This is a genomic window from Leptothermofonsia sp. ETS-13, assembly GCF_049200465.1.
Classification (GTDB): domain Bacteria; phylum Cyanobacteriota; class Cyanobacteriia; order Leptolyngbyales; family Leptolyngbyaceae; genus Leptothermofonsia.
In genome coordinates this window covers 5,471,339-5,529,009 of sequence record NZ_CP120836.1, presented here as the reverse complement: position 1 = coordinate 5,529,009, position 57,671 = coordinate 5,471,339, and the positions used below count along the sequence as shown (strand labels likewise).

Annotated in this window: 47 protein-coding genes and 1 pseudogene; 24 read left to right on the top strand and 24 right to left on the bottom strand. The window is 49.9% G+C overall.

Annotated features, from left to right (window positions below):
- Positions 1-105: 105 nt before the first annotated feature.
- Positions 106-771 carry a CHRD domain-containing protein gene (locus tag P4D80_RS25185; protein ID WP_421656792.1) on the bottom strand — a complete coding sequence of 222 codons (666 nt, stop codon included), beginning with the start codon at positions 769-771 and terminating at the stop codon, positions 106-108.
- 56 nt (positions 772-827) lie between these two features.
- Between P4D80_RS25185 and P4D80_RS25180 the strand changes: the two genes are divergently transcribed.
- Positions 828-1,019: a hypothetical protein gene (locus P4D80_RS25180; protein ID WP_421656791.1), complete on the top strand. Its 192-nt coding sequence runs from the start codon at positions 828-830 to the stop codon at positions 1,017-1,019.
- Here P4D80_RS25180 and P4D80_RS25175 read toward each other — a convergent pair.
- The 4 genes from P4D80_RS25175 to P4D80_RS25160 form a co-directional block, all read right to left on the bottom strand.
- Entirely contained in the window at positions 1,006-1,602 is a 597-nt protein-coding gene (locus tag P4D80_RS25175) for a pyridoxamine 5'-phosphate oxidase family protein (RefSeq protein WP_421656790.1), read from the bottom strand. The two genes, P4D80_RS25180 and P4D80_RS25175, sit on opposite strands and share 14 nt — an antisense overlap.
- Before the next feature lie 238 nt (positions 1,603-1,840).
- On the bottom strand, positions 1,841-2,530 hold the full coding sequence (locus tag P4D80_RS25170) for an IS1 family transposase (protein ID WP_421656789.1): 690 nt from the start codon (positions 2,528-2,530) through the stop codon (positions 1,841-1,843).
- A 121-nt stretch (positions 2,531-2,651) separates the two neighbouring features.
- Positions 2,652-3,272, bottom strand: a complete 621-nt coding sequence (locus P4D80_RS25165; protein ID WP_421656788.1) for a glutathione S-transferase family protein — start codon at positions 3,270-3,272, stop codon at positions 2,652-2,654.
- 57 nt (positions 3,273-3,329) lie between these two features.
- On the bottom strand, positions 3,330-4,013 hold the full coding sequence (locus P4D80_RS25160) for a DJ-1/PfpI family protein (RefSeq protein WP_421656787.1): 684 nt from the start codon (positions 4,011-4,013) through the stop codon (positions 3,330-3,332).
- A gap of 102 nt (positions 4,014-4,115) precedes the next feature.
- Between P4D80_RS25160 and P4D80_RS25155 the strand changes: the two genes are divergently transcribed.
- Together P4D80_RS25155 and P4D80_RS25150 are read left to right on the top strand one after the other, a co-directional pair.
- The gene (locus P4D80_RS25155) at positions 4,116-4,679 is read left to right on the top strand and encodes a TetR/AcrR family transcriptional regulator (RefSeq protein ID WP_421656786.1); all 564 of its coding nucleotides are present in this window, start codon (positions 4,116-4,118) and stop codon (positions 4,677-4,679) included.
- 241 nt (positions 4,680-4,920) lie between these two features.
- Positions 4,921-5,514, top strand: coding sequence for a protoglobin domain-containing protein (locus P4D80_RS25150; RefSeq protein WP_421656785.1), 594 nt, complete (start codon positions 4,921-4,923; stop codon positions 5,512-5,514).
- A gap of 2 nt (positions 5,515-5,516) precedes the next feature.
- Here P4D80_RS25150 and bcsA read toward each other — a convergent pair whose 3' ends face one another.
- From bcsA to P4D80_RS25110, 8 genes are all read right to left on the bottom strand, one after another.
- Positions 5,517-8,018 carry a UDP-forming cellulose synthase catalytic subunit gene (gene bcsA / locus P4D80_RS25145; RefSeq protein WP_421656784.1) on the bottom strand — a complete coding sequence of 834 codons (2,502 nt, stop codon included), beginning with the start codon at positions 8,016-8,018 and terminating at the stop codon, positions 5,517-5,519.
- Between the two features lie 333 nt (positions 8,019-8,351).
- Entirely contained in the window at positions 8,352-10,556 is a 2,205-nt protein-coding gene (locus tag P4D80_RS25140; RefSeq protein ID WP_421656783.1) for a cellulose biosynthesis cyclic di-GMP-binding regulatory protein BcsB, read from the bottom strand.
- Positions 10,553-11,728 carry a glycosyl hydrolase family 8 gene (locus P4D80_RS25135; RefSeq protein ID WP_421656782.1) on the bottom strand — a complete coding sequence of 392 codons (1,176 nt, stop codon included), beginning with the start codon at positions 11,726-11,728 and terminating at the stop codon, positions 10,553-10,555. The genes P4D80_RS25140 and P4D80_RS25135 overlap by 4 nt, the downstream gene beginning before the upstream one ends.
- A 412-nt stretch (positions 11,729-12,140) precedes the next feature.
- Complete coding sequence (locus P4D80_RS25130) at positions 12,141-13,406, bottom strand: glycosyl hydrolase family 8 (RefSeq protein ID WP_421656781.1); 1,266 nt, start codon at positions 13,404-13,406, stop codon at positions 12,141-12,143.
- On the bottom strand, positions 13,406-15,790 hold the full coding sequence (locus tag P4D80_RS25125; protein ID WP_421656780.1) for a tetratricopeptide repeat protein: 2,385 nt from the start codon (positions 15,788-15,790) through the stop codon (positions 13,406-13,408). Before P4D80_RS25125 ends, P4D80_RS25130 begins: the two co-directional genes overlap by 1 nt.
- Entirely contained in the window at positions 15,787-17,298 is a 1,512-nt protein-coding gene (locus tag P4D80_RS25120; protein WP_421656779.1) for a hypothetical protein, read from the bottom strand. Before P4D80_RS25120 ends, P4D80_RS25125 begins: the two co-directional genes overlap by 4 nt.
- 293 nt (positions 17,299-17,591) lie before the next feature.
- Positions 17,592-17,783 carry a hypothetical protein gene (locus P4D80_RS25115; protein ID WP_421656778.1) on the bottom strand — a complete coding sequence of 64 codons (192 nt, stop codon included), beginning with the start codon at positions 17,781-17,783 and terminating at the stop codon, positions 17,592-17,594.
- 124 nt (positions 17,784-17,907) lie between these two features.
- Positions 17,908-18,654 carry a hypothetical protein gene (locus P4D80_RS25110; RefSeq protein ID WP_421656777.1) on the bottom strand — a complete coding sequence of 249 codons (747 nt, stop codon included), beginning with the start codon at positions 18,652-18,654 and terminating at the stop codon, positions 17,908-17,910.
- Between the two features lie 588 nt (positions 18,655-19,242).
- On the opposite strand from P4D80_RS25110, the gene P4D80_RS25105 reads away from it, so the two are divergent.
- From P4D80_RS25105 to P4D80_RS25050, 12 genes are all read left to right on the top strand, one after another.
- Positions 19,243-19,965: a pentapeptide repeat-containing protein gene (locus P4D80_RS25105; protein WP_421656776.1), complete on the top strand. Its 723-nt coding sequence runs from the start codon at positions 19,243-19,245 to the stop codon at positions 19,963-19,965.
- A 1,567-nt stretch (positions 19,966-21,532) separates the two neighbouring features.
- Positions 21,533-22,603, top strand: coding sequence for a response regulator (locus tag P4D80_RS25100; RefSeq protein ID WP_421656775.1), 1,071 nt, complete (start codon positions 21,533-21,535; stop codon positions 22,601-22,603).
- Between the two features lie 136 nt (positions 22,604-22,739).
- Positions 22,740-23,117 carry a response regulator gene (locus tag P4D80_RS25095; protein ID WP_421656774.1) on the top strand — a complete coding sequence of 126 codons (378 nt, stop codon included), beginning with the start codon at positions 22,740-22,742 and terminating at the stop codon, positions 23,115-23,117.
- A 4-nt stretch (positions 23,118-23,121) separates the two neighbouring features.
- On the top strand, positions 23,122-23,625 hold the full coding sequence (locus tag P4D80_RS25090) for a chemotaxis protein CheW (protein ID WP_421656773.1): 504 nt from the start codon (positions 23,122-23,124) through the stop codon (positions 23,623-23,625).
- 64 nt (positions 23,626-23,689) lie between these two features.
- Complete coding sequence (locus P4D80_RS25085) at positions 23,690-27,241, top strand: GAF domain-containing protein (protein WP_421656772.1); 3,552 nt, start codon at positions 23,690-23,692, stop codon at positions 27,239-27,241.
- 5 nt (positions 27,242-27,246) lie between these two features.
- Entirely contained in the window at positions 27,247-30,192 is a 2,946-nt protein-coding gene (locus P4D80_RS25080) for a hybrid sensor histidine kinase/response regulator (RefSeq protein WP_421656771.1), read from the top strand.
- On the top strand, positions 30,176-30,703 hold the full coding sequence (locus P4D80_RS25075; RefSeq protein WP_421656770.1) for a chemotaxis protein CheW: 528 nt from the start codon (positions 30,176-30,178) through the stop codon (positions 30,701-30,703). Before P4D80_RS25080 ends, P4D80_RS25075 begins: the two co-directional genes overlap by 17 nt.
- A 308-nt stretch (positions 30,704-31,011) precedes the next feature.
- A complete protein-coding gene (locus P4D80_RS25070) occupies positions 31,012-32,481 on the top strand; it encodes a hypothetical protein (protein WP_421656769.1) in 1,470 nt (489 codons plus the stop codon).
- Positions 32,478-33,785 carry a DUF1822 family protein gene (locus tag P4D80_RS25065; RefSeq protein ID WP_421656768.1) on the top strand — a complete coding sequence of 436 codons (1,308 nt, stop codon included), beginning with the start codon at positions 32,478-32,480 and terminating at the stop codon, positions 33,783-33,785. The genes P4D80_RS25070 and P4D80_RS25065 overlap by 4 nt, the downstream gene beginning before the upstream one ends.
- On the top strand, positions 33,782-36,241 hold the full coding sequence (locus P4D80_RS25060) for a CHASE2 domain-containing protein (protein ID WP_421656767.1): 2,460 nt from the start codon (positions 33,782-33,784) through the stop codon (positions 36,239-36,241). Before P4D80_RS25065 ends, P4D80_RS25060 begins: the two co-directional genes overlap by 4 nt.
- Before the next feature lie 192 nt (positions 36,242-36,433).
- Positions 36,434-36,748, top strand: coding sequence for a hypothetical protein (locus tag P4D80_RS25055; RefSeq protein WP_421656766.1), 315 nt, complete (start codon positions 36,434-36,436; stop codon positions 36,746-36,748).
- Between the two features lie 317 nt (positions 36,749-37,065).
- On the top strand, positions 37,066-37,632 hold the full coding sequence (locus tag P4D80_RS25050) for a helix-turn-helix transcriptional regulator (protein ID WP_421656765.1): 567 nt from the start codon (positions 37,066-37,068) through the stop codon (positions 37,630-37,632).
- A 255-nt stretch (positions 37,633-37,887) separates the two neighbouring features.
- On the opposite strand, the gene P4D80_RS25045 is transcribed toward P4D80_RS25050, so the two are convergent.
- From P4D80_RS25045 to P4D80_RS25025, 5 genes are all read right to left on the bottom strand, one after another.
- Positions 37,888-38,241 carry a hypothetical protein gene (locus tag P4D80_RS25045; RefSeq protein ID WP_421656764.1) on the bottom strand — a complete coding sequence of 118 codons (354 nt, stop codon included), beginning with the start codon at positions 38,239-38,241 and terminating at the stop codon, positions 37,888-37,890.
- Between the two features lie 134 nt (positions 38,242-38,375).
- A complete protein-coding gene (locus P4D80_RS25040) occupies positions 38,376-38,816 on the bottom strand; it encodes a hypothetical protein (protein WP_421656763.1) in 441 nt (146 codons plus the stop codon).
- Between the two features lie 33 nt (positions 38,817-38,849).
- On the bottom strand, positions 38,850-39,062 hold the full coding sequence (locus tag P4D80_RS25035) for a hypothetical protein (RefSeq protein ID WP_421656762.1): 213 nt from the start codon (positions 39,060-39,062) through the stop codon (positions 38,850-38,852).
- 59 nt (positions 39,063-39,121) lie between these two features.
- Entirely contained in the window at positions 39,122-39,652 is a 531-nt protein-coding gene (locus tag P4D80_RS25030) for a hypothetical protein (RefSeq protein WP_421656761.1), read from the bottom strand.
- Positions 39,653-39,824: 172 nt separating this feature from the next.
- On the bottom strand, positions 39,825-41,297 hold the full coding sequence (locus P4D80_RS25025) for a RecQ family ATP-dependent DNA helicase (protein ID WP_421656760.1): 1,473 nt from the start codon (positions 41,295-41,297) through the stop codon (positions 39,825-39,827).
- Positions 41,298-42,287: 990 nt separating this feature from the next.
- On the opposite strand from P4D80_RS25025, the gene P4D80_RS25020 reads away from it, so the two are divergent.
- On the top strand, positions 42,288-42,530 hold the full coding sequence (locus tag P4D80_RS25020) for a transposase-like zinc-binding domain-containing protein (protein WP_421656759.1): 243 nt from the start codon (positions 42,288-42,290) through the stop codon (positions 42,528-42,530).
- Between the two features lie 228 nt (positions 42,531-42,758).
- Here P4D80_RS25020 and P4D80_RS25015 read toward each other — a convergent pair whose 3' ends face one another.
- The gene (locus tag P4D80_RS25015; protein WP_421656758.1) at positions 42,759-43,094 is read right to left on the bottom strand and encodes a DUF1772 domain-containing protein; all 336 of its coding nucleotides are present in this window, start codon (positions 43,092-43,094) and stop codon (positions 42,759-42,761) included.
- Positions 43,095-43,276: 182 nt separating this feature from the next.
- Positions 43,277-43,480, bottom strand: a pseudogene (locus tag P4D80_RS25010) (NAD(P)H-binding protein); the annotation flags it as partial.
- 132 nt (positions 43,481-43,612) lie between these two features.
- Here P4D80_RS25010 and P4D80_RS25005 point away from each other — a divergent pair.
- A complete protein-coding gene (locus P4D80_RS25005) occupies positions 43,613-43,903 on the top strand; it encodes a helix-turn-helix domain-containing protein (protein WP_421656757.1) in 291 nt (96 codons plus the stop codon).
- A gap of 13 nt (positions 43,904-43,916) precedes the next feature.
- On the opposite strand, the gene glmS is transcribed toward P4D80_RS25005, so the two are convergent.
- Positions 43,917-45,872, bottom strand: coding sequence for a glutamine--fructose-6-phosphate transaminase (isomerizing) (gene glmS / locus P4D80_RS25000; protein ID WP_421656756.1), 1,956 nt, complete (start codon positions 45,870-45,872; stop codon positions 43,917-43,919).
- 384 nt (positions 45,873-46,256) lie between these two features.
- Between glmS and P4D80_RS24995 the strand changes: the two genes are divergently transcribed.
- The 5 genes from P4D80_RS24995 to P4D80_RS24975 all read left to right on the top strand — a co-directional run bounded on the left by P4D80_RS24995 (position 46,257) and on the right by P4D80_RS24975 (position 50,542).
- Positions 46,257-47,063 (top strand): ABC transporter ATP-binding protein, encoded by an 807-nt coding sequence (locus P4D80_RS24995; protein ID WP_421656755.1) that lies wholly within the window; start codon positions 46,257-46,259, stop codon positions 47,061-47,063.
- A 61-nt stretch (positions 47,064-47,124) separates the two neighbouring features.
- Positions 47,125-47,787 (top strand): imidazoleglycerol-phosphate dehydratase HisB, encoded by a 663-nt coding sequence (hisB, locus tag P4D80_RS24990; protein ID WP_421656754.1) that lies wholly within the window; start codon positions 47,125-47,127, stop codon positions 47,785-47,787.
- 423 nt (positions 47,788-48,210) lie between these two features.
- Positions 48,211-48,669, top strand: coding sequence for a thioredoxin-dependent thiol peroxidase (bcp, locus tag P4D80_RS24985; protein WP_421656753.1), 459 nt, complete (start codon positions 48,211-48,213; stop codon positions 48,667-48,669).
- A gap of 109 nt (positions 48,670-48,778) precedes the next feature.
- A complete protein-coding gene (locus tag P4D80_RS24980; RefSeq protein WP_421656752.1) occupies positions 48,779-49,234 on the top strand; it encodes an NUDIX hydrolase in 456 nt (151 codons plus the stop codon).
- Positions 49,235-49,729: 495 nt separating this feature from the next.
- Positions 49,730-50,542, top strand: coding sequence for an alpha/beta fold hydrolase (locus P4D80_RS24975; RefSeq protein ID WP_421656751.1), 813 nt, complete (start codon positions 49,730-49,732; stop codon positions 50,540-50,542).
- Here P4D80_RS24975 and P4D80_RS24970 read toward each other — a convergent pair.
- Positions 50,535-51,314, bottom strand: coding sequence for a pantothenate kinase (locus P4D80_RS24970; protein ID WP_421656750.1), 780 nt, complete (start codon positions 51,312-51,314; stop codon positions 50,535-50,537). The genes P4D80_RS24975 and P4D80_RS24970 overlap by 8 nt on opposite strands.
- A 113-nt stretch (positions 51,315-51,427) precedes the next feature.
- Here P4D80_RS24970 and P4D80_RS24965 point away from each other — a divergent pair, with 113 nt between their 5' ends.
- On the top strand, positions 51,428-53,152 hold the full coding sequence (locus P4D80_RS24965) for a diflavin flavoprotein (RefSeq protein WP_421656749.1): 1,725 nt from the start codon (positions 51,428-51,430) through the stop codon (positions 53,150-53,152).
- Between the two features lie 227 nt (positions 53,153-53,379).
- Entirely contained in the window at positions 53,380-55,278 is a 1,899-nt protein-coding gene (locus P4D80_RS24960) for a diflavin flavoprotein (protein ID WP_421656748.1), read from the top strand.
- Between the two features lie 53 nt (positions 55,279-55,331).
- On the opposite strand, the gene P4D80_RS24955 is transcribed toward P4D80_RS24960, so the two are convergent.
- A complete protein-coding gene (locus P4D80_RS24955) occupies positions 55,332-56,330 on the bottom strand; it encodes a hypothetical protein (RefSeq protein ID WP_421656747.1) in 999 nt (332 codons plus the stop codon).
- Positions 56,331-56,944: 614 nt separating this feature from the next.
- Positions 56,945-57,664 carry an ABC transporter ATP-binding protein gene (locus P4D80_RS24950; RefSeq protein ID WP_421656746.1) on the bottom strand — a complete coding sequence of 240 codons (720 nt, stop codon included), beginning with the start codon at positions 57,662-57,664 and terminating at the stop codon, positions 56,945-56,947.
- Between the last annotated feature and the right edge of the window lie 7 nt (positions 57,665-57,671).

Here is a 57,671-nt window from a genome sequence, read left to right as displayed (position 1 = left end):
TAATTTGACAGGTGGTTCAAGCTGAATGGTTTGATTTGAGTTAAATTTTAAGGGTCTTGAACCTACAAAATTTTCCTGATGGAACACTGGCACAGGATCTCCAGCTTAGATTTGCCGAAATACACCCCGTAATTCTCCTGCACGATTTTTCTTGGTGTGAATATCAACGTACAGTTTGCCATCGGCCAGTGCCTGAAGTTGCTCGCTTGTCAGGGTGTACTCTCCCATAAATCGACCGCCTATCCCCGTTTTATTCACAACCACAGTCAGAGCATATTGAAAGGGGCCATTTTCGGTTGGTGCACCCCGGTGAATATGAACTGCGGAAGTAATGTTCGGGTTGGGAGGATTCAGCGGATCAGTGGTGTAATCTCGCAAAGCGCTGGTCAGACTACCAAAGTCTCCCCGTACAACCAGGCGATCGCCCATCAGCACGGCTCCCGCAACTCCTGTCGCAGAGGTCGATGGTGGGTTGGGAACAATATTGTTCTTAGTCAGAATAGTAACATAGCGCTGCATTGAGCTGTCCGACATGCTTTGAGCCATTAGTACCGATTCTGCTTCTTGTAAATCTGCCATTAAATGCTGATTAATCGGTTGTTGCATCTGTCCAATCTCTAAGGATCGGGATGGGAAAAGCTCTATACTCTCAGGTTGGGCAGGTACACTCCAGGCAACGTTGCTCAGGGGCAGATTGGAAACACCTACAATTAACATACAGGTAATAGCCCCCAGTAAAAAATTGAAAAGAGTCCGCTTTGTTGTGTTCATAGAAGGATTAACCGCTCAAGGTAGGATTCAGCGATTAATATGAGGATTTTGATGATTTGGATGCATGGGTACTAAAAACCTTCGTTATACCGATTGAAACAATTTTGACGGTAGATGCCTTAGAAGAAGCCAGGAGTCGGAAGCCAGGAGCCAGAAGTAGGATTTATTCTGACTCCTGGCTTCGGCTTTTCAAAGCCCTGTCTGGCGCATTTGAAGCGCAAACTGCTATTACATTCATTGCTGACTGAGTTGTGCTTCTAACTGGGTAATTCGTTCGTGCAGTGGTGCAAGCATGGCTTCTACTTCTGCCTCCGAATAACGGATGGGAATATGCTGAGGACAGTTCTGGCTCCAGGCATCAATTTGAAACAGAATGACTCGCTCAATCTCTGCCTCGTAGCCAGGAACCTTTAATTGCTCAATCAAATTTGGATCATCTTCTACGATCCAAGCCCGTCCCCAAACTTTGATGCGTTTCCGATGACGATAATCCATCAAAAATATGAACGCTTTGTCATTGTCTTCAAGATTGCCAATCGTAATGTACTGGACATTTCCTTTGAAATCTGCAAAGCCGAAAGTTTTCTGATCCAGAACCCTTAAAAACCCCGGTTGACCACCTCTGAACTGGATATAGGGATAGCCATTCGAGCCAACGGTACCTAAATAAAATCCATCCTGTTGAGCAACGAATTCTGCCAGTTCCGGAGTGACTGTATCGTTCGGAGGACCATTCTTTTCATACCGCTCATAAATTTCCCGTGAGCCTCGTTTTTCTTGGGCTGCCTTCACTGTGGGAGTAAAGGCAATTCTGGCAAATTCTCTCGGCATTGCATTCTCCTGTTAAGACTGGTTTGAATCTGGTAGGTAGGTAGTCATAATTACTTCGTAAGGGGGAGTAGGGGCTGCGCCCCCAGGCAAGGGGCTTCACCCCCTCCACCCTTGAAATTACCCTTAGAAATTACCTTGAATTTAATTACCTAGTGGTCTGTCAAGACTATTTTGAGGGTTTTCAACCCCTCGAAACACCCTGGAAATGGATTTTAGGCGTTGCTGAAACTGTAATGATTTAAGCTGGCAAAGGAACTGTCCAATCCTTCAAGGAGTGAAGCAGCAAACGAAGGGAACATTTCAGCATTGCGACAGACTTAGAGTAGCACAAGGTCTTGCGGTGCAACCGTGCCAAGTAGTGCCGCAGACGAGTGTTCTCCCCCTCCACGCGAGTCATGTAGGTTTTGCTCACAATCTGGTCGCCCTCTTCGATGAACATCGGGTAGACTTTCCATCCATCGGTGATATAGAAGAAGCATTGCCAGCATTTGACCATTGACCACAGCCACTTGAATGTTTCCGCACTGCGGTCACCAATCACCCACGCCAAGATTCCGGCTCTCTTATGATTAACCGCTGTCCAAATCCATAGCTTGTTGCGCGTATTGCCTATAAAGGTTTGCAGTTCGTCCAAATCAGTGTTCTCTGGAATCTCCTCTACTTCTGGCGCATCCCGCAATTGGTGTCCTGCCGCCCGAATCCAACGCAGAATCGTCGTGTGATGGATTTCGGTGACCCGTTCGATGCCTCGCAGTCCCATGCCGTTGAGGTACATCTTGATGCACAATTGCTTCACCTCATTCGAATAGCGCCAAGGATAGTAAGTTGCAAGAAATTGCCGACCACACTGCTTGCACTTGTAGCATTGTCTGCCTCGACGATGCCCGTTCTTTGCCGTTTCAGTTGAATTACATTGAGGACATTTCATCCTTCTATAATGCCAAATTGTGCATTACCCTTGCAGCAACGCCGGATTTTATAGATTTGAGATACCCTTCAAATCTATCCTGACGGACTACTAGCTACTTATACCAGCCAACTGGTTATTGCTAGCCGACCGCAGCAGCGGTTTCGATGCCGGGCATTCCAGTAAAACTCGGAAGTTGCTTAATCCGCTCAATCCAGGCAAGAATGTTTGGGTAGCTGTCCAGAGAGATTTCGCCATCGGGTGCAAGGGCAATGTAGGGAAAGGTGGCAATATCGGCGATCGTGGAACGTCCGCATTCCAGCCATTCTCGATCTGCCAGATGGTTATTGATCTGGGTCAAAATAAATTCAGACCTCTGGATTGCCCGTTCTAAATTAATGTTGGTCGCTTTAAACAAGTGGTATAACCGGGCAGATTCCGGTCCCTGACGGATTTCACCTGCGGTTATAGAGAGCCAGCGGACGACTCGACTCAGGGGTTCTGCTGCGATCGGTAGCCACTCCTCTCCTCCGTACTGACGAGCGAGGTAAACCAGAATTGCCTGGGCATCTGCTATGGCAGTATCTTCATCTACCAGGACTGGAACCTGTCCAAAAGGGTTGAGTGCCAGAAATTCTGGTTTTTTGTGAGCTCCTGCCAGCAGGTCAACCTTCATCCACTCATAGTCCAGTTCCAGTAGGGATAGCAATAATCTGGCTTTGTAGCTGTTACCCGATAGTTCGTGACCGTAGAGGCGAATCATTACTTAATGCTCCAGGTAAGGGTTGAAATTTGTAAACAGGTGTAGAAAAGCAATCGATTAGCGAACTTCGGTTAATGCCATGTCTTTCGCAAACTCAATGTCATTTCGATAAACCGCATAGGCCTGGTCATATTCCATTGTGTGGGCGACTTCAGAAATGAAGGTTTCGTCGTATCCTGCACGGCGGAGTAGATGAAACCCCATTTCCATACCGGATGCAATCCCCCCTGCTGTAATCATGCGTCCAGCGTCCACAACCCGGGCACGGCTGATCCGGCAGGCCGGTGCAATCTCTGCCAGCCGGTCAATGGGCACTTTGCCCATCGCAGAAGCTTCCAGGCGATCAGGCTCTTTGCGGTTGGTTGCAGGCAGTCCATCCAGCAGACCCATCTTGCCGTAAATCCAGGAACCTGTACAAACGCTAGTCAGCAAGCAGGATTCTGGCAATTGGCGAATGAAGGCATGAAGGTTACGATTGTGCAGTTCTTGCCGGGTACCAAAACCACCGGGAATCAGAAAAGCATCCATTGTTGCCTGGTCAGCAAATCCGTAGTTTGGCAGTACAGTGAACCCTGCCTGCGCCTGCACCGGACGCAAGGTTTCCGCCACAAAAAACACATCTAACTCAGGATCGAATCGACGAGCAACGGAAAACACCCCGTAAGGTGCGGCAAAATCAACAATCTCAGCATCTTTGAAAAGATAAATTCCCAGACGAAATCCAGCAATCGTTGAGGGCATGAATCAGAGCTCCTTGACTTGTACCGAATGTTCGGTCTAGAATTAAATGTACCGAACGTTTGGTATAGTGTCAATCATGAAATGATGACCTTTTGCTGGTAGATGTCGAAAGAGGAAATTGTGGTTCAACTGGTGGAGGTGTTTCGGCGGCATGGCTATGAGGGGGCCAGCCTGTCACACATCTCAAAGTTAACCGGGTTAGGAAAAGCGAGTTTATATCACCACTTCCCTGGCGGAAAGGAGGAAATGGCGAAGGCTGCACTTGATCACATCGATCGCTGGTTAGAAACCACAGTTTTGAAATCCCTCTCCAGTCAGGCAAAGCCTGTTGAGAAGTTGCAGCAAATGTGTGATCAGATACAAGAGTTTTTTGATGAAGGGCGGAAGTCCTGTCTCTGGGCGGTTCTTGTCTTAGGAGAGTCCAGTGATGACCTTTTTCATAACCGAATTAAGCAAGCCCTCTCTCGCTGGATCGCGGCGATCGCCGCAGTTCTCCAGGAAATGGGACTGGATAAGGAAGAAGCCCGCGATCGTGCAGAAGAAACCATTTTGAGAATTCAAGGTGCATTAGTTATGGCGCGAGGGTTGGACAGCATAACACCATTTCAGCGAACCATGAAAGCGATAAAAAGCGAGCTGCTGGAAATTGGAGAGAGGAGTAGTTAGTTGTTAGTTCTTGGTTGTTAGCGGTTAGTAGGTGAGGGGTAGATGAGTAGATGGGTGGATGGGTGGATGAGCGATAGGGTAATGGGGTGATAGGGTAGTTGTTCTTTACTCCCTCACTCCCCCTTCTTTCCTCTTTCTTCTTTCTTCTGTCTTCTGTCTTCTGTCTATCCCTAACCCCTACTCCCTAATACCTGACCCCTGTCGCTTCATTTATTAATTAACAAAACAGGAGGGCGTAGCCATGACAACGACTTCATCGATTCCTGGTTACACTTACGGTACGGAGACGGTTGCCCATTCACCAATTTCAATGGAAGAGTTTGAACTTCTTAAACAGACGGTGCTGTTTACTGAAGAGGATGAAAAAGCACTGCACATGGCTGGAGAGGTTTTACAAGATCAGCTTGAGGAGATTTTAGATTTGTGGTATTCCTTTGTCGGTTCCCATCCTCATTTAGTTCAATACTTCAGCACGCCTGATAAACAACAGATTGAGGAATATCTGGCAGCGGTTCGTCAACGTTTTCGCCAGTGGATTTTAGACACCTGTAACCGTCCCTATGATCAGACATGGCTCGATTATCAGCAGGAAATTGGTCTGCGGCACACCTATGCGAAGAAAAACCAAACCGATCGCGTTTCATCCATTCCTCACATTGGGATGCGTTACATGATTGCCTTTATTTATCCCATCACGGCAACTATCAAATCCTTTTTAGCCAGGAAAGGGCACAGTGCTGAGGAAGTTGAGAAGATGCACCAGGCGTGGTTTAAGGCAGTTGTTTTGCAAGATACGCTCTGGTGCTATCCCTATGCGAAGGAGGGATATTTCTGAAGCTAAATTGATGAAGGTTCTTCAGCGATCGCCCGCAACAACTTTCTGATTTTTCCTTTCTGCTGTTTATCCAGGGATTCAGGAAAGCTCAATTCCATCACCACCCGACTGAAAAAAAGATTGTCTTTTGAAACCAGGGCTGGACTGGCAATGACACTGACGGTCTGCACCTGAGCCAGAAGACTTTGGGGAGTGAAATCTTTTTCTCCGGTAAACAGTAGACCGATTAAGGGTTTGGTCTGCTGCAATTCGTCCAGCCTTAAATCCGGGTGATTCTCTAATTCCAGGCGGAGGTCGCGGCTACCCAGTTCAGTGACAGTCGCCTGGAAAAACAGGTTCTCCCAACCTTCCCAGTGGAGTTGGGCGGGCGATCGCACCTGTTTACGGACCTTGACTCCGACTTCCGGTTGAAATTCCTTGAAGACTCGAACAAGACTCGTCACAATAAATTGGAAAGACTGAAGTGGATTATCTTTTTCTGAACGTTTTTGGGAATACCATTCCTTCACATCCGAGTAAAGCACCACAATCAGGTCATCCATTTGAGTGCGGCTAGGATTGATAAATTGCACCGACAATAATGTTTGCAATTGGTTTGTTGCCACGCCACGTAAAATTCGTGCATCCACTAATGCTCGGGCACCAAAATCGCCCACCAGTTCAACCCGCACCTCATCGGGAATATTAGGCCAGACATCCAGTAAAATCTGAGCACCCGTTTCGCTGACATTCCGGGTTATCCCCGTCCAGCTCTGATTTTCGCTATGAATGATAGCCGTAATCTGGCGTGGCAGGCGATGGGATTGACGTAACTGGGGTTGCTCAAATGCAACCAGGCAGGCTGCAACAACCAGAAACAGATTAAACATGCACCAGAGCGCATTAATCAAAACAGCCTGAGTATCCTGCGGACTGAGCAATAACCAGAACGGAACCACCAGCAGCGAAGCAGCCGACAAAACCCCCAGAATGAGAAGATAGCGAACACTGTCCAGATCAAAACTACGTTTAGTAATACTCAAGCCCTTGTCCGTTACATTGAATTTACCTAGTTTTGGATTAATTAACGCTAACAGAGTCACAATTCCAGCCTGAAATGATAATGCAAACTCATAAATCTCGTTCCAGAATGAGAATCGGACATGTTTATAGGGAATATGATTCGTTTGCATCGATAATGCAATATGGGGTAGAGCATAAAACAAAGTTTCCAGTCCTAATCCCTTAACTGAGTTGATCCCTAACAGCAAAAACAGCATGGGAGCCATCAGGTACATCAATCGAGGAAAACCAAAAAAGAAATGGGAAGTAGCACTGAAGTAGCAAAGCCTTTGTGATAATCGTAAATTAAGTTTGCGATTAAATAGGGGATTTTCCAATCGCAGGATTTGAGCCATTCCCCTGGCCCAGCGAACCTGCTGCCCAACATAGGAAGAAAATTTTTCGGGGGCTAATCCGGCAACCATAATCTTGTCATAGTAAATGGTTTCGTAGCCGAGGGAATGGAGCCGCAGAGAGGTATGGCAATCTTCTGTAACCGTTTCAGTTGCAATTCCTCCAATCCCCAGTACATAGTCGCGTCGAATGATCGCTGCGGAACCACAAAAAAACGCAGCATTCCAAAAATCATTTCCTTTTTGAAGCACCTTATAAAACAATTCATTCCCAACGGGTATCCGTCCCGAAGTCAGCAAGTTGCGCTCAAAAGGGTCGGGGTTATAGAACCAGTGGGGAGTTTGCACTAGGGCAACCTGCGAATTCAGAAAGAACCCAACCGTATCCTGCAAAAAGCGGCGGGCCGGAATGTGATCACAGTCAAGAATGAGTACCAGATCCCCGTAGGTTTGCTTGAGCGCATTGTTAATATTTCCAGCCTTCGCGTGGTCATTATTGTCGCGGGTTATTAGGATGCAGCCTAACTCTTCACACATTTGCCGCAGAGCTTCCCGCCGCTCCCGATACTTCTCAGCCCGACCATCATCCAAAATGTAAACCTGCTTTTTGTCCGCCGGGTAATCAATGGCTAAAGCTCCCAGAGCCGTTTTACGGACAATTTCTACTTCTTCGTTATAAGTAGGAATATAGACATCCACAGAAAACCATTGCTCTTTGGGAATAGTAGAAAGATCAGTTGGCTTCCGTTCCTTAATTTTGAGGGTTTGAAAGTAGGAAAGCCCTAATGTCAGAATAGCGTACAGTTCTGCCGTATAAAGTAACAAACAAAAGATGGAGTCAAGCCAGGAATCAAAGTTAAGGGTGTAGAAGGTGCGGTAATAGAGATAACGAATGGTTGCGATCAGACTCAGCATCATCAGAAGCAGATGCAAGTATTCGCTGGTGCGACTGTTGTTCTGTCGTTCCTCGGTGCGGACTAAAACCAGTCCGATCGCGATCAATATTCCTGCCAACATTCCCTGTTGCCAGATCGCAAGGCGTGTAGTCACTAGGGGAATAAACAACCACATCAGTGCCCCCATCAGAATTACCAGATGACGACGTCCCAAGCCCCCTCAGCAGAATATCAAACTGGGATGGCAGCTCATTTACAAGCCAGCTTGAGAGGCGATCGTAGTTTAAGTAAAGTCCGTTCATTGGAAGGTTGCTAGTTGTTAGTTGTTAGAGGAAGTGAGGGGCGAGGGGATAGGGGAATGGGGGGATAGGGTGAGGTTTCTTGACTCCATCACTCCCCCACTCATCCAACCGTTTAGTAACGCGGAAATCGTTTCAAATAGGTTTGAAAGACGCCATAAAGGATGAGAGCCGCCACAATTGTGGCCGGAGCAAGAATAAACCAGCTTTGACTCAATGTTCTAAAAAACTGATCAGAGGGGCTGAGTTCAGAGACTTGCTGTTTTTTGCCGGGCGCGTTGTAGAAATTCCAGATTGTATGCCTGCGGATCGTAAGGAAGTGGTTCCTTGCTGTTGGTGCTGATGAGCACGGTGTCTTCGCGCAGTTGGAAAAACAGGTCATCCCGGCTAAACAGATCACGAACTTTGTCTAAACCTTGCTCTGTCTGACCACTTAGGGCAAGCACAACCCGCTTTGGATTCCAGGGAGAAATCATCTGTTTAATGACTCCTTGTTCGTCTGGTAGGGTTTGGAGTTTGCTCTGGTCACGCTGGCGGGAGAACAGGTCTTGCAGGGAAAAGTCTTCTGCTTTGAAGACTTCTGGCAGGGGAAAGGTTGGCTGGGTGCCAATTGCAATCCAGTGGCGTTCTTCTTTCTGGGGCTCAGGCACCTGGTTGATCCGATAAACATCCAGCTTGACAGAATCGGCACGGCTAATGCGTCCTAATCGTTCAGCCAATTCCAGCAGTAATAGCAAATCGGATTGAGTGGGTTGATTGGGAAGGGCGATCGCCGTCCTGGAAAGATCCTGCGGTGCCGCAAAGGGGAATCCAAACTGAAGTAGCTTTAAATCCGGTACCTGCGCTTGACTGCTCCGCTTCAGTTCAAATTGTGAGTCGGCATGGACAGTACCCCAAAGTTGCTGATCCGTTGCCCGGTTGCACGATCGCCGTTCGCGCGGGTCTAATTGAAATCGGACCTGCAATTTAGAGTTCGGCTTGATTCGGTCTTCTGGCAAAGTCACTTTCAATGTTTCTCGAACACCGCCATTTTCAGAATCGAGCCGCCGACCCGCTAGGGGAAAGCCATCGAGCTGAACTTCCAGTAAGGAGTTGAGCGGGTTGACCTGGGGACTGTAGCTGTAGCGGAGATAAACCACATTACCAGGATTGAACTGGTCATCCGGTAGTGCTCTGAAGTCATATTCAATCACTGGAGCATCAGCACCGCGTACAGTAACATCATCAATCGGTTGATTGTTGAACCCTTTCAGGTCTTTGAGTTGAAAGCTATTGGCAGACGGCAAATACCCAGGCCAATCCCGTGGGTCGGGGGCAGGCACCTCATCCACCTGTTTAACGATGATGACCCGCCCGGTGCCCAGTTGGCGATCGCGAGCCTGCACCAAAAACTGCACCGCCTTTTTCACTCCCTCCAGACTGTTACCTGTTGCTACCAGAACAGGATGGTTGCCATCGGGAGAGGCGGCCATCATTAGAATTCCTGCATCCGAGGGTAATGACTTTTGCTTCTCATCCCGAAACTGCCCATGCTTCAGCGGCAGAGGTAAATTCAAAGACGCTAAAGCTGGTTGGGTTTTGGGCGTACCAACAATAATCAGGCGTTCGTTGGGCTTCAATTCATCAGGCGACCTAAGCAGGCGCGTGTCTAGTCCCCGGAATTGGGCAAACCGACCAATGGAAGTTTGCAGACGCGTAGTTGCTGTCAGCCAGGACTCTTCAACCTGTTCTGGTAATAGATAAGCAATCAGATTAGGTTCTAAGCTTAAATTATCGTAAATAGGATAGGGATAGCGGTTAAAGTTGAGGGCGATCGGTTGAGGCTGAAAGTTAAACACCAGCTTGGAATCGGGCAACACCTCTGTCCACAGTGAAGGGTCAAAGGGATCTTGAGTGCAGGTGGGCGAATTGTTTTGCAACGCCGCAATTACTACCTCGTTGTAGTCCTGAATCAGTCGCGGTGGGATGTCAAAGATGGCACTTCCTAATTCCCCCTGTTTGCGGTTCAATGGCACACTGCCCACACTGGTACCATTGATCAGCACCGTTAGATTGGAGCGGGTGGCATAAAGGGCTGCCGAGTGACGAAATCGGAGGGAAACCTTGACAGATTTGGGGTTCCAATCACGCGGGCGGGTAAAGCGTAACCGGGCCTCGTCGTAAATGCCATTCAGGCGTAACCGATTTCCTACTACCGGGCTACGGTTGAATTCCAGTACATACTGACCCGATGCCAGCGGTTTTACTGTGGCGTCGGGTGGGGCAGGCAGGGGAGCCGTTGATGGGGCCTGGGGTTCCAGGGGAGGCGTCGTCGAAGACTTGGGAGGAGGCACTTCGGATGGTTCAGCCGATTCACTTTGAGCCTTAACAAAAGGGGACGTCCAGCTCAAGGCGATACCCGTGCCAATGAGGGACAGCAGAGCCAGGTAAATTGCGAATGGGGGACGTTTCATAGGCTAGGAGTGGTTGTTAGCAGAGATTTGAAGGAGGCGGGGGGGAGCAGGGCAAACCAGGCGAGATTCTGGGTATAGTAGGCGGAGTCGTTGTCCCAGAAGCCGTTGCGGTATTGGGGATGGAGTTTCTGTTGATAGAGCTGCTCTGCCAGTTTGGGGTCAATCAACCGAAAGGCGGTGTAGAGCATGGCATATTGGGAGGTCGCTTCGTAGGTGACAGTAGGCCGACCCTGGAGCGTGATCCGTGCAGGAATTTTCTGTTGTGTGCGCCAGAGCTGTTGCAGATGGCGGGTATTTTGCTGGAGATACTGTTTGGCGCGTGGTTCCTGAAACCAGATGGCATCCAGTGCTATTCGCCACCACACCCGGTAAGCGTCAAAGCTATATACACTTTTCAATGAATGGTCGTCTGGCAATGGTTGGAATTGTCCCGTATTGGGATTGAGCACAATCCAATCGCTGGGTAAACCAACCTCTGAAACAGCAGATGAATTTTCCAGGGCACGGTAGCTAGTGTTGACCAGTTCCAGCCAGTTGTGGTTGGGGTCTACCTCTGCGAACAGGCGGAAGGCGTAGGGCGCAAAGTAGGAAGGATTGAGGATAAGCGTATCAGGCTGATTCCAGAAGGCATCTTTTGGACCTGGCATGAGATAGGGACTGCCATCGGGTAGTACAGCGATCGCCTGATTCCACAAATCATTCAGCTTGACACGGGCTTTATCCAGATATGCGGGGTTGTTCCAGCGACGAGAGGCCAGGATCAGGGCGGTAATGGCATCAATATCCGCATCACTGGCAAAGTTGCGGTCCTGAATTCCCCAACTGATTAAGCTGGTACGTCCCCATTTCCAGGCCCAGAGGTGATCAATGACCTTACCAGCAGAATCTTTACGGGCAAGGTTATTTTCTGCCCAGTTAAGGGTGCAGGCAAAAGTTTCTGGATCATTGATCAGTACAGCCCGCAGCATCGCGTAAGCCTGCCCCTCAGAGGTCGTGCGATCGTCCGCTTCTCGGTCTATCACTCGTCCATCGTGTTGGATAAACCGCTGGTGGTAAGCAATCCAACTTTGCTGGAGTAACTGTGCATGGGGAGTGAACGGAGGTAGAGACAGACGAGCTGAAGTTTTCTCAGAGTTTGAGCATGGATTTGAACAATGGGAAGTTTGTCCCATTGAAGGGACAAAGAAACAGGTCGCGAAACTCAATAATGAACTGAAAATTCCAATCAAAAGAATGTGGGGAGAAACCAATCTTCGCACTGAGCGAATGGAAAAAAAATGCAGCAGCATGAAGGATTCGGGGACTTTAGATTCGCGATGTTCTAACGGGTGCTAGGGGTAGATGTCAGGAGTTAGGAATATAGCGGTAGTCATTATGGTTAGGACGGGGTGCAGGGGTGGAACCCCTGGCTGGGGGCGAAGCCCCCACTCCCTCTCTAATTCCAATGTCCTAACGCACCCGCGTAGAGCTATAAACAAGCTGTGACAAAAGTTTTAGTGTCGCGGGCTGCCCTGATCTTTGTGGTGAGAGCATAAGTGGTGAGAGCATAAGACTTTCGTACTGGTAAATTGGCAGATATTTTAGCTATGGCTTCAGTAGCGGAGTTGGTGGTTTGGGAGCAAGCAATCCCAACCAGACCATGTTTTGAGTGCTGTAAGCAGAGTCATTATCCCAAAAGCCCTCTTTATACTGGCGTTTCAGCTTCATTTGATAAATTTGATTGGCGATTTCGGGGTCAGTCTGTCGCAAAGCAGCATAGAGCATGGCGTACTGAGAGGTGGTTTCAAAATCCACTAGCGGTTTGCCCTGCAGGTCGATTTGGGCAGAGATTCTTTGGTTGGCTTTCCAAAGTTGCTTTAAATAGGCAGTATGCTGCTTCAGATATTGTTTTGCCTGACGTGATTGAAACCAGGCTGCATCAAGGGCGATGCGCCACCATACACGAGCCGCATCAAAGCCATAAAGACTTTGCTGCGGGCCGTAGGTAGATACGGGTGAAATTTCACCTGTTGTAGAATCCAGCAAGATCCAGTCACTGGGCAAGCCCACTTCAGACACCTTTGCAGACTTATTCAAGATTTGATAACTGCTCTCTACCAGACTGAGCCAGTCATGCTTTGCGTCTACCTGCGCAAACAGACGAAATGCATAGGGCGCAAAGTTGGATGGATTGAGCAGTAACGTGTTTGGTTTACTCCAAAAGACTGAATCAGAAGTGGACAGAAAATAACGCCTGCCTTTAACAATCTCTGTTGAGAGTTTCCACAGGTCATCCAGTTTGGCACGGGCGATCGCCAGATAGCGCGCACAGTTCCAGCGACGAGAAGCCATAATGAGTGCGGTCGCTACATCAACCTCAGCACCGCTCACAAATTTAGGATCTAGAATTCTCCATTCTTTTTGCTCCGTTTGTCCCCACGACCAGGCCCAGAGGTGGTCAATCCGTTGGCCTTTGGCATCTTTACGGGACAGGTTATTTTCACCCCAGGTCAGTACCCGGGCGAAGGCTTCGTGGTCGTTGATCAGTACCGCCCGGAGCATGGCATAGGCCTGTCCTGCGGAGGTCGTTTGATCGCTCACTTCTCGATCAATCGTCCGCCCGTCGGTCTGAATAAATCGGTCTTGAAAAGCCAACCAGCTTTGCTGCAATACTGCATTAGCCTGGGGCAACTTCAAATCTGCGACCTCCTGAGCAGATGAGGGGGATTGCCCAGGGCAGTAGTCAGGGATTTGTCCACCGGGTTGATTGACGAAAAGAGTCATTTTGGGCAATTGCAGGGAGTAACAACCTGTCAGATTCAACAGGAGCAAGACTCCAAACAATTGTTGAGCTTGAATAGATTTTCCCATTAGTAACGCTCCCATGAGGGCTGGAACCCGCGTCTTCTAAGGTGGTCAACCTGTACGCGCTCAAGGCGATCGCTGAGGATGGAATCAGATGTGCCTTGAGTTTTCTGGATCTGTTCGGCCTGTTTCAGTTGTTGGATGGCAATCTGGGGGTGATCCTGGGCGAGGCTGAGTTCGGCCAGAATGCGGCGGATATCCCAATCGTTGGGGCGGAGGGTGGCTATGCGGATGTAAATGGTTTCGGCTTCGCGGTAGCGCTGCTGCTGAAACCGCACCCCACCCAATGCCAGCAGGGCATCCAGGTTGTCCGGTTGACGTTGCAGAATGGTTTGATAGGCATCCGCTGCTTCATCGAAGTGCCCCAACGTTTGGGCGAGTTCGCCTTTAACAAAATAGGCGGTGAGGTTGTTAGGATTGCGCTGCAAAAGCTGGTTGATCTGCGATCGCGCCTGCTCAGGATCACGCATTGCCAGTACCTGAATGAACCGACGCTGGACGGCTAGGTGATCGGGATTCATCTTCAATAACCGACTGTAAAGAGCTTCTTGCTCAGGAGCAGGAGGCAATGCCCCAACTAGGCTAAACAATTCAGGTGGCGTTTCACCCGCTGAATTCGCTAACCATTGATTTAATACGGCTTCTGCCTCTGTTACTGATAGACGTTTGGCCTCATAGGCGATTGCCGTTCTGCCCAACTGGGCCCAGGTTGCAGTAGGATTACGATTCAAAATCTGGTCATAAATTTGCAGCGCATCCTCCATGCGCCCCTGGGCCTGACGGACACCTGCCAAACCTCGCATTGCCCCAATCAGCAGCGTGTTTGAAGGATTGGCGGAAATCACAGATTCATACCGTTGAGCGGCCTTATCTAACTGGTTTTCCCGCCGTTCAATTTCGGCAAGCAACAGTTCCGTTGCCAGGTCTTGCGAACCGATCGCCGTTGCCCGATAGGCGGCCAGCGTTTGTTTGGCCGCATCCAATTCACCCATTTGCATCTGCATCTGCGCCATTCGGAAATTCAAAAACGGAACATCGACTCCACTTTGAACGAGTTCCTGATAGACAGAAAGCAGTTGTGGATCGGGGGAATCCAGCTTTAACAAAGCCTGGGCCAGCAATCGACGTTCCGCCTGTACTGACGGCAGGGGTTGCAAAATCACCAGGAGTTGCTGAGTTAATTCAGAGCGGGAGATGTGCCCCACCTGCTGCGCCAGAATCAGTTGCTTAATTTTCAATGGAGAATTGGTTGGCTGTTGTTGAATCGCCTGCTGATAAAGCTGCAAAGCTTCTGCCTGGAAAAGGGATGCTTCACTCATGACATCGGCAACTTCAACCACCAGCCCCGGCGATGGTTCTGGTGTTTTTGCCAGTACTTGACGGTAAAGTGCGATCGCCTCCTGATACATTTCCCTATTTCCGGTTGAGCGGGCAATGGCACTCAGCGATCGGGCCAGGGGTAACGCCGCTTCTGGCCGATTCCGTAAAGGAGCCAGAACTGCTGCCACCTGTTCTGGCTGGTTGTTGGCTTGGTAGGCTGCGGCCAGAGCCGTGCGGAGTTCAATGGTCAGAGCATCGAATGACTTTCGCTGGTTGAGTCGAGTTTCCAGGATTTGAACGGCCTCGGCTGTCTTACCCGTCTGCCGTAAAGCCTGAGCATAGGCCGTGATAGCAGAGTCGGGAATCGTTTTACCCAAATTCTGATAGCGTTGAAATAGCGCAAGTCCCTGGGAATAATCACCGCTGTAGGTATAGATTTGGGCAGCCCCCAGAATGACATCGGGTTTGGGGTTGGTTTGCAACAGCAGTTGGTAATCCGCCAGTGCTTCTGAAAACCGCCCCTGATAGCCATATAGCAGTGCCCGCTGAGCACGAACCTCGTTATCGTTGGGGGTAGCTTGCAACAATTTCGTTAGCGCTTCAATGCCCTGAGCCTGCCATTCTGGGCGGTAGCCACCGAGTAAGCCTATAGCTTTTAAGGCTGTGGGCTGATTCGGATCTTGTTGCAAAACTTGCTGATAGGTTTGCCAGGCATTGCTGTCCTGCCCGGCTCGTTGATAAGCGATCGCCAATCCCAATCTGGCCTCCAGGGAATTAGGATTGCTGCGCAAAGCTCGTTGGAATGCGGCGATCGCATCATTCACCCAGCCCCGATTGAGCAACACATACCCTTCATTAACCGCAGGGGAAGTTGTTTGGGCGGATGCCGGAGCGTTGACCCAAACGCCTCCCATCAACAGGCCGATTGCCAGGTTGAATAAGAGGAAAAAGGAAGCCGGAGAAATGAAGACCTGTAACCGGCTTCTCCCGCTTCCTTGCGGTGACCGACACGTCTGCGAAACACTTTCCCGATACGTGGAAGAGTTGTGGGATTCATACAAGCCGCTCATTCAAACAACCTCCCCAGGACGTTAAATTCGGTTTTAATACGAAACCCTATAATGGTTTCTGAAAACTGATTGCGCTCTTGAAAAGTCACGCCAACCCGCAAGAATTTGGCGAGGGGAATGTCGTAGTAGACTTCCAGCACATCGGGAATTTTGTCATCGCGATCGCGCCGCAAATCGTCATTCGACAGTTGCCGACCGTAGGCAATCCCCAGGCGATCGTTGCGCGTAAACAAATCCAGGCGAACCATCCCAAAACTGTAGGTTGTTCCACCTTCGCCTAAGCTGACGTTGTTATACCAGCCATGACGGGCAAAAAAGCCCAGCTTGAGGCTAGGAACATAATATTCAGCATTGATGCCAAAGGCATTTTCACGATCATCATCCAGTACCCCAAACCCGCCCGGACGGGGAAGGGAATAGATTTCCTCAAATCCTGTGTCCTGGTCAGAGTCGCGGGAAGTGACAAAAGTGCTACGCAGAATGAAATTGCCGGTGCGAAACCCCGCTTCGGCAGCAAACGAATCCAGGGAAAATCGTCCCAAATTGCGCCGGGACGAAAAGCCTGCTGCTTTAATTTCAACATTGTCTGTAACGCTCCAGTTCAGCAGTAGCCCTGGTCGAGAAGCCAGCCCTGCCGCACTCAAGGCTGGATTTGTTTGAAAGGCACGATTGAAAAAGTGGCTGGCTCCATCCTTTGCAAAACTGTTGCGGTCAAAATAGGAGGTTAGATCCATCAGTCCGACCACAAAGCGCAGCCCCGGCAATTGCTCAAACGGGGCGTAGGCAAAATAAAGTTCGTTGAGCCGCAATCCAGTTCCAGGAGAGTCAGAAAATGCATCTCCAGTGGTCAAATCAACCACTGCACCAAACAGCGCCGTTGGACTGACTGGATAAAGGGCATTCACCCGTCCCCGTGCAGAAGATTCATTGCCCTGGAGTACATAGACGCCCTGGAGTTGAATTGAAGGCTTACCCAAAATTTCGCTTCCCTGCCGACGAACATTTGAAAGGGGGTTGGACGGGCTTGAATTATTGGGTGAATTAGGAGATTCGGGATTTTGGGCGATCGCCCCCAAATTTAAGTTCCCGCCAGTTCCAGCTAAGTCTACCGACTGAAGGCGGGGTTGAATAACTGTTGCATCCACACCAGGCTGGGAGACAGATTGCTCCAGCACTTTCATTTGAACAGCATTCTGACTAAACTCACCCAGTTGATCACGGCTCAAAAGTGGTTGGCCTGAAAGGGTAAGATCCTGAACAACAGGTATTTCAGAAAGCGTTAACGTTTCTGTGTTCTGATGTTCCCAGGTGTTCTCCTCTTCTCGTAAGGCCGATTGAACGGGTGTTGCTAGAGCTGCATTACCGACTAACGTATTTAATACGCCAGCAGAAATGACACTCAACCAGAATAAAAAATATAAGTAAGGCGATCGCGCAATTGCGAACTGGCTTATTTGCCCAACATTCAAACCCAGTAGGCGTTCATTGCTATTCGTTTGTGCATTCATATCAATCTTTGGCAGCTACGCAACCCGATCTTCGATGGGTTGCAGGTTAGGGATGATCAGACATATAGCTATAGTCACTAAGCTTAGGAACGGGGTGCAGGAGTTCCACCCCTCCTTTAAACCCAATGTTCTAAGCAACCTGGCGACAGCCGTAGAAAAACTCAGGCAATGCTCAGAGCGGTTACTGTGGGCACCCTACGCATACCAAACTCTTAGGAGAGCCAGTTGGGCTGTTTCGAGAAAGGCTTGACAGTGCCAACTTTAAGCTAGTGCAGAATGGCAGAAATAACTGCTTAGTTGTAACGTGGATAGGTAGATGAGTGGATGAGTAAATGGGTGCTCATCCAGGCAACGGGCGGAAACCTTCTGCCATGAAGCACTAGATTCAATTCAAAGCTCTGGTGCAAGATGTTAGTCGATCGCTTCTGTCCAGACGAACAAGTTGCCAATCCCTGATCAGGTAACTGATTAACCCGAATAGACACTCCATAAACCCCTACCAGGTGTCTCCGGTTATTTCAGTAACCCTCTTTCCTTTCTAGTTCAAATCCATCAATTACAAATCAAGGAAAGACACAAATTGTATAAAAATAGTATGAACTTTAGAATTTACGCGACCAGATCGGGAGAAGCATTTGGTTCCCAAACCCAGATTGCGTAACCGTTTTTGATACAGGTAATTACGGCATGCTCTCCTCTTTGAGCCAAATTCGCCACAAAGTTGAATGCTTTATCCTTAGTTTTTTCCGCTTTGACAAAGCGGTAATAAAATCCATCAGCAAAAATTGCAGACAAGCTTTGTTCCAAATAGGGAACTCGAATTTGGCAGATTTGATAATGCGAGTAAACCTCCATCGGTTGAGTCTGGGTTGAACACGGCAAATCATGATGGTTCCATTCTGGATAGGTTGCAGAAAAGTTTTCGGCTGATGAGAATTCATTGGTTTCGCAACCTGGCTCTAAGTTGCCGACCAGGTCAAACTGACTATGTTGGAAATCGGTTTCTTGATCAGCCTGTAATGATTCGGCTAGATTGAGTGCCGCCGCCTGCATTTGCAGAGCCTGCATCTTTTTAGCTTGTTTTGCTTCATTCCATTTCTGCAATCGACGGATGGCTTCAACCGTGGCAATACTGGCCCCAACGCTAACAATGACTGTGAATCCGACATAACGAATCATCAGATTTCCACGAACACCCAAAGATGTCGGCTTTAATTCACGATTTCCCATAAAAAGCACTTTGGCAAGCAGCAGGTTATCTTTTTGCGCGGGAAACGACAGATTTAGCGCCGAGAAGACCACCATAAACATCAAAACTGAGGGCAGCAGAAATTTCTTCAGGGGTGAAGTATTCATAACAACGACTTTTTGGGCTAGGAAAATAGAAGCGAGATGATGGAGAAAATAGCCCGACGCGATCGCGGCTATTCTATCTGTCTGTATGGCAGTCCTAAATCAGTTGTGAGATGGAGAGGCTTTGTGAAGAGTTCCTGCGGAACTTTTTCTCACAATCTAAATAGGATCGCTATACCTGGGCAGTCTGCACCTTCAAAATTGTCTGAAGTAATGTCTGAAATACCAATACCGCTTTGGTATTAGCGTCATCTATCATCAACTCTTAAAAGAGCCAGATGGCTGAATCAGGTGCAGGAAGCGGAAACACGTTCCTCAAAATCGCTCTAACACCTGTTTTATAAAATATCACTCCTACGTAGATTCGTTGCCAGGTTCAAACTTTTTAGAACATATCCTAATACTTGAGACGCCTTCGCTTGACGAAAACTTTAATTGGCTGATCCAGTTATGTCGGGTATTGACTGAATACTGGCAATAAACCTGGTTCTTCTGGCTTTCCGATGAGGCATTGCTGAATCTGGGTATGAAATGATGCTGTATGCTCGAAACTTCATGAAGAGCCATAAACCCGCCTTGGGGACTATTGTGATGAATACCAAAATTCTGCTGGTTGCTGGATCGCTCCTGGCCGTATCAACGGCGATCGCAGTCCTTTACGAACAAAAATTCCACCAATACGAACAAAAATTCCACCAACTTCAAGGAACAGTACCAGGAACTTTGGGAGGGCGATCGCAACTAGCAATCTCGGTTGATAATATTAGAAAGCTTCTAACGACTAAAAAATGCGTGGGATGCGATCTGCGTGGAGCTGATTTGCGCGGAGCCGATCTGAGAAAAGCAAACTTAAGCAGAAGTAACCTTGCTGGAGCAAATCTAGCCAACGCACGTCTGACGAATGCCACTCTCAAAGAAACCAATCTCAAAAACGCTAACCTGGAAAAAGCTAACCTGCAGGGAGCTGACTTGCAGAAGGCCAAATTAGAAGGTTGTAACCTCACCCAGGCTCAGCTCTTAAATATCAACTTAATGCAGACAGAGTTGCAAGGCACCCGCTTAACCCAGGCAGAACTCCGGGATGCGAACCTCAAGTGGGCCAAATTACAAGACACAAACCTGGAAAGAGCCAGTTTGTACGGAGCAATTTTAATTGAAGCGACTTTAATCAATACTAACTTAAGTGGATCGGATTTGCGTTATGCCAATTTTTCCCAGGCAAAACTAAGCCACAGCACTAATTTCAGCAATGCTCAACTGGATTTTGCCATTATGCCCGACGGTAGCACCTACCAGGGCACGATTCCTTATTAATGAAGAAGTAAGGGTAAGGAAGCTGAAAGGCTAAGAGCATTCTCAGTTGCATACTCGACCTCCGAAATCTTGAAGATTTCGGAGGTCGAGAGATCTCATACCAATTTAAATGATGAACCTTGCACATCACCCCACCGCCTTCGGCACTTCCCCTTGCCAAGGGGAGGTCAGGAGGGGTCGGATTTGCACTGTTTTCAAATCAAATTGGTATCAGCCTGCTACCGTGTATACACCAATCGCTTGACCTCTCCCCAAACCCCTCTCCGTGCCGGAGAGGGACTTGAATCAGAGCTCCCCTTCCCTTGGAGGGAAGGGGTTGGGGGTTAGGTCTGAGAGATGTTCCGTGGAAAGTCTCTACCAATTAACATTTTTTGAAGCATCACCATGTGTCCTCACATTTGGAGACACTTCATTGGCAGTTCCTGCTAGAGCTTAACTCCATTCAGCGCATTACTGCCTCTTTTTGCCATACACTATACAGTCGTTCTAAAAATTAGAGCTTATTCCTATTTTTTTAATGGAAATGCTTGATTCTTCATCTACTCTTTACTGAAGAGATCTATTTGCCTGTTAATATCAGAGTCAGCAGACAGTGATACTACTTACGTGTAAATACGTAAACACCCTGATAAGCGATAAGTTAAGGTTGAAGGGGATTCAGTTAAACGCTTTCAGCTAAACGCTTTTGGGTTACTGGTGCACTACCATTTCTAAGTCCAGCTTTGAATTGCACTACCAGGGATCGCTTTGCCCGTTAAGACTACCTGCCTATTAAGGCTACCAGGGTAGGCATCACCTTTTGCCAGTTGTTATCGTTCAAATGGTACTACCTGATAACCTTTCTTGAAGGTGTGGCTTGACTTAATAAGCCAGAGTAGTCGTTGGGCGTTTATGGCGATCGCTAGTGGTCTGTCAAGGCTGTTTTGAGGTGAAAACCCTCAAAACACCCTGGAAATGGATTTTATAGATTTGAGCTAACCCTCTAATCTATCCTGACGGACTACTAGTACAGCATGGCGGGACTACGGATACTATTCTGGCTCCCTCTTACTCCCTACTCCCCAACCGAATGGTTGCTGGACTTATGCCATCGCCCACTAGTTACTGATGGCTCATTTTCAGATCATCCTGCGTCTATCTAACTGTCGTCTCCGGATGACAAGAAGTTCTGTAAGAACAAAATCTTGATAGGTTCCAATTAGTTCCGGTTGATTCCAGTTAGTTCCGATAGGTTCCAATTAATTAAATGCCACAGCCATCCCCTACCTGGCTGTGATGGTTGCACTACCATATCCCCAGCACAAATAAGTAGCTCCACCCAATTAACTGTATGAAGAAGGAATGGGACAAACCACACCCTCTCTAAACCCAATGTCCTAAACAACCTGGCGGTAGCTAAATTTGGATGAATTGAAGTCTTTCATTCATTCTGCTGGCTTAAGAAGGGATAACGGCTAATTACTACCAGCCCCTTCTTTTAGTGCTGTCAGCAATTCATTGTGGCTACTTAGCAATGCCTCCCAAGATTTTCCAATGAATTTATCTCAATTAGCCGGAGAAGACCCGCATGAGCCCCGTGAGTATGGTTAGCTATGGACCCTCTCAACAACTACATCCACTCAGCCTGCTTGCTCAAGTGAGCAGCCGCTTCAGCAGCGGATGCTTACAGGTATCAGACGGGTCCACCTCCTGGATGCTCTACTTCGAGCAAGGCCAATTGACCTTTGCGAGCAATTCGGCTCAACCGTTTGAACGCCTGGACCGGCACCTGCGACAGCTGAGTCGTCAGGTGCCGAGTCTGGTCAGTGCCGTCCGGGTGCAGGTGCGGCTGCTGTTTGAATCCCCCGCCGAGGCGCCGCCGCATCCGAGCGCAGACTACCGGGCCATCCGCTGGCTGGTTGAACAACACTACCTGGATCCCTCCCAGGTGCCTCCACTGGTACAGGCACTGGCCCAAGAGGTGCTGGAGCCGTTTCTGGCGCTGACGAGCGGCAGCCACGACTTTCTCGCCAAGGAACAGGTAGACGACTTCCCCCAGTTGTGCCGGTTGGAGTTGCGCCCCTTAGTGGAACATTGTCAGGCGCAACTGCGGCGGCGGCAACCGCCCCTGACTCCTGGCGCGCCTCGGGTTGGCCCGGCGGCGCAACCTGCGTCCCCAGCGGAGCGCGTCCCCACGTCCCCCGCGTCCCCCCCGACGGCGAAAGGGGTTCTCCTCTGGAAAGCCAAAGCCGAGGAGGCGCTGACTCCAGCCGCGCCGCCCCTGCTGCCCAAAGGCCACTACACCATCGCCTGTATCGATGACAGTCCCACCATTCTGCAAGCGATGAAAGCCTTCCTCGACGATGCCAGTTTCACCCTGATTATGATTAATGACCCCATCAAAGCCCTGATGCAGGTGATTCGCAGCAAACCGGATGTAATTCTGCTCGATGTCGGGATGCCCAACCTCGATGGCTATGAACTCTGTTCTCTCCTGCGCCGCCATGCCCACTTCAAGCACACCCCCATCATTATGGTCACCGGTCATACCGGGTTCATTGACCGGGCTAAGGCCAAGCTTGTTGGCGCGTCGGGTTACTTGACCAAACCGTTTACCCAATCAGAATTGTTGAAGATGGTGTTTAAGCATTTAACTTAGCCATGGATGCTCGTGATGCCTCGATTGTGACGCCATGCTGACTTGTTCGTTGCCTGGGGCTGGGCTGTTCAGTTACCCGACCGCCCTGGACCCCCTGGACCTCTTGGATCTGACCTGTTAGAAAGGAACCCCGAAGATGAGTGTAACGTTGATGGGCACGATTTTGATTGTCGAAGATACGCCGTCAGAAATGGAATTAATCAGCCATTACTTGCGCCAAAGTGGCTACAGTGTGGTGGGGGCGGTGAGTGCCAAAGAAGCCTTGAGCCGGGCCATCGAACTCAAACCGGATGTCATTATTACTGATGTCGTGATGCCGGGCATGAGTGGCTTTGAACTGTGCCGCAGTCTCAAAAAGCATCCCCTCACTGAACATGTCCCAGTGATTCTTTGTACCTCGAAAAGTCAGGAGATTGACCGCCTCTGGGGCATGAAGCAGGGGGCCAGTGCCTATCTGACGAAGCCGTTTACTTCGGAACAGTTGGTGCGTGTCGTGCAGTCGGTGGCGAGGTAGGAGGATGCAGTCTTCAGATTTAGTGCCCCACGCGCTGCGCTCCCCCAAGCTGATGGGGGAAGCCTATCTCAAGCTGTACCTAGATGAGACGCTCCCGGTGCTGTTGTTGATGCGGCAGGTGTTGGAGGTGCTGGTGTTACCCACGGCGCGGCTGACGCCGATGCCCAATGTGCCTCCGCCTGTGTTGGGCCTGATCAATCGCCGCAGTCGGGTGCTGTGGCTGGTGGATTTGCCCCAGGTGTTAGGGTTGGGGGCGCTGGATGGCGGCCGCCCGTGGCATGCTGTTGCCATTATTCAGGTGGGAACGCTGCCGCTGGCGTTGGCGGTGCACCGCGTGGAGGGGATGGGCTGGTGGCAGCCACACGAGATTCATCCGCCCCCGCCCCATCTCCCGCCTCATCTGATTGGCTTTTTGCACGGTTGTGTCCTCCTCCAACACCAGATGCTCCCTGTCCTCAATCCAGAGTCGATTGTGAATGCGCCTGTTTTCCTTAACCACGATAGATAACCATCGTCCAACCTCCCAGGATCAATGATTAAGCCTTTTCCATTTATTCCATGAGTAGTGCCTTATGGTTGACCAAACAAATGCCACCTCTGACATTCTTCACTCTGAGTTTGTTCCTTCTCAGCAGAACTTGAGTTACCAGGTACCCCGACAAGTTCTGAAGTACCGTGGTTCCAGTTACCCGCTGCAGGACTCCAGTACTCAGGTTTCCCCATCAGCATTTTCTTTAATTAAGCCGCCTTCTGATCCTGTTCCTACCCAGAAACGCTCACCGCTGGTTCAGAAGTTCTTTGACCTCCCCATTAGTCGCAAACAGTTTTTGGCTCTGCTGGTGTGTGAGTTGGTACCGATTCTGGGGCTGGGGGTGGGGACCATCCTGGTGCTTACCCACAGCCTCCGCACCCAGTTGCTCGACCAGGCCAAATCCGAAGTCACCGTCACCGAAACCAACTACAACATCAAGGTCAACCAGATGGGCTTCGGCTCGCGGGGGCAGTCCAATAACGCCGCCATTATCAATGCGGCTCGTTCGCAGATCACTGGCGGCGGACTGGGGGCTGAACTGCAAGAGCAGGTGAGGCAAATCCTCAAGAATGAGGTGAAGGCGCACAAGATGGAGTATGCCACTCTGGTGGATAAGGATGGCCGGATTCTGGTCAATGCCAATGTGAATCGTCGGGGCGAGAAGTTTGACCCCAATGGGTTGGTGAATGAGGCGATGAAAAGCGCACGCCAAATCAAGGCCAGTGCGATTGTGCCCTGGAGTGAGCTGGCGAAAGAGTCGCCTCCCTTGCCTGCCGGGTTCACGCATCAAGATGCTTTAATTCGCTATGTGGTGACTCCGGTGCGGGATCCCAATTCTCAAGCGGTGATTGGGGCACTGGTGTTTGGCGATATTGTCAACCGCAAATTGCCGATTGTGGAGGGCACGCTCAATTCCTTTGGCACGGGTTATAGTGCCATTTATTTCCGCCAACCAAATGGGGAATTTGCGCTCGCTACCTCAGTGGACAGGGGGAAGTCTGACCAACCAGAACTGACTTATCGCAACATTCCCCTTCCTGACAATGCATTGCTTCAGGCTGCTGCTACCCAGAAGGGGGAGGTGGTTACCGGGCGCATGGCGGTGAATGGAAGGACTTATACGATCGCAACAAAAGCTGTTCCAAATAAGCTTGTAGAAGCAGGAGATACGACTTTTCCTGCCTATAGCAGCCAGCCAGCAGCCATCTTGGTCAGGGGCACCCCTGAAGATAATTTGAACAATTTGTTGCGAGCTAGCCTCTTGAAGGAAGGCGTTGTACTGTTTCTAGGGCTGTTTATGGTCTTGCTCTGGTCTTCTGTATTCCGCAGAGCAGTGATTCGACCGATTAAAGATTTGGAACAGGCAACCCATGCATTTGCCCACGGCGATCGCAATGCCAGAGCGGAAGTTTTTTTCCGGGATGAAGTGGGGCAATTAGCAACCCTGTTTAATTACATGGCAGATGGCATTGTTGCCTCTGAGCAGGCATTAACCCGCGAGGCTAAGCGCCAGCAGCAGCAGGCAACTGAAGCCCGATTACTGACTGACGTGATTGACAATATTCGGCGATCGCTCAAAATTGAAGACATTGTCCGCACCAGTGTCAACGAAATTCGTGAATTTTTAGAGGTTGAACGGGTTCTTCTCTATCGATTCAATGATGACTATAAGGGCGGTACCATCACTGCAGAATCGGTTTCTCCAGGGTGGATAAAAGCACTTGGTCAAACTGTTTATGATCCTCTTACTGAAGAGTCCCTGGAACGATTTAATAGTGGCAAAGTTTCGTTTATTACTAACTGGAAGGAAGCAAACCTGACCCATTGTCATTGTGAAATTCTGGAGCAACTTCAGGTCCAGGCAAACATGGTGGCTCCTATAAAGTGCAACAACAAATTGTTTGGTTTACTATGCGCTCACTCCTGCTCAGGCCCGCGTCAGTGGCAAGAAACAGAAATTGATTTCTTTTCACAACTCGCTACTCAAATTGGTTACGCACTGGATCAGGCTTACCTTCTGGAACAGCAGCAGGAAGCCTTCAAACGTGCCCGCCAGCTCTACGAAATTACGCTGGTGATGCGAGAATCCCTGGAGCGATCGCAAATTTTTAATATCGTTGTACGCAGTATCCGTGAAGCATTGGAAACGGATCGGGCAATTATCTATATGTTTGATGAGAAATGGAACGGAACCATCGTTGCTGAATCCGTGAAACGAGAATATCCAGTTGCCCTCGGTTCCACCATTTATGATCCCTGCTTTGCTGAAGGATATGTCGAAAAATACAAGCAGGGGCGGGTTCAGGCAACTCCCGATATCCAGAAAGCCGGACTCACTCCCTGTCATCTGTCCCAACTTGCCCCTTTTGATGTCAAAGCCAACCTGGTTGCTCCCATATTGGCAAATGGCAATCTCCTGGGGTTGCTGATTGTGCATCAATGCTCTGGTCCCCGCCAGTGGACCGACACCGAAATCGACTTCTTCCGCCAGGTCGCCATTCAACTGGGTTTTACCCTCGATCAGGCTACCTTATTTGAACAAAGAGAACAGGCGCGGCTCCAGGCAGAAGCGATCTCAGCAGACCAACAACGCCAGAAAGAAGCCCTCCAACGACAACTGGTGACCCTCCTGGGCGATGTCGAAGACGCTGCCCGCGGCGACCTCACCGTCCGCGCCGAAGTCAGCGCGGGCGACATCGGCACCGTCGCCGACTTCTTCAACTCCATCGTCGAAAGCCTGCGCTCCATCGTCACCCAGGTCAAACGCTCCGCTCTCCAGGTCAACGCGGCCCTCGGCGACAACGAAGGCGCCATCCGCCAACTCTCAGAAGAAGCGCTCCGGCAGGCGCACGAAACCACCCGCACCCTCGATTCGGTGGAGCACATGACCCGCTCCATCCAGGCCGTCGCGGACAGAGCCCGGCAGGCCGCCGAAGTCAGCCGCACCGCTTCAACCACCGCCGAAGCCGGAGGCAGTGCCATGGACCTGACTGTACAAAATATCCTGACTCTGCGCGACACCATCGGCGAAACCGCCAAGAAAGTCAAACGCCTGGGCGAATCGTCGCAGCAAATCTCAAAGGTCGTCGCCCTGATTAACCAGATTGCCCTGCAAACCAACCTGCTGGCGATCAATGCGGGGATTGAAGCGGCCCGCGCAGGCGAAGAAGGCCAGGGCTTTGCCGTCGTGGCTGAGGAGGTGGGTGAACTGGCTGCCCGCTCCGCTGCTGCCACGCGCGAGATTGAGCAGATCGTTGAAACGATTCAGCGGGAAACCAGTGAAGTGGTGGAAGCGATGGAGCAGGGCACTACCCAGGTGGTCGAAGGCACCGTCCTGGTCGAAAATGCCAAGCACAGTCTGGCCCAAATTCTGGAGGTGTCGCGCCAGATTGACCACCTGGTGCAGGCAATTTCAGAAGCGACGGTGTCCCAGGTGCAGACCTCGCAAACGATTACCACCCTGATGCAGGAGGTGGCCCAGGTCGCCGAACAAACCTCCCGCTCGTCGTTGCAAGTTTCCAATTCGCTGCGGCAAACCATCGCCGTTGCCAGGGAGTTACAGGAGTCGGTGGAAACATTTAAGGTGGGCTAGAAGCGATGGCATACGACAAGGAAAGAGAAATCCGACGGCAGTTTCTTGATGAGGCGCAGGCCTATCTCGATACGCTCGATGCAGCAGTATTGGGCATCGCTGCTCAGCGAGTGGAGGGGGCCAAGATCAATGGGGCGCTGAGAGCGACGCACTCGATTAAGGGCGGAGCCGCCTTGATGGGGTTTGAGCTTCTGAGTCAGTTAGCGCATCGGCTGGAGGATGCTTTTAAGGTGCTCAAGCTCCAGCGGGAGTTGGTGGTCGATGCTACCCTCGAAACCCTGCTCCTATCGGCGGTGAAATGTCTCCACCAGGTGATTCAGGTCGCCCGTCAGAATGGGGAGGTGGAAGCGTCCTGGTTAGCCGCCGAAGTCAATCCGACTTTTGACCAGTTGCACGCCTTGCTGGGCGACCCCAAGGAGGAGGATGCCCAGTCGGTCCTCTCTCCCGAAGAAGGGCAGGATGTTATTCCCCTCCTGTTTGAAACCGAGGTAGAGGGTTGCTTGCAGCGGCTTGCGGCGGTGTTGGAAAGTCCCAGTCAACCCTGCCTGCGGGAGGAAGTGACTATTCTGGCACAGGAACTGGCGGGTCTGGGAGAAATGCTTCAGCTTGAGGCTTTTACTCGTTTGTGCCACTCAGTAACTGACCATTTAGAGGCCCATCCGGAGCAGGTAGAAGCGATCGCCCGTTCTGCCCTCAATGCCTGGCGTCAAACTCAAACGTTAGTGATGGCTGGCCAACTTGATGGACTGCCAACGGAAATTACTCTCTCCCCAGCCGAAGAAACTGGCGTTGCTCAATCATTTGACGAAGTGGATCAAGAGGTTGAAACCCTCATTGCAGAAACCGTTACAACAATCTCTCCACCCCAATCACCTGCATTTATTCCACCCCAAAAACAGCCCACTGTTCAACAACGTGCAACCGTTGGTGAGTCCCAGGTCACCGACTTCAAAATCCTGGAAACCAATACCAGTTCATCGACTGCTGCTGAAGAAGACCAGGATGCAACGGTGCGAGTTTCGGTGCGTCAACTGAATCGATTGAATGACTTGTTTGGTGAGCTGACTATCGAGCGCAACGGACTCGATCTCTACCTCAATCGCCTGCGGAATCTAGTAATTACCCTCAATCACCGCCTCAAAACTCTGGAACAAACCAATGCTCAAATGCGGACGGTTTATGACACCGCCTCTCGTCGCTCTAAACCATCTGTTCCGCTACTGATGGGCACAGCGGTTCACTCCTCTGCCAGCGACTTCACCAGCAGTGACACCCCAGACAATCGGTTTGACGCCCTGGAACTAGACTCTTACAGCGAATTGCACCTGCTCTGGCAAGAAGTCATGGAAACCATCGTCCAGGTGCAAGAAGTAAGCAGCGACATCGACCTCAGCCTCGAAGAAGCCCAACTCACCAGCCGCAACCTGAGCAAAACCGCCAAACACCTGCAATCGCACCTGACCCAGATCCGCATGCGACCCCTGTCCGACATCGTGGACCGCTTTCCCCGGGCCCTGCGCGAACTCTCGCTGCAGTACGACAAACCCGTCCGCCTCCACCTCATCGGCAGTAGCACCCTGATCGACCGCACCATCCTGGAACACCTGCATGACCCCCTGTTGCATCTGCTGCGCAATGCCTTTGACCACGGCATCGAAGAGCGCCAAACGCGCCAGCAGCGAGGCAAACCAGAAGAGGGCTTGATTGAAATCCGAGCTGCCCATCGCGGCAACCGCACCCTCATCACCGTCCGCGATGATGGCGGCGGCATCCCGCTCGACAAAGTGCGCCAGCGAGCGCAGCAGATGGGCTTAGACCCCACCCTGCTAGCCACCGCCAGCGATGCAGAACTGCTGACCCTCATCTTTGAACCCGGCTTCAGCACCACCGAGCAGGTGACCCCCCTCTCCGGTCGCGGCGTCGGCATGGATGTGGTTCGCGAACATTTGCGGCGGGTGCGGGGCGAAATCACCGTCAATACCCAGGCAGGCATCGGCACCACCTTTACCCTATCGGTCCCCCTGACCCTCTCGATTGTGCGGGTTCTGCTGGTCGAAAGTAACGGCCTGCTGCTGGCCTTCCCCTCCGATGCGGTCCAAGAGTTGTTCCTGCTCGACCCAGAAGCGCTCATGACCACCGCAGGCACTGAAGTGCTCGCCTACCAACAATCGCTGTTGCAGGTGGTGCGGTTATCGCGCTGGCTGGTGTTTCATTGCCCGCGGCAACCCCACAATCTGGAAGCGCCGCCCACCATCAATGCCCCCGCGGTGCTGGTGGTTCAGCCTGCAATCCAACCGATGGGCTTAGTCGTTGACCGCTCCTGGGGCGAGCAGGAGGTGGCGATTCGGCGGGTGGAGGGGCCTCTCTCGCTGCCGCCGGGGTTCAACAATTGCATCATTCTTGGCGATGGGCGCGCAGTTCCGCTGGTCAATGTGGCGGACTTGCTGCACTGGATCACCAGTGTCGAGCGCTCCACGCCACCGTTGTCGCCCGCACCCTCTTTGGCTGCCGCCTCGATAGCGACGGAAGCGGGGTGCCTACCGCCCTCGCGCCAGGAGACGCTCGCCAAACCGACGATTTTGATTGTCGATGACTCGATTCATGTCCGCCGTTTTCTGGCTTTGACGCTGGAGCGGGCGGGCTATCGGGTGGAGCAGGCTAAGGATGGCCTGGATGCATTGGAGCAGTTGCACGCAGGGGGGGAAGTGCAGGCAGTGATTTGTGATATTGAGATGCCACGGCTCGATGGCTTTGGGTTTCTCGCCAGGCTCAAGGCTGACTCCCAACGGGCCAAAATTCCAGTGGTGATGCTGACTTCTCGCTCCGGTCCTAAGCATCGGCAGTTGGCGCTCAATCTGGGGGCAGCCGCCTATTTCTCCAAACCCTATAATGAGCAAATTCTCCTCCGTTCTCTGGAGCAGTTGATTCATTCCTATGTCCCCACGCACTAGACCACGCCGCTCTCTAGCCCATCATGCTGAAGTGACTCAGCAATGGCTGGTATTTTGTTTACGGCAGGATTGGTTTGCACTACCCATTCATGTCGTGCAAAAGGTGGTGCAAGTTGAACATCTCTATGGAACAGGTCCAGATTCCACAACTGGGCTGGTGATTTACCAGGATCAGGAAATCCCTGTAATTGATCTTGAGCAGCGAATCTATAGGCAATGTCGCCGGATTCTCTCCAGTTCAGGGGAGTTGCTATTTCAGTCTTCTGGTGGTCGGAGGTTTCTGGCGATCGCCACTAGCCCCCAGGGAGAACCCGTTGGTTTTCTTTTAAACGAGCCACCCACCCTGCGCCGCCTGGCAGAATCTGCCTTTTCTTCTCTGCCAGTCACCTATCTCAACGAGGGAAGCTTGAAGTGTGTCAGGGCGATCGCGGTTCCCAACTCCAATGAGCCTCCCATCTTTGTGCTGAATTTGAACCAGCTTTTTCAACCATTTGATAAAGCTAATGAGTAAAAAGCTAGTAACCCAATAAGTCAGCAGACGGTTCATTGAACCGGAGTGCAATTTCGACAGGGCTCCGGTACCCAAAAGAGTACTTTTTGCCCCCTATCAGGTGAAACTGACCTATAGTAAAGTTCTCCAAGAACGATTTCCCAAGTTCAGGTTATTCATTTCTCGCAGATTCTCCTGAGAGTTAGGTAGCAAGCGAAGCTTATTACCCAAACAGAATTAATATTCCAGGGATTTTGTTTGGGTGGAAAAGTCGTGGAGACTCTTTCACCAGCAAACCGGGAGAGCCTTCTCACATTTGCGAAAGTGACATGGTGCATCTATCGAGGTACTGGGAAATTCTGAGACTCGATCCGGCGAGCCAGGGTCGGGGTTATCGCCGTCAGTCAGTGGCGGCGGCATTAGAGTTTTTTCAGGAACAGTTTCCGGATATGGCTACGATCGCCAACCCAGCCACCACTATTTCCCCCGACCGGGCAATTCAGGCACTTCTCTTTTCTCTGTTTCGAGCCACGAAAGCAGAACTGGTGACTGTTGCCAGAGCAGGGCTGTGTCTACGTTGCTACGTTTCCTATCCCATTCTGTATGCCTGCAAAAAAATTGCCAGACAGTTGAGTGCCAGTGGTCGGTTCACCTATCAAGAGTTGCTTCCCTTTGTTCTCAATGATGATGGGCGATCGCTCATCATTTTGGGAGAGGACCGCAAAACACAACTGGTTCTAAATGAACATGGGGCAGTACCCCTCCGCTTCCCAGTATTCACTGTTGAAGTTCTGCGAAAGTTTGACTCAAATTCGCCCACCCATTCCAGGCTGGACACCTGGGTATACTATCAGACCCGGCAAAATCAAGACATCAAGGATTTCCTGTCAGAGCGAGGGTTGAGTTATTTGAGCGATTGGGCCTTGCTCAATCGGGCAAGAATGAAACAACTGGCAACTCTGTTACCCGCTGAACGGCAAATTGTTGAAGCCTTCCATGCAGTATACAGGCGCGATCGCCGCCATGCCCATGCGATCGCCGTTCGTTGCCCCGATCCAACCCCGGCGCAGCTTCAGGAAATGTTGACCCTTTTGCAAAAAGCCGATTCGTCTGTCCGTTCACCAGACCATCTCCAGCGAGAACTTCAACGAATTGCCAAACAACTGCGTCAGTATGCGGTGTGGAATCGGAGCGGCCCTGTTTCAGAAGCGTTAGAGGTAACTCATCCTGAAATAGAAATTGAGCGGGAACTGCCCGATCCCAACACTACTAATGCCCTTGAAGACCTTGAACGGCAAGAAGTTCGAGAGTTTTGCCATTGTCAGTTAATGGCTTGTTTAGACTGGGGAATTTGTCAAACACTGCGAGAACAATTGAATCATCTGAAACAACGTCCACGCTATGCTTCACTCGCCAGCAAATTTGTTCCTGCTCTCCAACTCATTTATGTTGAAGGATGGTCTCAAAGTGAAGTTGCATCTCGTCTGGAAATGACGAATCAATCCCAGGTGAGTCGAATCGTAAACATTAAAAACCTGCTGAGTCAAGTGCGACTAAAAACGACTGAAAAGCTTGTTCAAAGCCTTTTAGACATGGCCTCTTACTTCAATCCTGGAAAGATCTCAAGCCATCCAGATTATCTTCGCAACTTAATGGTTTTAGTGGAGGATTTTGCAGATGTCGAAGTGTTTCAAGCCGCCGCCACCGAGATTATGACAACGAAAAATCGTTCCCTGAATAGTGTCTATGCTCAGCGGTTACGCTATTACATTCAGAAACCACAGGAGTGGGAGCCATGAGGGATTTAGCTGTTGGCGTAACTGATTTTAGATTGCTGCACCCAGAAGTGATTGCCTTAGAACCAGAAGATTTTGACCAGGCGGCAACCGTGAGCGATCGCGTTTTGCATGAGCCCTCCCAGTGGCAAACCTATTTGAATGGATTGGGCGCCTTTGGGTTTGCTCGCTGGCTCCAGGAACGGTTGCCCAACCTCGTTCTTAATCTGGAGGAAAGTACTCTCTGGCAACCCCAGTATGCTCGCGTGTTGGATGGGGTTTGCAATGCCCGACTAGGTGAATTTAAGCTGTGTTTAATTGCAACAGAACATCTTTTAGCGGAGGCGATCGCCCTACCCCGCGCCGCCCTTGACCTGCCGGAATTGGCTGCCCATTTTTATATGTTGCTGGAAGTTCAGGAAGAATTAGATCAGGTTGCGATCCAGGGTATTCTACGTTACGACCAACTGGTAGACTATCGACAATCGGTGCATCTGCCGATGGAGCCAGATTGGAACTATTTAATTCCTCTGTCACTGTTTGATGGTGAAGTCAATCATCTGCTGTCCTACGTTCGCCATTTACAGCCGGACGCGATCGCCCTTCCCGTTGCCCCTTCCCTGGCTCCTGTCCAACCTCTGCCTGCTACAGAACTGAATGCGTTCGTTTCCCGCCTGCACACCCCGGATCAGCCCCTCTGGCAAATTCTGACCTGGGAGCAGGGGGCACGAATTTTGCAGAATCCAGAATTTTTAGCTTTGCTTGACCAGTGGCCGAGATCGCCAGAACCCTTACCCCCCGTCCGTTTCACAGAACTCTTTATGCTCCTGGCTCAACCCACAATCAACGTTGCGCAATGGTTACGGGGCGAAATCGATACCATTGCTCAAAGTCTGGGATTGTTTTTACCCGAGGAACTGGCCACCGCTTCCCCCATGCTTTCCGTGGATCGCTTTGAGCGGGCGATCGCCGAACTCAGAAGTCAGGGCATGGAAATTCCACCCCAACCTAACTCTTTGTATCAGGATATTGATCTGGCTGAAATTGCCCTGCGGTTATGCGCCGTAACCTGGGCAGCGGATACCCATCCCCTGGAGTGGTCGTTGCTGTTGATTGTTGGTATGCGATCAGGTGGTGCATTACCGGATGGATTGAAACTTCGGGTCAGCAATGCTCGTGGTGTATTGCACGAACCAACTGCTGAGTTTGACGATCCATTTCTCTTCGCCCGCGTACAGGGAATCACAGGAGAGCAGTTTGTAGTTACCCTCCTCCTTCCCAACCATTCGGGATTGACCTTACCAGCCTTCAGATTTGGAGAGGGATGATGCGCACGGTGTTTGAACTCAAAGTCTGGCAAAAGGATGACCAATCCTGTTTCTTTTTGCTGCTTTGGGATGACCGTAAAAAGCAACTCACTGCCAGTCTCAGTGGTGCTGGAGACGTTCAACGTCGATATCAACGGTGGCAGCAGCGGTATGCCCGGTTTTATCTACCCTCTCCCAGGAATATCCGTGACAGTGGCTGTCTTAATCCGGGGTCGGGCGATCCAGGCAATGATTTAAGGGAAGCTGAAACAGTACTAATTCATGCCTTTCACCGCTGGTTGGGTGAAGGGGAAACTCGCAAAATTCAACAGCGGATTCGAGATGAGTTAATGCGCATCGCCCGGCAAGCAACCGCGCGAAGAAACGAGACCGAAATTCCAACTGGCATCGATTTATTTCTGGCCTGTGATTCTGCTGAGATGGCACGGTTGCCCTGGGAAGTCTGGGAACTTGCCCCTGCGGATGCACCTCCCGGAACGGTACGTATTATTCGTACAGCGATGGATATGGATGGGGCAGGCCAGGGCTTGAATCTCTCCCCTACCAGAAAAACTCGCATTCTTGCCCTTCTGGGGGAAGCCCCCAACCTGCCGCTACAGGAACACTGGAAAGCGTTGCGATCGCTCCGTTCCATTGCCGAGGTTGAACGGGTTGCCTGGCTCCCCGATGAAGATCCGGTGATCATCAAAACCCGAATTGCCCAGGCTATTTGTGATGATCGAGGTTGGGATGTTTTGTTTTTTGCTGGGCACAGTGATGAAACAACTGTAACGGGCGGACGATTTGCGATCGCCCCCCACGTCTCCTGCTCCATCAGTGAACTGGAAGAACAACTGGCGCAGGCTAAAGAACGGGGCTTGCAACTGGCCATTTTTAACTCCTGTAGTGGTGTGAGTATTGCCCATGCATTGATGGAGCTGGGGGTGCAGGTGGTTGCTATGCGAGAACCGATTCGAAATGATGTGGCACAAAGCTTTCTCAGCCATCTGTGTCAGGAATTGAACCAGCATCAGGACATTCTGGATGCGTTGATCCATACCCGGCACTACCTCCAATCCACTGAAAAGTTTGCCTTTCCATCGGCTCACCTGTTGCCATCCTTCTTCAGTCCTCCCAATGCAATTCCCTACTGCATTGAACCTTTTGGTTGGAAGCGGCAGTTACAGCAGTGGATACCCACCAAAGTAGAAGCGATCGCCTTTAGTACAGTTCTGGCACTGAGCCTCCTCACCCCGGTACAAAATTTTTTATATCAACAGCGAATGTGGGTGCAAGCAATCTACCGGGACTGGACTCATCAACTGGCTCCCACTAAAACTCCACCTGTTCTGTTAATTGAAATTGATCAAGAGTCCATTAACCGGGCAATCTCCAAAATCAATCAATTTCAAATTGAACCCATAGACCGACGTTACCTGGCTAGCATTATTCATCAGCTAACCGCATTTGAAGCAAAAACTGTCGGCCTCACTTACCGATTAGATACCCAGGAATCTGGAGAAGAGGCATTAATAAAAGCGACTCAAACTGCAATCAAAACTGAGAACACCTGGTTTGTGTTTGCGATGGCGGAATATGAGAACTGGATTCCTCGCGATCGCATCGCTAACCCAGCCTGGACTTTACGTGGCGATGGCAACATCTACAGTTGGGATCTTCCCCTGCCAGATGATCCTACCTGCGCGCAAGGTTGCCCATTTCCCTACATGCTAGCGCTCTCTCACACTTTTAGCCAGCAAGCACTGCCCACTTTGCCCCAACCAACTCTTCAAAATCGAGGTAATTTTCAGGCTCAAATTAGCCAGTATATTCGCCAAACAAAAGCTCAGAATCAACTGCCTGCTCCTTTACCGCAAATCGGTCTTCTGCCTGGCTTGCAAATAATGCTGGATTTCTCCATTCCACCGGATCAGGTTTATGAACGCCTTTCCGCATGGAAATTTCTAAATGTTTCCTCACTAAATTCTGAGTTTCAGAGAAGGCTTCAGCAACAGGTTGTAATCATATCAAGTGGCCACTCAGATGCGGTTGATAACTTCCCGGTTCTCCCGGCAGTTGACTACTGGTGCAGGTTTGGGCAAAACATTCGGCAACAGCTACCCGATTGTCCTAATTCAATCACAATTGGCGAAGTGTATGCTTACACAGTCCATCACCTCCTACTACACCATCGAATAATTCGCTTTCCAGATTGGTGGCTGGTTTGTCTGGCGGCCATTCTGGGAAAAGATGTAGCACTCATGCTGCTGAAATCTCCCTATCGTCAGCGGCGAAAACTGGTTTACGGTTTTGTAGGGGCAACCGTAGCGGTTGGTCTGATTGCCTTGCAACTTTACACCTTCGCCTCAGTTTCCATTCCCTGGCTACTGCCCTCCGTTATATTTTGGGTCTACATCATTGCCCATTGGAAGAGTACCCGTACGGGTAATTTTCGGAGTCAAAGGAATTCCTCATAATAACTTCAGTGCAATGGAAGGTGTTGTTACACCATGCCTCAACTCCTCGTACCCCCTCTATGTGTTTGTGCTAAATGGTTTTGTTGAGACTGCATAGGCTGCGATCGCTGCTCCCTATCCTTTTTAAGAGTACTGCCTGGTGAGGTTGGTTCGACAACTGTCTGTACCAGGCGATTTCAGGAGAACATCAATATGACTCACAGAGATCAGGTGACCTCAACCCTCGACACTAATCCACTCGCTGGATTCGATAATAACTTGGACAACAATCATCATAACGTTGAAGAAATTGCTGATAGTTTAAATGCAGAAATTGCTGAGGATTTAGGCATTGAGGCCGAGGCTTACCTCGATGAGGAAGGAGGTCTTCACTTAGAACTCTACATTCCACCCAATCTTCAACACCGATTTAATCAGCCCTCCAGGTCATCGAATGGGGTGATTAGTATTATGCCAAATGGACCTCGCCCAAGACGCCCCGTCCCAATTATTCGGCCTCGCCGCTAGTAAGCGGAATATATAGCATCCTTCTTGAAAATTGAACGAGATCAGAGGGGTAACCCCTGCTTGGAGAGGAAGCCTCCATCCCCCTGTTCACAAAGCCTCTCCATTTCACAACTGATTTAGGACTGCTATAGCTGATTTAGGACTGCTATAGCGGCGTAGGGTGGATTGCTCACCTTCACAATTAATCCAATTGAAGCGCTGGACAACCGTTCAGCGCTTTTGTTTTGGGAAACTGCATAGGCTCAAGAAACCCACCCCTATCCCTCTTCAGAATGATGCTGCTTTTGCAGTTTGCTGATTTGAAGAGGTTCAACTCAATGAGTACTTCCACTAATACCCCCAATGCTTCACAAAAACATCTGGATGATCTCCTGGTCGAAGGAGTACTAGAAGGGTTTATAGACGGTTTCATGATCCTGACCGAGCGAGGGGAAATTGTTCACGCCAATAGCCCCGCCCGTCATATGCTTCAGCAGATAAATCAGGACGAAATGCACCCCTACCGAATGCACCGCGAAATTCAACGTATGTGCAAGGCGACGATCGCCAGTCAAGAACTCTACCTCAATCGCACAATCGTTATTGAATCTGAAGTTGCAGTGAATCAAATAGGAATGATTCGAATTCGGGCTCAATGGCTGAAACTGGATGCCTTTAAGGAACCGCTTGTGCTAGTGACTCTGGAAGATCAACGTCGTTCTGCCTATCAGTTGGCGATCGCAGAAGGTCAACAGTATGGTTTAACCCCCCGCGAAGCAGAAATCTGGAGGCTACGCCGCGCTAACTATTCCTATAAACAAATTGCCGCAGAGTTATTCATCACCCTCAACACAGTAAAGAAACACTTAAAAAGTATCCACTCCAAACGCCGGTGTTTTGCTTGATATAGCGATAGCCACCATACTTAGGATGGGGTGCAGGAGTGGAACCTCTGGCTAGGGGCGAAGGCCCCATTCCCTCTCTAATTCCAATGTCCTAACGCACCTGCGTAGAGCTATACTTGTGTGAAATGATCGATACAAATCACATCCTGGTCAATAATGGGGCCAGCATCGAGTTCAGAGGTGACGTAATGGTACGCCACTCCACAAATTTGCGCAGCACCTCATGATTGGAGATGACACAGGGAATATCAATGTCTAATTCACTATTTTGCCAGTTTGCCAGCGGGCAAGCAAATCATAAAGACAATGCTCTGGCTTAGAAACCAGTATAACAACCCGTTTCTTTCTGGTAGAGTCAGTGATTTGCCAGTCCATCTGAAACTTTTCGGCGATCGGGGCAAATTGTTGCCCAAACTCTTCAATCCTAAACGCTAAGGAATCCGCTAGAACTTCTTGCCGCATAAAAAAGCGCTGTGCAGCCTGATCTACATGGTGCTGAGCTTCCACAATCCAACCATTGTGACTGGCAATAAAACCACTCACTGCCGCCACAATACCCACTCGATCTGGACAGGACAAACTCAGCGTATACCGCCGTGCAGAAGCCATTCAAAGATTTCCGTAAGGAAACGTCGGTGAATATCATGCACAGGTGATTCACCCATGTCAATGTAGAGGAGTGGGTGGATGGGTGGATGAGTTGATGCCTACTCCTTCCCCCTGCTTCCTCCCTCCCCCCTGTACTATCTGACCGTTGTGATTCTCAACATTTCGTTTCCACCCCGCTGTAGCTCGTAGGGGACGGTGACAATTTCACACTGATAGCCTTGTGCTTGCAATTTTTTGATAATCGGCCCCAGGTGCTGGGAGGGTTTTAGCATGAGCGTGAGGAGTGGAAAAATCCTGACTTCCTGACAAACTCTAAGCATTTCGCAGACAGAGTTGAAATGAAATTGTTCACTGAAATGGTCGGAATAAAGGAAAAGGAAATGGGAACATAAACCCAGGTCAAACTCGCCATTACCGTATTTCAAATCGGGCAGTTCACCGAGTTCGTATCGACTCTCAGCTTTTCCGGCTTCATAGTCTGCACAAAAGAGTTCAATTGCCCGTTTTCGATTTTCCCTCAATCCATCCGGTGAACCATGGTAGGTCCAGACCCAGTCGTCTGGAGTATTTTTCACCTGTTCAATGATGTTATCAACGACTTGATCAAATCATTCTCTAATCTGATGAGTCGTGAATTGATAAAGAGGATCAATCGACTTAATTCGATAGCCAAGCCGAGTACCTTCCGCATTGAAACTTGCGGGACCGTCTGCCACTCCCAGTATAGATTTCTGTAGATCCTGTTCAGTCAGGTTAAACATCTGGACGTACTCATTGAGCGATCGCCCAAACGGTACAACCTTTTCCAATCGCATTACCATAGATGCACCCTGATAAACGAATACTGAATTTTCACACCTGTTGCCTGTTGTCTGCTACCTCACCAAGAACATACCTCATAGCAAACTTGCATCGGATAGCTATAAACAGGGGGACTATTCACAAAAGACTTTGACACTCCATTCATAACTTGCCGTTGTCTGCGAAACGCCCATCGTTCAACGGCTTCATTTGTAGCCGCTTTCTGACGCAGATTACTGTTAACCCTTTGGAGTATCTCAAGATTCTCCTCCAGTTCCTCTGGTATGGGGTAATAGGTATCAAAAGTTATAACTGAAGTAGTGGAGCGATCAGTTACAGTTGTTTCAGTAACGTAAGTGACCGGTAGGGGTTGGCGAATTTGGATAGTCTCTGCGTATAATTTGGAGGCATCTTCAAGGTTTTGCCGGGAACGTCCCAGGACCGTTAGATAGCTCAAATCATGACATTTACCATCAGGAGTCTGGATAAAAGAAACTGAACTGCAATCATCAGCACGAACTGACTGAGCAGTCAAAGGAATGCTGGATAAAGCGGCAGCGATCGCAAGGCTAAGAGATGGCGAGATCGCCCAGGTGAAAGAAGATTTCATAACTCAAGTCCTCAACAAGGTGTGCAGTTGTGTGGTAGTGCAACCCTTTGGCTCAGATTAATCATTCATCAATGGAAAGACTTCTCCGGGAGTTTTGAAAATTCTTTAAGGAGGAAGGGAGAAGTCAGGAGTCAGGAGCAGAAGTGAGAAGGCAGGAGCTAGGGACTGGGGGCTAGGGGCAATTGTCACAATGCCCGCAGCGAAAGCTTTTCGCTTCCTCTGGAAACCCAAATGCATTTAGCAAAAACTTCCAGCGGCAGTCACGGGTTTTAAGATACTGAGCCATCTGCTTTGATGCTTTGGTGTTGGACTCTGTTAACGATGTGCCTTTTGTGGGTGAAGTCAACACATACTGAAACGGCCCCTGCCACTGAAGTTGCCCCGCTCCGTGCAACCAGGACAATGCCAGCGCGCCATCCTGAAACTGACGACTGACTGTTTGAACGTCTCCCTGAGGTGGAATTTTTTTCGCCAGTTGCTGGGCTATCTGCTGTTGTTTCCGGGTTTGGTGCTCGAAAAATTGCCACCGTTGCTTATCTTCCGAGTCAAGCCATCCAGTCGTTTCACTGATTAATGTCAACGCTGTTGCAGGTTTTCCGTCTCTACCGGCTCGCCCTACTTCCTGAACGTACTCAGACAAAAGGCATGGAGCGTGGAAGTGGGCAACCCACCTCACGTTTGGCTTATTAATTCCCATGCCAAAGGCACAGGTACAGACCACGAACTGGATCACATCCCGAATCCAGTCGGTTTCAATTTGGCGACGTTCCTCCGGGCTTAAACCAGCGTGATAGGCGGCTGTGCGGTATCCCTGTTGACTTAGCCATTCGGCCAGGGTTTCACTATCTCTACGGGTGCGGACGTAAACCAGACCAGCCTGATTCCCATAACTTTGAATGAATTTCAGCAATTGTTGTCTCCGTCCACGGGGAGTCCACACAACTTGCACTTTGAGGTTCAAATTCGAGCGGTAGGGATTAAGACGAAAAACCTCAGGTTCCTGGAGTTGTAAAATTCGCTGAATTGTTTGCTGAGCTTGCGGATCCGCTGTGGCGGTGAATGCCGCGATCGCAATTCGACTATGCTCTGACTTACTCTTGAGCAGTTGCGATCGCGCCGCGCCCAGTCGAAAATAGGCGGGTCTAAACGTGTCACCCCACTGGGCAAGGCAGTGGGCTTCGTCCAGAATCAGCCTATTTAGCTTCAGCGAGGGGTGGCAAAGTTTTTCCCAAACGGATGGACTCAACAGCGTTTCAGGGGAGAGATAAAGCAGACGCAATTTTTGATTCTCTAGCGCCCATAGAACCTGTCTGCGTTGCTGTTTCGAGAGTTCACTGTGCAACGAGGCCACTGATCGCTTAAACGAAGGATACCTTTCCCACAATTCCTGCACCTGGTTTTCCATCAAAGCCACCAGCGGCGAAACCACCAGGGTCAATCCCGTTTGCAACAGGGCAGGAAGTTGAAAACAGATGGACTTGCCGCCGCCCGTCGGCATGATGATGAGGGAGTCTCGCTGCTCCAGTAAACACTGAACGATCTCTCCTTGAGGTGGGCGGAAGTCTGAGTAGCCCCAAATTCTTTTTAGCTCCGCACGGATCGCTGCCTGAGTAACAGGCTGAATGGATTTTGATGGAAGATGCATGTGCCCTGGTGAGGTTGAGTGCTCTAAAGTGAGAAGTTTCTTTAGAATTCCCAACTTCTTTCTTTGGTTTGCAGGTTGAATCTGGGAACCAGGGAGAGAGCTTCAATCGTGGCTTAGGCGTTCAGGCGATTTCTGTACCCTACGCCACAGATTTAGCCACAACGGAGTTTGGTTGGTAGTTTTAGTGCAGAGCTTGCTCTCTTTCTTCACCAAAAAGCGAGCTTTAATTCGGTAGTTAGTGCCACTGCTCACGTCAACCTCAAAATCTTCATAGGTATCGTACACAAAAATTTCAAATCCATGTCTATGCTTGCCTATAAAGTAGACATTATTGTTAATAAACTGTCCAATTTAAGAATAGGCAATAAAGCCATAAGGATTGATAGTTTTACGTTAAGAATTGCTCTCTCTTTTTATTTCCAATTAAGTCAAGTATACATAAGAGGTAGTGAAAATATCTTGTACTTTTACTATTGCATCATACTTGGTGATTGTTGTTAGCGATTTATTTGTCATAATACTCAGTGTTTACACTATCTCATTATCTGAAATTAACCTAAGGATGAAAAAGTTTCTGCGGCGTTAGTCGTAAAAATACTGCAAGTTCAAGTTGACGAGAAAATTATGAAGCAGAGACGGACTAACAGTCCTACGATAGTTGCTGTTGCTATTCCAATAGCAATATCTCAGTCAGAATCAGTGTCAGCATTCTAACTGTGCTAGCAAAAGATCCACGGTATTGCAGTCCCAATATTTCGATCTGATTCTGCTCCTTCAGGCAGTTCCCGTCTCAGTGCAATGCCGTGACATTTACAGCAAAGTGTAGAGATGCAGATGAAAGGAAGCTTAAACCAGTAGCAGGGATACTAGGTATGGCAAGCAGTAGGCTTATTTTGAAGCAAGGTAGTGCCCTTTTATAAGGGATAGAGAAAATTAGGAGTCGCTATTATGGATTAACCCTGATTATGCACCTACTGAACTTGATCCATCATGAAGCCGTATCTCCTCTGCCTGACCTGCGGTTCCGATGACATCATGAAAAACGGTACTACCCGTCGCGGCAAACAGAACTACAAGTGTCGCGATTGGGGTCGTCAGTTTGTGGAGAATTCCCAATGGCAACCGAAAGATAAAGACACCTGTGCGTTGATCGAGCGACTGTTGCTCGAACACATTCCCCTAGCAGGCATTGCACGAGTGCTGCAATTGTCCGAGAGCTGGTTGCAACAGTAGGTGAATGATTGCTACGCCGAGGTATCTCAGCAAGCAAAAGTAGTGGCCAAACCAACGACTCGACTAGTTGTACAGATGGATGGCTTTTTTCCTCTATCCTCTACGTAATGGCACTACCACATTAGTCGAACAACAAGATGCAACCCAGTTACAAAATGTAGTGGATGTCGTTAAAAAACTGTATAAGCAACTGAGAGCAACGCTAGATCAATAAGGCATCAGACTACTTTAAGGGTGTACTGTGAATAATACTGCCGCTGCCAATGATGCAATCGTTCGTACATGATTCCAGAATGTCCAGTTTTTCAGGTAGTTTGCCCAAAATGCTGCACCTTCAGTGCTGTTGGATTTAACGACTGCTAATGCGTCATTGAGCGGCACATTAAAGGCGATTGTTACACCCAATGAGCCAACGAGGTAGAGCAAACTGGCGACGAGCAAATAAGCGACACCGGGTTGTTGCCACTGGAGCAAAATGACAATTAGAATCAAACAAACGATGCCCGTGCCAATAAAGGCAATCATAAACCAGGGGTTAATCACCGTGATATTAATGGATTGCATGGCAGCAATACCCTGGGCTGGGGGGTTGTTAAGCCAGAGCCTTCATGACAAAGGTTGAGAAGGGAAAGAAGACTCCTGCAATTAGCCCACATCCAAGTGCTGCGACAAGTTTCAATGCGAATCAATGCGAAAAGCGAGTAGTTAGCTAGTGTCATAAAATACTTTATAAAATACTTTATGTTTCAATACGACAGAGCAGGTGTCTTGTAAAGGTATGAATCATCTGACAGTTGCTTCAGCATGAAGTCAGCAACATCGGCACGAGAAATTTGCAGTTTAGATGTCCGGTCAGTGCTGGGAAATCCATGTCGATAGGAATGAGTAAGATTTCCCTCGACAAAGGCTCCCGGACGAACAATAATCCAGTCCAGACCGCTTTGCTTGACATATTCTCCTGCTTTTCATGATCGGCATAGGGCTGTCTTAGAAAAAAAGCTAAACATGATGTATTTCCAGAAGAAGTTCAGATTCTCCCGATCTATAAAGGTAGACTGTCTCAGCGACAACTGGTGCAGGTGTTGGACTACATCAATGACCATCTGGAACAGGAAATTAAGTTAGCAGACCTGGCTGCATTACTGGGCATGAGTCAGTTTCATTTCTGCCATTTGTTCAAACAATCGATCGCCACCACTCCCTACCAATATCTGCTGCAACAGCGGATTGAACGGGCAAAACAACTGTTGAAACAAACTGACCAACCCATTATGGAAATTGCTCTCCGCTGTGGATTCAACAACCACAGTCATTTGAGTCAACAGTTTCGACGGCTCACAGGCATGACCCCAAAAGCATTTAGAGCAAACTAATAACAATGGTGAGTTATTCCACCGTAACCGATTTGGCTAAGTTACGTGGTTGATCAACGTCCAACCCTCTCCGAGCCGCAATATGATAAGACAACAGTTGCAGTGGAATCACCGTCAGAATCGGTGACAGAATTTCGTCCACATGGGGCACTGGAATCACTGTATCAAAGGTGTGTGCTGCTTCCTCTTCGTCCATTGGCGTTACTCCAATCAAGCGAGCATCACGGGCACGGGCTTCCTGGGCATTCGACAACACTTTTTCAAACACCGTTCCCGGCATGGCGATCGCTACGACTGGAACATTGGCATCCAGTAATGCGATCGGACCGTGTTTCATCTCACCCGCCGGGTAGCCCTCTGCGTGAATGTAGCTGATTTCCTTTAACTTCAAGGCTCCTTCCAGCGCAATTGGGAAGTTAATGCCCCGTCCCAGAAAAATGAAGTCTTGAGTTTCGGTAAAGTCATGGGCCAGTTCTTCAATGTAACGTTCCTGGCTTTCCAGAACGGATTCAATCAGCGCAGGCAGTTGTCGCAAACCATTAATGATTTCATCTAAGCGGTAAGGAGCGATCGTCTGGCGACGGTGACCTAAATCGATCGCCAGAGCATAAAACGCCATCAGTTGCGCCACGAATGTTTTTGTCGCCGCTACCCCGATTTCAATTCCAGCATGGGTGTCAATGATACGAGGAACCAGATGTCCCAACGAACTTTCGGGGCGATTGGTAATACCCAAAAGTCGCGCTTCGAACTGAGCAGATTTCATTGATCGCCGCTGCTTTTCCATCTCCAATGCAGCCAGGGTATCGGCTGTTTCGCCGGATTGAGTCACTCCAATGGTGAGCGTGTGAGGGGTCAGGGGTGAAGGAGCGTAACGAAATTCAGAAGCGTACTGCACTTGGGTAGGAACTTCAGCCAGTTGCTCCAGCAAATACTTACCCACCAGCCCAGCGTGCCAGCTGGTGCCACAGGCCACGATTTGAATATGCTGCAAATTGTTGTAGAACTCATCCGGCAAGTTGAAACGCACCGGAGAGTGCTGATGATCCGCGTGGAGCCAATCGGCATCGAAGTAGGATTCCAGACACGCCCGCACTACTCCTGGCTGCTCGTAGATTTCCTTGAGCATGAAGTGTTTGAACCCCTGCTTTTCGACCATAACCGGGTTCCAGTTAAGCGTGCGGGGTGCCTTTTTGAGCCGCTGCCCATCAAAGCTGTAAACTTCCACCCCCAGAGGAGTCATCCGCGCCAGTTCACCATTCTCCAGTGGCAGCACTGCGCGAGTGTAAGGCACCAGGGCAGGAGTATCCGAAGCGCAGTAAAATTCACCCTGGCCAAAGCCAAGTACCAGAGGAGCCTGTTGTCGTGCCACAATCAGTTCGTCGGGGTAGTCAGCAGAGATAACGGCGATCGCAAACGCTCCGTTTAATTGATTGACCGCCTGACGAACGGCTTCCAGGAGGGGGGTGGGGTGGGGTGGGAAGTTTTGAGTCTTGAGTTCTGAGTTTTGAGTGAACTCCTGGCTTCTGGCTCCTGACTCCTGACTCCTAATTTTCTGCAAACACTCTGCAATCAGGTGGGGAATGACTTCTGTATCCGTATCTGAGCGAAATTGGTGTCCTCTGGCTTTGAGTTTCTCTCGCAGTTCCCGATAGTTTTCAATAATGCCATTCTGGACAACCGCAATCCGGCAGGCGGTGTCCATATGGGGATGGGCATTATACTCTTCTGGCTTGCCGTGAGTTGCCCACCGGGTGTGACCAATCCCAATTTGAGATGGGTTGACTTCTCCTTCCAGCTTTTCTTGCAGGTTATGCAGCTTGCCCTTTGCGCGGACACAGTGGATTTCACTCTCCAAGACAGTAGCGATCCCGGCAGAATCGTAGCCCCGATATTCCAGCTTGCGCAGCCCTTCTAGCAGAATTTCACTGGCCGTTCGGGTGCCAATATAGCCAACAATTCCACACATTGCCCCAACTCCTACTCGCTACTTCGAACTTTTTAACCTTTGTGGAGGGTTGGTGTCTAGTTTAGGAAGTGAGAGGGAGGGGGAGAAGCCAGGAGTCAGGAGCCAGAAGGGGAAGGGAGTGGATGAGTGGGAGGTGGGGAGTGATGGAGTACTCCTCTCACCTCCCACTCACCCTCCTCTTATCCACCCATTCACTCTTTTCCCCTTCCCCATCACCCAGTTTCATAGGAGAATCGATTTTATACCAATTTATAATGATGAACCTTGCACATCACCCCACCGCCTTCGGCACCTCCCCTTGGCAAGGGGAGGTCAGGAGGGGTCAGATTTGCACTGTTTTCAAATCAAATTGGTATTAGTTAGAGGTATGCCACTTTGTATCGAATGGCTCAGTCCCACTCTACTGAATCCCAAACTTCGGTTCACGATCGCCCCGTTCTGGAAGCGCGGGGTTTGACTCGTCGTTTTGGTGGTTTGGTAGCGGTTAATCAGGTCTCTTTTGCGATCGCTCAGGGTGAAATCTTTGGGTTGATTGGTCCCAATGGGGCTGGCAAAACGACCTTGTTCAACTTGTTGACGGGATTAATTCAGCCTTCGGATGGGCAAATGCTGCACGATGGGGAAGATATTTCCCGGCTGCGTCCGTTTCAAATTGCCAGTCGGGGAATTGCCCGCACTTTTCAAAATATTCGGCTGTTTAGCCATCTCTCTGCACTTGAGAACGTCATGATTGCCCAGCACGTCCACACCTACAGCGGCGTACTGACTGGAGTGATGGGTTTGCCGCCTGCACCTCAGGAAGAAAAACAAATTCGCAAGAAAGCTATGGAGTTGTTGGAGCTTGTGGGTTTGGGCGATCGCGCCAACGAAATCGCCTGCAACTTTCCCTATGGCGACCAGCGACGACTGGAAATTGCTCGCGCTCTGGCCCTCAAACCCCGTGTACTGTTATTGGATGAACCGGCAGCCGGGATGAATCCGAATGAGAAGCACCAGCTCAGCGAGTTTATTCGTAATCTTCGTCAGCAGTTTGATCTGACGGTGCTGTTGATTGAACACCATGTGCCGCTGGTAATGGGATTGTGCGATCGCATCGCCGTCCTGGATTTTGGACAGCTCATTGCCCTCGGCGATCCAGCAAAAGTTAGAAATGATCCAGCCGTGATTGAGGCCTATCTAGGAGCTGAGTAGATGTAAGGATCGCGGATTCCATCGATAATGGATCCATAGATCCTGTTAAGTCTCAATATCCATGAACACCAGTAATGCGATTTCAGAACCCAGAAGCGATCGCGCTTTCAATCACTCCCAGGAGCTGACCCTACCCTGCCGCAGCGCATCGGTTAGCCGCAAAACGGGCGAAACTGACGTACATGTAAGGATCAACGTGGATGGCAGCGGGAACTGTACAGCCAAAACAGGCATTCCCTTCCTTGACCACATGCTGCACCAGATTGCTTCCCATGGGTTGATTGACCTGGATGTGCAGGCCACAGGAGATTACGAAATTGACGACCACCACACCAATGAAGATGTAGGCATCACATTGGGAATGGCGTTAGGCAAAGCACTGGGCGATCGCAAAGGCATCGTCCGTTTTGGACACTTCATCGCGCCTCTAGATGAGGCACTGATTCAGGTCGCCTTAGACTTCTCCGGTCGCCCCCATTTGAGCTATGGGTTAACCATCCCAACTGAACGAGTCGGCACCTACGACACCCAACTGGTAAGGGAATTCTTCGTGGCACTGGTCAATCACTCCCAAATGACCCTCCACATTCGTCAGTTGGATGGCATTAACTCCCACCACATTATTGAAGCCACTTTCAAGGCATTTGCGCGATCGCTCCGGATGGCGATCGAAATCGATCCCCGAAGAGCACAGACCATTCCCAGTTCTAAAGGAGTGCTGTAGCGGAGACAGAGGGTCCGTGTAATAGATGAGGGGGTAGAGGATAAGCGTCGGGTGTTGGAGCTGAGAAGTTATTAGTTGTTGGTTGTTAGTTGTTAGAAGGGGTGGATGGGTAAAGGGGTAGATGGGTGACGGAGTAAGAGAGTAGCGGAGTAATGGGGTCAGGACAGTTTTGAGTTCGGGTTTGTCAAATTTTTTGTGGCAATCCTGGACAAGGAGTCGAGGAAATCAGGGTTTCAAGGAGCCACAGCCCCATTTCTAGAACCGTCTTGTAGAGAAACCTCCCCCTATCCCCCCTCCCTATCCCAAACTGGACAGAGTGTAAAGAAACCTTTACTCTATCAGAGGGGACGCCCAATACCAATAGTTGCCGTCAACCCAGTCCCCAATTATCAACCGTAAACTTGTATCCCTTCCTCTATTTCTATGGTGCTTAAAGTTGGCGATCCGGCTCCTGACTTCAGCCTACCTGATGCTAAGGGCAATATCATCAGATTGTCCGACCTGAAGGGCAGGCGAGTGGTGCTTTACTTCTATCCCCGTGACAACACTCCAGGTTGCACAAAAGAAGCCTGCAGTTTTCGGGACTCCTATGCAGAGTTCCAGAGTAAGGATATAGTTGTCCTCGGCGTTAGTACGGATGATGCCAAATCCCATGAAAAATTTACAACAAAGTTCAACCTCCCTTTCCCACTCCTGATTGACGAAGAGGGCAAAGTAGCCACCACCTACAACAGCTATGGGTTGAAGAAATTTATGGGTAAAGAGTATATGGGCATCAGCCGCAACACCTTTATCATCGCTCCCGATGGTACGATTGAAAAGATTTATACCAAGGTTAAGCCCGAGAATCACGCAGAAGAAATTCTCGCTAATCTCGCTTGAGGGAGAATGCTACTCAGTTCATATGTCAGTGGTTCTAAAGAAGTACTTCCATCCTACTTGTGCATCTGCTGCCCTGAATAGTGGATGTGTTTAGCTCATGCTTTTGCCTATGCGTCAATGGTGGCATTTCACACAAACCGTTCTGGGTATTCTGTTTCGCCATCCGGTGATAGGCACCAGTATCATTCCCATCCTGCCTGACGGACGCATTGTGCTCATTCAACGGCGAGACAATGGCAAATGGGGATTACCAGGGGGTATGGTGAATTGGGGGGAAGACATTCCTACCACTGTGCAGCGGGAACTGGAGGAAGAAACTGGCCTAGAGGTTTCCAGAATTCGCCGTCTTGTTGGCGTTTATTCTTCACCTGAACGAGATCCTCGGGTTCACTCCATTTGTGTTGTGATTGAGGTCGAAGCTCAGGGAACGATGGAAATTAAAGATTCAATGGAAGTCAGTGATGTTCAGGCATTTGCTCCAAATTCCCTGCCTATTGGTACCCTCTCTCATGATCACGATCGCCAATTGCAAGATTATTTTAACGGTTTAACAACCCTTGCCTAGTAGACTGCCAAGCAGATTTTGAAGGATTTGCAATCCTTCAAAACTCCGTAAATTTGTTTTTCTGGGTTTATAGCGGTAGTCATTATGGTTAGGACGGGGTGCAGGGGTGAAACCCCTGGCTGGGTGCGAAGCCCCCACTCCCTCTCTAATTCCAATGTCCTAACGCACCCGCGTAGAGCTATAGATAACCAGGCAAAGTTCCTGTGGTGAACCACTAGGGTTGACTGGAAAGAACGAGCGAGCTCGCCGGATGCAGATAACCTTTGCTGCTCAACCAACCCTATTGGGAACGAGGGAAATTTATCGGTATGAAGGCGAGGGGGAGCACTGATCGTCTGCTCCGTCCGCCCTAACGTAACTATGCTGCTTGCACTTCTACAAATTCATCTGAAGAGCGAGGTTCTGGAATAGGCAACCCCTTTGGCGTAACATTTCAAGATGAAGCTCAATCGCTTCCTTAAACCTCTTGCCCATCCCCTTATTGACACAAACAGGATGCCTCTACCGATTCGCAACTCCCGCATCAGGCTATCCCAGGGTTTGATCTTCTGGCGTGAGGTGGGGCAGGGTCCTGCGCTGGTGTTTTTACACGGTTCCTGGCAGGATAGCAGCCAGTGGATGCCAGTGGTTGAGCAACTGAGCCAGGACTATCACTGCATTGTGCCAGACCTTTTGGGCTTTGGAGAATCTGAAAATCCTGATGTTCATTACTCGATTGCTCTGGAAGTAGAGTGTTTAGCAGAATTTCTAAGGGCGTTGAAGTTGCAACAGATCTACCTGGTGGGGCATTCCCTGGGAGGTTGGGTAGCCGCTAGCTTTGCCCTCAAATATATCGATCAGGTTGCTGGAGTTGTACTGCTGGCCCCGGAAGGTGTGCAAACGTGGGACAGGAAAGACCGCTGGTTTTGGGCACGGCTTCTGCTAGCACCCTGGGCCGATTGGGGGTTGCGATCGCTCCTCCCTCTCAGCAAAATCCTTAAGCTTCAAAGGATTGAACATCTGTTAGCTCGCCGCCAAAAGTTGCTTGCATCCTTAACTGCGTGCAAATTGCTTTTTTACCGGCGGCGATCAGAAATTAAGGCAGAATTTCTCAATGATCAATTGCGGTGGTTGAAAGTGCCTGCCTTGATTTTGCAGGGAGAACGGGATGGCGCAATTGCCATTTCCTTAAACCAGACCTATGCCCAGCTCGCTTCCAAAACTGAGCTGGAACAGATTCCGCAAGCCGGGGAAAATGTTTTGGGAATTCATCCTGATTTAGTTGCACAGCGTATTCGGGCGTTTGTCTCTGGAGTGCCAGTCAGGTAATTCTGAGTGCTCGGATACCTTCAAAAATCACATGGGGATTCAAGCTAATTTTTGATGCCAGTTCAGGCGATCGCTCCCCTAAATACTGATGCAAGTCTTTCCCATCACCGCCAGTCATTACTACAGCACTGCCCGGAAATTGCTGCCACCAATCCTCTACAAAGGATTGAATGCCTGCCAGCAAGGTGTAAAGGATGCCGCTGGCGATCGCATCCTCTGTGTTGAGAGCCCAGCGGTTCGGAAGAGGGTGGCTGGGTGGACGGGAGGATGGGTGGACGGGTAAGGCGGCGGTTGCCTCGCCTAGGGAGCGAAATTGGAGACCGAGACCAGGCAGAATTGCACCCCCAACGAGCTGATGATGTTCATCCGCTCCAGTGAATGTGAGAGCAGTGCCAGCGTCAATCATCAGTGCAGGACTGCCAACCGTTTGAATCGCTCCCCAAAGGGCAAGGGCGCGATCAATCCCAAAGGTGGAATACATTCCCTTCAGAGGGACCAATTTGAGTGAGATGAAGTGGGCATTAGGGTTGTTTTCCCAATAGTGATTTTGGGCAGGAACGACCGAAGCAATCCAGATTTCGCAGAGTTCCTTTAGCCATTCAACCTTTTCCTGATCCAGAGCCTCTTCCCCATTCTGGAAGCAGGCATGGGTCGGTGAGCCGGACAGATGGGGGGTATTCCAGGTTTTATGAAGACGATCGCCCTTAAACTGGGCCCAGTGCAATCGTGAATTACCAATAACCAAAGCTAGCCAGGATCCGGGTCGATCCATAAATTTACCTGATAAGTAACTTTACCTAACAAAACTTTACAAAGCTGGGGAGTGTACCAATAATATAAAGAAGAACTGTTGCAATCATTACGATTTGATTGGGAGGCACTTCAATGGTCGCGCTGACCACGGAACAGGTTCAATCCCGGCTAACGCTGGAAACGGTCGAAATTGCAGCGGATACCATGGGAATTCGATGTCTGGATTGGGACCGCGATCGCTTCGACATTGAATTTGCCCTCCAGAATGGCACCACCTACAACTCCTTCCTGATTCGGGGTGAAAAAATCGCCCTGGTAGATACTTCCCACGAAAAGTTTCGCCAGCTTTATCTGAATGCCCTCACCGGGTTAGTCAATCCAGCCCAAATTGATTATTTGATTATCAGCCATACAGAGCCTGACCATAGCGGTCTGGTGGCTGACCTTTTGAAATTGGCTCCGCAGGCAACAGTGGTGGGGGCCAAGGTTGCCATCCAATTTCTGGAAGATCTGGTACATCAACCATTCAAACGTAAGCTAGTGAAGAATGGCGATCGCCTCGACCTGGGTAACAGCCACGAATTGGAATTTGTCTCTGCACCAAACCTGCACTGGCCCGACACCATCTTTACCTACGACCACAAAACGCAAGTGCTCTTCACCTGCGATGCCTTTGGTATGCACTTTTGCGACGACTGCACCTACGATGAAGATCTGGACCTGATCAGCCCTGACTTTCGCACCTACTATGAGTGCCTCATGGAACCCAACGCCCGCTCTGTGCTGTCGGCGATTAAACGGATAAATGAACTGCCCTCGATTACTCAAATTGCAACGGGGCATGGACCGCTATTGCAACATCACATTTCCGAACTGGTGGGACGCTACAGGGAATGGAGTCAGGCTAAGGCGAAGGCAGAAACCACTGTTGTTCTGTTCTATATGTCGGAATACGGGCATAGCGATCGCCTCGCCCATGCCATTGCCCAGGGTATCTCCAAAACAGGTGTTGCTGTTGAGCAAGTCGATTTCCGAGCCGTGGAACCTCAGGAAGTGCGAGAACTAATGGACATTGCGGCGGGGATTGTCATTGGGATGCCGCCCCAGTCCCAATCAGCGGTTACTCAACCCGTCATCAGCACAATCCTGGCAGCCGCCCATGCCAAGCAATCCTTTGGTTTGTTTGAAGCCGGTGGCACTGATGACGAATCCGTTTACCCGCTAAGAAACCGCTTTCAGGAAATTGGTTTGACCGAAGGCTTTCCCCCCATCTTGATTAAAGAAACTCCCACAGAAGCTACCTACCAACTCTGTGACGAAGCGGGAACTGACCTGGGGCAGTGGCTCACCCGCGATCGCAGCATTAAGCAAATGAAGTCCCTCAACAGCGACCTGGATAAAGCCCTTGGGCGTATTAGCGGCGGGCTGTACATCATCACTGCTAAAAAGGGCGAAGCTTCCAGTGCCATGCTGGCATCCTGGGTGGCGCAGGCCAGCCTGGAACCCTTAGGGATCACCATTGCCGTAGCCAAGGACCGGGCGATTGAGTCATTCATGCATGTGGGCGATCGCTTCACGCTCAACGTGTTGCAAGAAGGCAACTACCAGCCATTAATGAAGCACTTCCTGAAACGCTTTCCTCCCGGTGCTGATCGATTTGAAGGGGTAAAAACCTATCCCGCCAACAATGGGGCTCCAATTCTGGCCGATGCCCTCGCCTACCTGGAGTGTGAAGTCATCAGTCGTCTAGATTGCAACGATCACTGGCTCGTCTACAGCACCGTTGAACTTGGTCGCGTCTCAAACACCGATGCCCTGACAGCTGTCCACCACCGTAAAGTTGGAAACCATTACTGATTCATAACGATAGCCATCAAAACCAGGACCTGTTAGACAGCGTAAGACCTTCACCGTCTTTCCCGATACCTGCTACATCTAACGCTTTCCTGACTTTATCACTTCCCATTTCTCCATCATCCCCATCCCCCTATCATCCATTCCTTCCTTCCCTCACCTGCCACCTAACTTCCCTCTTTCCTCTTTCTTTCTTCCTCGCCCCCTGGCCCCTCTCCTCCCTATTTCCCATGTCTTCTAACCCTCTTCTCAAAGCTTTTGCTGGACTGGTCAAACCGTTCCAGTCCTCTTCAATCTCTGAGTCCCAGCAAGACACTCCGCAAAATGTGGCTACAGGGCATGCACCGTCTGTTTCCAGAAGCCGGGATGTTCAGGTGGCGGAAGTTGGCGAAAACACCCTCGTACTGCGATCGCGCACCTGGGATCGGCTCAAATTTGAAATTGAATACGCCCGCCAGAAAGGTACTACTGCAAATGCCTACCTGATTCAGGCACGGGAAACTGCACTGATTGATCCACCGGGGGAGTCATTTACGGATTTGTTTCTGGACGAGCTTCAGCAGCATCAGTATCTTCAACGGCTGAACTATGTGATTTTGAGTCACGTCAACCCCAACCGCATTGCTACCCTGAGGCGATTACTGGAATTAGCCCCCTACGCCACGGTCATCTGCTCCAAGCCCGGTGCGATTACCCTTCGATCAACCCTGACGAATCAATCAACCTCTGCGGTGATTGATGATGCAGCGTTAGACCTGGGGATCGAATATGCGACAAATCGGACCTTAAAGGTTCACATTGTCCGCGATGAGGAAGTGCTCGATCTGGGTGATGGGCATGAACTTCAGTTTCGCTTCGTTCCCACTCCCCGCCATCCCGATGCCCTATGCACTTACGATCCGGCAACCCGCATCCTCTTTACCGATAAACTGTTTGGAGCCCATGTTTGTGATGAATCCATCCTGGATGAACATTGGAAACACTATGAGGAAGATCGGCGGTATTACTTCGACTGCATCCATGCCGCTCAAGCCATCCAGGTTGAAACAGTACTTGATCGGCTATCGCGCTTATCTGTAAAAATGTACGCGCCTGCCCATGGTCCAATTGTGCGACACAGCCTCAGCCGCCTGACCCTGGAGTACCGCGAATGGTGCGCCCAACAGCAAAGTCAGGATGTCAACGTTGCCATGCTCTACACCTCAGCCTACGGCAATACGGCGACACTGGCTCAGGCGATCGCTAAAGGCATGATGGACGCAGGCGCAGCGGTTGAATCCATCAATTGTGAATTTGCCGACACCGAGGAAGTAAGCCGGGCGATTGATCGCTGTGATGGGTTTGTAATGGGTTCACCCACTCTGGGAGGTCACGCTCCGATTCAAATTCAAACAGCTTTGGGCATTGTGCTATCCCAGGCAGCCAAAACAAAGATAGCAGGAGTCTTTGGTTCCTATGGGTGGAGCGGCGAAGCGATCGATTTGCTGGAAAGTAAGCTTCAGGATGCAGGCTACCGCTTTGGATTTGACACGATTCGGGTGAAATTCAAGCCCACTGAAGAAACTCTCAATCAGTGTGAAGCGGCCGGGACTGAATTTGTTCAAACCCTGAAAAAGACCAAAAAAGCCCGTACCCCACGTCAGATGGCTGTGGAAGCCCAGACCGATCGCACCGCTCAGGCAGTTGGGCGAGTTATTGGCTCTATCTGCCTGATCACAGCCAGAAAAGATGGCACCCAAATTGGCGTCCTCACCTCCTGGGTTTCGCAGGCCAGCTTTGATCCGCCCGGAATCACAATCTCTGTCAGAAAGGATGGAGTGGGGGCAATGCTGGCATCGGCGGGTGAACAATTCGTTCTCAACCTGTTTCAAGAAGGAAAAACTATTCCCCGTCATTTCTTGAGGCCCCAGGTTCCAGGGGAAGATCGCTTTGCAGGCGTTGCCATTCAGGACGCGGCTAATGGATGTCCCATTCTGACCGATGCGTTGGCCTATCTGGAGTGTACAGTGCAAAACCGGATGGAGTGCGGCGACCATTGGCTAATTTATGCCACCGTTGACAGTGGCAAAGTCATGGATTCCACCAGCGTAACCGCTGTCAATCACCGTAAGTCAGGAAGTCAGTATTGATCCAGTTTTGATGAAGGCAACAGGCGACAAGCGGCCCCCTGTTGCCAGTTGTCTTAAATATTGACTACCTGCGCTTCCCGATCGCGATAGGTTTCAATGTTGACAGTTTTGGGGGCGATCGCAGGCTCCTCATCGTTCAGCCAAAATTTCAAATGAGCCCCCTCTACAACAATCTCACCAATGGCGGTAGTAATGTAGAGCTTGCCTTGACGAAACTTCAACACTTGTCTCAAGTCGGGGCGAGTGGTTGAATTTTCCGAATTCTCGTTTTCGCCATTTCCTGAAAGACTGCCCCGTACTGCTGATGAGGCGAGTGGAGGCAAATCTTTGCCGACAAATGCAGTTCGTCCGGGGGATTGGCGAAAAACGGGTTTATTGAGATTAGGCTGATTGGGTGGAGCAATGGGTAGAGCTTGCGGCAACTTCTCTGCTGCTTGATTCTCGGCTGTTTGATCGGACTCCTTGCTCAGCCAGACAATTAGCTCCGATCCCTGATACACAAACTCGGAGACGAGCGTAGTGATAAATAACGTTCTGTGGCTGCAAACAATCTCTCGAATGGGATACCAGGTATTTCTGCAAAAAATCACGAGATCAGTCTGAATGTTGTTGCGATTTCCCTGACGGACCTTGGTCCACCACTCCTTCCATAGAAATCTTGCTTCCGTGCAGTTTAGTTTATAGCCATCGGGAATCTGACTCCGCTCATATTTAGTAAACTTTGATGTTTCAGAGGGGTTCATTGGAATAAAGCAGTTTTCAACCAGAACCCGATGTATCAGGTTATAGTACTCCGATCCCCGTCTTACCAGTACCGTAGGCAAATTGTTTGGGGTTTTAAACGTTGCCAGCAAACCACCTCGCCTGGCAAGCAGTTGAACAGAGTCAAACGCAGGCTCAATTCGCAAATTTTGATTAGACGCGAGTGCCCCCTCTCGCTTGACAAACTGAAGAATTAAAGCGGCATCATCGAAGGTATTCATAGCTGGCAGTACTTTAGGAGCGATAGACACCCGTTCAATGGTGGTGTAGTCAATAAAACGTGTAGTCAATAAAACCAGGAATCAATAAAACCAGGAAAAGGATAATAGCCGACGCCTATCAGATTCTGCTACAACTAGTGGTTCACCACAGGAACTTTGCCTGGTTATCTAAACCCGGGAAAATAAATTTACGGGGTTTTGAAGGGTTGTAAACCCTTCAAAATCTGCTTAGCAAACTAGTAGTGTTGCAAACAATAAATTTTGCAACATGTGGGAGTGGGGGGCTTTACCCCCTTCAAACTTCACCCCCTTCAAAACTTTTGTTTTGATCTACTAGCCTTGCCAACCTCTGCCAGGGCAATTCACTACAGAGGCTAAAATGATTTTGCAGTGGCCGGGTACTTTTGTAACCAGACACCTATTACCTGCGCCGTTATTCAGTTACACCTTAGGGGCAGAAATGAGGGGGTAAACAGCTTGCGGAATTCGGTCCTCACACTGACACGAGAAAAGTTCTGCAAGAGGCTTAACAGGAAGATGAGACTTAGCCAATGCGATTCAAATACTGTTCGTCTCCTCTACGTACAATCATAGAGTCTGGTAGAGAACCTGACCTTCCCTTCACCCAGTCTTTGCGAAGATTCACTCAATTCTGAGTAAACGATAAAGCGGCTTCTGATTCACTACCCCAAATATGCCTGCTTCACGCGTTCATCATCCAGCAACTTTGCTGCTTCCCCAGTCAGGGTGATCCGACCAGCTTCCAGAACATACCCCCGATTGGCATGCTGAAGGGCAAGGTTTGCGTTTTGCTCAACCAGTAGAATCGTGACACCAGCGGTGTGCAGGTTTTGAATAATGGAGAAGATCTCGCGCACGATCGCCGGAGCTAAGCCCAGGCTGGGTTCATCCAACAGCAGCAATTTGGGACGGCTCATGAGGGCACGGGCGATCGCCAGCATCTGCTGTTCGCCGCCACTGAGGGTGCCCGCCAGTTGATTACGACGTTCTGCCAGGCGGGGAAAGGTGAGGAACTGCTGTTCAATATCCGCCTTAATACTGGAGCGATCGCGGCGACTGTAGGCCCCAAGCTCCAGATTATCCAGCACCGTTTGGCGGGCCAGAACTCGCCGCCCTTCGGGGCTATGAGCAATTCCCATTTGAACCACTTCATGGGCTCGGCAGCGGGTAATATTTCGCCCATTGTAAAGAATCTGCCCGGCACGGATATTCACAATGCGGGAGATGGCTCGTAGGGTGGTACTTTTGCCTGCGCCATTAGCCCCAATTAAAGTAATCACCTCACCGGGATAGATGACTATGTCAATCGCCTGCAACGCCTGAATACCACCATAGTTAACGCTTAATTGTTTAATCTCTAGTAGGGGCAAAGAGTCTTGCATAGGGTCA

Excerpts from the sequence above, each read along its gene's own strand:
- P4D80_RS25185 (WP_421656792.1), bottom strand. The coding sequence starts at position 771 with ATGAACACAACAAAGCGGACTCTTTTCAATTTTTTACTGGGGGCTATT.
- P4D80_RS25105 (WP_421656776.1), top strand. The coding sequence starts at position 19,243 with ATGAATACCAAAATTCTGCTGGTTGCTGGATCGCTCCTGGCCGTATCA.
- P4D80_RS25170 (WP_421656789.1), bottom strand. The coding sequence starts at position 2,530 with ATGAAATGTCCTCAATGTAATTCAACTGAAACGGCAAAGAACGGGCAT.
- P4D80_RS24980 (WP_421656752.1), top strand. The coding sequence starts at position 48,779 with ATGCGTCAATGGTGGCATTTCACACAAACCGTTCTGGGTATTCTGTTT.
- bcp (WP_421656753.1), top strand. The coding sequence starts at position 48,211 with ATGGTGCTTAAAGTTGGCGATCCGGCTCCTGACTTCAGCCTACCTGAT.
- P4D80_RS25095 (WP_421656774.1), top strand. The coding sequence starts at position 22,740 with ATGAGTGTAACGTTGATGGGCACGATTTTGATTGTCGAAGATACGCCG.
- P4D80_RS24960 (WP_421656748.1), top strand. The coding sequence starts at position 53,380 with ATGTCTTCTAACCCTCTTCTCAAAGCTTTTGCTGGACTGGTCAAACCG.
- P4D80_RS24975 (WP_421656751.1), top strand. The coding sequence starts at position 49,730 with ATGCCTCTACCGATTCGCAACTCCCGCATCAGGCTATCCCAGGGTTTG.
- P4D80_RS25125 (WP_421656780.1), bottom strand. The coding sequence starts at position 15,790 with ATGAGCGGCTTGTATGAATCCCACAACTCTTCCACGTATCGGGAAAGT.
- P4D80_RS25055 (WP_421656766.1), top strand. The coding sequence starts at position 36,434 with ATGACTCACAGAGATCAGGTGACCTCAACCCTCGACACTAATCCACTC.
- P4D80_RS25110 (WP_421656777.1), bottom strand. The coding sequence starts at position 18,654 with ATGAATACTTCACCCCTGAAGAAATTTCTGCTGCCCTCAGTTTTGATG.
- P4D80_RS25140 (WP_421656783.1), bottom strand. The coding sequence starts at position 10,556 with ATGAAACGTCCCCCATTCGCAATTTACCTGGCTCTGCTGTCCCTCATT.
- P4D80_RS25075 (WP_421656770.1), top strand. The coding sequence starts at position 30,176 with ATGTCCCCACGCACTAGACCACGCCGCTCTCTAGCCCATCATGCTGAA.
- P4D80_RS25085 (WP_421656772.1), top strand. The coding sequence starts at position 23,690 with ATGGTTGACCAAACAAATGCCACCTCTGACATTCTTCACTCTGAGTTT.
- P4D80_RS25165 (WP_421656788.1), bottom strand. The coding sequence starts at position 3,272 with ATGATTCGCCTCTACGGTCACGAACTATCGGGTAACAGCTACAAAGCC.
- P4D80_RS25100 (WP_421656775.1), top strand. The coding sequence starts at position 21,533 with ATGAGCCCCGTGAGTATGGTTAGCTATGGACCCTCTCAACAACTACAT.
- P4D80_RS25155 (WP_421656786.1), top strand. The coding sequence starts at position 4,116 with ATGTCGAAAGAGGAAATTGTGGTTCAACTGGTGGAGGTGTTTCGGCGG.
- P4D80_RS24995 (WP_421656755.1), top strand. The coding sequence starts at position 46,257 with ATGGCTCAGTCCCACTCTACTGAATCCCAAACTTCGGTTCACGATCGC.
- P4D80_RS25080 (WP_421656771.1), top strand. The coding sequence starts at position 27,247 with ATGGCATACGACAAGGAAAGAGAAATCCGACGGCAGTTTCTTGATGAG.
- P4D80_RS25120 (WP_421656779.1), bottom strand. The coding sequence starts at position 17,298 with ATGAATGCACAAACGAATAGCAATGAACGCCTACTGGGTTTGAATGTT.
- P4D80_RS25060 (WP_421656767.1), top strand. The coding sequence starts at position 33,782 with ATGATGCGCACGGTGTTTGAACTCAAAGTCTGGCAAAAGGATGACCAA.
- P4D80_RS25070 (WP_421656769.1), top strand. The coding sequence starts at position 31,012 with ATGGTGCATCTATCGAGGTACTGGGAAATTCTGAGACTCGATCCGGCG.
- P4D80_RS24970 (WP_421656750.1), bottom strand. The coding sequence starts at position 51,314 with ATGGATCGACCCGGATCCTGGCTAGCTTTGGTTATTGGTAATTCACGA.
- P4D80_RS25015 (WP_421656758.1), bottom strand. The coding sequence starts at position 43,094 with ATGCAATCCATTAATATCACGGTGATTAACCCCTGGTTTATGATTGCC.
- P4D80_RS25175 (WP_421656790.1), bottom strand. The coding sequence starts at position 1,602 with ATGCCGAGAGAATTTGCCAGAATTGCCTTTACTCCCACAGTGAAGGCA.
- P4D80_RS25030 (WP_421656761.1), bottom strand. The coding sequence starts at position 39,652 with ATGAAATCTTCTTTCACCTGGGCGATCTCGCCATCTCTTAGCCTTGCG.
- P4D80_RS25090 (WP_421656773.1), top strand. The coding sequence starts at position 23,122 with ATGCAGTCTTCAGATTTAGTGCCCCACGCGCTGCGCTCCCCCAAGCTG.
- P4D80_RS25160 (WP_421656787.1), bottom strand. The coding sequence starts at position 4,013 with ATGCCCTCAACGATTGCTGGATTTCGTCTGGGAATTTATCTTTTCAAA.
- P4D80_RS24950 (WP_421656746.1), bottom strand. The coding sequence starts at position 57,664 with ATGCAAGACTCTTTGCCCCTACTAGAGATTAAACAATTAAGCGTTAAC.
- P4D80_RS25020 (WP_421656759.1), top strand. The coding sequence starts at position 42,288 with ATGAAGCCGTATCTCCTCTGCCTGACCTGCGGTTCCGATGACATCATG.
- P4D80_RS25150 (WP_421656785.1), top strand. The coding sequence starts at position 4,921 with ATGACAACGACTTCATCGATTCCTGGTTACACTTACGGTACGGAGACG.
- P4D80_RS25065 (WP_421656768.1), top strand. The coding sequence starts at position 32,478 with ATGAGGGATTTAGCTGTTGGCGTAACTGATTTTAGATTGCTGCACCCA.
- hisB (WP_421656754.1), top strand. The coding sequence starts at position 47,125 with ATGAACACCAGTAATGCGATTTCAGAACCCAGAAGCGATCGCGCTTTC.
- P4D80_RS25025 (WP_421656760.1), bottom strand. The coding sequence starts at position 41,297 with ATGCATCTTCCATCAAAATCCATTCAGCCTGTTACTCAGGCAGCGATC.
- glmS (WP_421656756.1), bottom strand. The coding sequence starts at position 45,872 with ATGTGTGGAATTGTTGGCTATATTGGCACCCGAACGGCCAGTGAAATT.
- P4D80_RS25135 (WP_421656782.1), bottom strand. The coding sequence starts at position 11,728 with ATGGGACAAACTTCCCATTGTTCAAATCCATGCTCAAACTCTGAGAAA.
- P4D80_RS25045 (WP_421656764.1), bottom strand. The coding sequence starts at position 38,241 with ATGGCTTCTGCACGGCGGTATACGCTGAGTTTGTCCTGTCCAGATCGA.
- P4D80_RS25050 (WP_421656765.1), top strand. The coding sequence starts at position 37,066 with ATGAGTACTTCCACTAATACCCCCAATGCTTCACAAAAACATCTGGAT.
- P4D80_RS25035 (WP_421656762.1), bottom strand. The coding sequence starts at position 39,062 with ATGGTAATGCGATTGGAAAAGGTTGTACCGTTTGGGCGATCGCTCAAT.
- P4D80_RS25130 (WP_421656781.1), bottom strand. The coding sequence starts at position 13,406 with ATGGGAAAATCTATTCAAGCTCAACAATTGTTTGGAGTCTTGCTCCTG.
- P4D80_RS24965 (WP_421656749.1), top strand. The coding sequence starts at position 51,428 with ATGGTCGCGCTGACCACGGAACAGGTTCAATCCCGGCTAACGCTGGAA.